We start from the raw sequence: 41885 nt of genomic DNA, 5'->3' as shown, positions 1-41885 counted from the left end.
GCGTCGTCATCAAGCGCATGGAAGAAGAAAAAATGTCCGCCGGCGGCATCGTCATCCCGGATTCGGCCGCTGAAAAGCCCATCAAAGGCGAAGTGATCGCCGTCGGCGCCGGCAAGGCGCTGGACAACGGCTCGACCCGCGCCCCGCTGGTGAAGGTCGGCGACAAGGTGCTGTTCGGCAAGTACGCCGGCACCGAAGTCAAGCTCGATGGCCAGGACATCCTGGTCGTGAAGGAAGACGACATCTTCGCGATCCTCGGTTGATTCGCCGCCAACGCGCGCCGTCACGGCCTGCGCGTTCGCATCGCATCACGACTCCCTATTCCCGTGTGTGTCTTGAGGTAAAGAACATGGCAGCCCAAGAAATCCGTGTCGGTGAAGACGCGCGCGCTCGCATGGTCAAGGGCGTCAACGTCCTCGCCAACGCCGTCAAAGCCACCCTCGGCCCGAAAGGCCGCAACGTCGTGCTCGAGAAGAGCTTCGGCGCCCCGACCATCACCAAGGACGGCGTCTCCGTCGCCAAGGAAATCGAACTGAGCGACAAGTTCGAGAACATGGGCGCGCAGATGGTCAAGGAAGTTGCTTCCAAGACTTCCGACATCGCCGGCGACGGCACCACCACCGCCACCGTGCTCGCCCAGGCGATCATCCGCGAAGGCATGAAAGCCGTCGCCGCCGGCATGAACCCGATGGACCTCAAGCGCGGCATCGACAAGGCCGTGATCGGCGCGGTCGAGGAGCTCAAGAAGATCTCCAAGCCGTGCAACTCCTCGAAGGAAATCGCCCAGGTCGGTTCGATCTCGGCCAACTCCGACGAGAACATTGGCGAGCTGATCGCCAAGGCCATGGACAAGGTCGGCAAGGAAGGCGTGATCACCGTTGAAGAAGGCTCGGGCCTGGACAACGAACTCGACGTCGTCGAGGGCATGCAGTTCGACCGCGGCTACCTGTCGCCGTACTTCATCAACAACCAGCAGTCGATGTCGGCCGAGCTCGATGACCCGTTCATCCTGCTGCACGACAAGAAGATCTCCAACGTCCGCGAATTGCTGCCGGTGCTCGAAGCCGTCGCCAAGGCCGGCAAGCCGCTGCTGATCGTCGCCGAGGAAGTCGAAGGCGAAGCGCTGGCGACTCTGGTCGTCAACACTATCCGCGGCATCGTCAAGGTTTGCGCCGTCAAGGCCCCGGGCTTCGGCGATCGTCGCAAGGCGATGCTCGAAGACATGGCCGTGCTCACCGGCGGTACCGTGATTTCGGAAGAAGTCGGCCTCGCGCTCGACAAGGCGACGATCAAGGATCTCGGCCGCGCCAAGAAAATCCAGGTCAGCAAGGAAAACACCACGATCATCGATGGCGCCGGCCAGGCCGACGGCATCCAGTCGCGCATCAAGCAGATCAAGGCGCAGATCGAAGAGACCACGTCCGACTACGACAAAGAGAAGCTGCAGGAGCGCGTCGCGAAACTCGCCGGCGGCGTTGCGGTGATCAAGGTCGGCGCCGCGACCGAAGTCGAAATGAAGGAAAAGAAAGCCCGCGTCGAAGATGCGCTGCACGCGACCCGCGCCGCCGTTGAAGAAGGCGTGGTCCCGGGCGGCGGCGTCGCGCTGGTTCGCGCGCTGCAGTCGATCGGTTCGCTCAAGGGCGCCAACGAAGACCAGAACCACGGCATCACGATCGCGTTGCGCGCGATGGAAGCGCCGCTGCGCGAAATCGTCACCAACTGCGGCGAAGAGCCGTCGGTGGTGCTGAACAAGGTCAAGGAAGGCACCGGCAACTTCGGCTACAACGCGGCCACCGGCGAGTACGGTGACATGGTCGAGATGGGCATCCTGGATCCGACCAAGGTGACCCGCTCGGCGCTGCAGCACGCCGCTTCCGTGGCCGGCCTGGCGATCACCACCGAGGCGATGGTGGTGGAAGTGCCGAAGAAGGATGACGGCGCCGGCGCCGCCGGTGGCATGGGCGGTGGCATGGGCGGCATGGGCGGCATGGACTTCTAAGTCCGTCCCATGCGCAGAAAAAACCCCGCTCCGGCGGGGTTTTTTTTTGGGGCTTCGTCCGGTCGTCATCGAGCGCGACCGTGGAGCGTCCATGCCGATCAACTGGTTTTCCTGAGCCGGGAGCCGGCCTGATCAACGGGCGGCGGGGCATCTGGTGGTGCACCGCGGAGGCGGCGGATGCGCAGCGCGACCGCAGCTGCCGCTCCGGTTGCTCGCTTCCCTAGTCCGGTGCCCGCCGGCGGCGGGCGAGCGCGACACTCGCATCACGTGTCACGCGAACCCGCTACTACTGCACCCCATGTGCCGGGACGGCCGGTGCGGTGTGTTCGGCATAGCGGGTGTCGCCTCCGGCGGGCGAGGGCTCCACCGCCGGCAGCAGCGGGCCGAGCTTGCCGTCGAGTTGCAGCATCGACACGCTGGCCATGTCCTGGTCAGCGCGTTTGCGGGCGGGATCTTCCGGCACCTGCGGCGCACCCGGCGCGCGGGTCAGGTCGGCCAGCTGCGGCACCATCAGCTGGGTCAGGGCGAAATAGGCGTCGTCGTGGATCCCGGCGGTGTCCAGCAGCTTGCCCGGCAGCATCCAGGCGGCGAGATTCTCATGCACCGGTTGCCCGGCATCGCGTGTGTCCACCAGCAGCCAGGTGCCGGGCTCGCCGAGCATGTCACCGCCGTCCACGAAGCCGGCAGTCTGGAACGTGTTGGTCAGCGCCGGCAGATGGTCGCCGTAGAACAGCAGCAGGGTCGGCCGGTCACGCTTGGCCAGCTGCTCGGCGAGTCGCCCCAGCTCCTGATCGGCGTGGTGGATGTGATAGAGGTAATTCTGCAGCTCCAGCTTGTCCTCGCCGGTGACCCCCGGCGGCACTGGCATCGCGTCGCGGGCCTCGCGATCGGCCGGAATGGTGTCGTACGGGCCGTGCGCCTCGATGCTGATGGCGAACAGGAACTGCGGCGCACCGGTGCCGCGCAGCTGCGCCAGGATTTCATCGGTCATGGCGCGGTCGGCCATGTACTTGCCGTCGGCCGGCGCGTCGGGCGGGAACGCGGACTGCGACACGAAGCGATCGAAGCCGATCGCCTTGAACGCGCTGGTGCGATTCCAGAACGACGGGTCGTTGCCGTGGATCGCCACCGTCTCGTAGCCATGCTCGTTCAACGTGCGCACGAGGCCCGGCACCACCCGCGCGTTGAGCTGCAGGTAGGGAAACTGCAGCTGCTGGAAATAGCGCAGTGACAGCCCCGTCAGCACCTCGAACTCGGTGCGGATGGTGCCGCCGCCGAAGGTCGGCACATACAGCGCGCCGCTGGTCCCGTGCCGTGCGAGGCGATCCAGGTTTGGCGTGAGGTGGGTGTCCTCGAGGCCCTTGAGGATGCGAGGGTCGAAAAACGACTCGCTCTGCACCACCACGATGTCCGGCAGCGCGGACGTGTCGCCCCCGGCCGCGGCCAGTCGGCCCCGCAGCGCGTCGCGGGTGCGCGCGAGAAGTTCGCGCGCTGCCACCGGATCGGCCTTCTGTGCCCCGTGCCCGTATTGCAGGTGATAGATCATCAGCGAGCTGATCAGACCCGAATGGGTCGCGGTGGAGGTGGCCGACCACGGCTCCAGCCAGAGCCGCTGCCCGTTGTAGAGCTTGCCCCACGGTGGCGTGCCGGCCAGCAGGGTCGCCAGCAGCACCAGCGACACGGCACCGCCTGCCAGGCGCGACGCCCGTGGGCGCGCAGCCAGCACCGGCGGTTCGACGCGCCACAGTGCCACCACCACAGCCACCATCGCGATGATCGCCAGGTACGGCCAGGGGCTGTGTGGCAGGTAGGCACCGAGCAGGTGCGCGCCACCCTTGTTCAACTGACCGACCATGCGGAAGTCGGCCGGGATCAGCGGCGTGCCGAGGTTGGCCACCTTCAGCACGTTCACCGCGAACACCAGCGCCTCGGCCAGCAGCGCCAGCGCGAACGAGAGCACCGCGCGTCGCGTGAGCGCCAGCAGCACACCCGCCAGCAGCAGGCCGGGCAGGGCGTTGGCGATCACGTAGCGCGGCTGGTCCAGCATGCGGTGCGGCTGCACGCCCACGCCGCCGTCGATCCAGCCGGTGACCAGTGCAAACGCCAGCGCCATCAGCACCAGCGCACAGGCGCGCTGCCAGAACGGTCGGCGGGTCAACAAGGTGGCGCGCGGGTGGGACATGGGCGTCCTGCAGCTGTCACGGATCAGACGCGCGAATGTAATCCTGCGCAGATGAACCATTCATGGTGGCAATCCGCGTCGCTCCTGTCACCCCTGTCGCGCGTTCTGCTGCCGCGGCGCTGCGGCACAATGCCGGCATGACCAAGCCCGAATCCGCCGAACTGCGCGCACTGATCGACGACCGCTATGCCGAGCTGACCGCCGCATGCCGCAGCGCCGGAGTGGCGGTGCAGGACGACGCGGGCGTGGCCGAGCGTATCCGCCGGACCTTGCTGGCCAGCGATTTCGCCTTCGAGGTGTGGCGCAGCCAGCCCCAGTTGCTGTCGCCGGCGGGACTGGAGCGCCTGCGCTCGTCGGCAGACGCCGGCTCGCGCGGCGATGCGCTGACATTGGCCGCGGAAGAGCCCGACGCACTCGCCACGCTGCGCCGGTTTCGCCGCGCCGAGTCGCTGCGGCTGGTGTTCCGCGACGTCAACGACCTGGACGACCTGCCGACCACGTTGTCCGACACCAGCGTGCTGTACGAGGTGTTGCTGGAGCTGGCGCTGCGCTGGTCCGAGCAGCAGTTGTCGGCCCGCTACGGCCAGCCGCGCGGCGCCGACGGCAGCGCGCAGCGGATGGTGGTGGTCGGTTTCGGCAAGCTGGGCGGCAGCGAGCTGAACTTCTCCTCGGACATCGACCTGGTGCTGGCGTATCCGCAGTCCGGCCACAGCGACGGCGCACGCAGCCTGGACAACAGCGAGTACTTCATCCGGTTGGTGCGCCAGCTGGTGCGCCTGCTCAACGAGCCGACCGTGGACGGCATCTGCGCCCGGGTCGACCTGCGCCTGCGACCGTTCGGCAGCGCCGGACGGCTGGCGCTGCCGTTCGCCGCGATGGAGCAGTACTACCAGAGCGAGGGTCGCGACTGGGAGCGCTACGCGTGGATCAAGGCGCGTCCGGTCGCCGGCGATCGCGGCGCCGGCAAGCAGCTGCAGGAGCTGCTGCGGCCGTTCGTCTACCGCAAGTACCTCGACTACACGGCCTTTGCCGGCCTGCGCGAGATGAAGGCGCTGATCGACGCGGAGGTGGCGCGCAAGGACCTGGCCAACAATCTCAAACTGGGGCCAGGCGGCATCCGCGAGATCGAGTTCATCGTGCAGCTCACCCAGCTGATTCGCGGCGGCCGTGAACCGAGCCTGCGCGTGCGTGGCCTGCTGCCGGCGCTGACCGCTTGCGAGGCGCGCGGCCACATCCCCGCCCAGCGTGCGCGGGCGTTGCGCCAGGCGTATGTCTGCCTGCGGCGGGTCGAGAACCGGGTGCAGATGCTGCGTGATGCGCAGACTCACGACATTCCGCCGGACGAGCTCAGCCGCGAGCGTATTGCGCGCGGCCTCGGCCATGCCGACTGGTCCGCGCTGGAAGCGGACCTGGCGCGGCACCGCGCGATCGTCAGCGAAGAGTTCGCCGCGGTGCTGATGCCGCAGGGCGGCCGGGCCGCCAGCGTGCCGGTGGCAGACAGCCTGCTGTGGCAGGCCGCGTGCAACGACGCATTGGGCGCCAGCGAGATGGAGGCGTCCGGTTTCGTGCCCGGCGCGGCCGCCGCCGAGGCGCTGCTGAAACTGCCGCAGGCGTCGAGCGTGCGTGCGATGTCGCCGGCTTCGCGCGAGCGGCTGGACCGGGTGATGCCGCAACTGCTGATCGCTGCGCGGCAGACGGCGGCGCCGGTGCCGTGCCTGCTGCGCTTGTGCCAGCTGGTACAGACGGTGGCGCGACGGTCTTCGTACCTGGCGCTGCTGGAGGAACAGCCCGCCGCGCGACGCCGCCTGGCGCGGCTGTTTGCCGATCGCGCGTTTCTCGCCGAGCGCGTCATCGCTCAGCCGCTGCTGCTGGACGACGTGCTCGATCCGCGCATCGATCAGCTGCCGCTCAAGCGCGCCGACATCAGCGCCGAGATCACCCGCGTGCTGGGCACCCTGGACGAGCGCGAGGCGGAGGCCGAGCTCGAGCGGATCAACGAGTTCAAGGCCAGCGTGGCGTTCCGGCTGGGGCTGGCGTTCAACGACGGTCGCGCCGATGCCGTCTCCACCGCACGCCGGCTGGCGGCGCTGGCCGAGTCGGTGGTGGTGGCGGTCACCGCGCTGGCCGAGCGCGAGCTGGCGGTGCAGCACGGGCGCCTGCCGGGCGAGGGATCCGGCTTCGCCGTGCTTGGCTACGGCAGCCTGGGCGGCGAAGAGCTGGGCTTTGCCTCGGACCTGGATCTGGTGTTCGTCTATGACGGGCGCCGCGCCGCGGTGATGAGCGACGGCGCCCGTCCGCTGGAGGGCTCGCGCTGGTACCAGCGCCTGGCCCAGCGCGTGATGAACTGGCTGACCGTGCTGACCCGCGCAGGCCGGCTTTACGAAGTGGATACAAGGCTGCGCCCGGACGGTTCGAAGGGGCTGCTGGTATCGAGTTTCGACTCCTTCGCCGCCTACCAGCGCGGCCGCGCCTGGACCTGGGAACACCAGGCGCTGCTTCGTGCGCGCAGCGTGGCGGGTGACCCGACCCTGCATGCGGCGCTGGGCGAACTGCGCCGGGAAATCCTGGCGGCGCCGCGCGATCCGGCGGCGGTGATCGCCGAGGTCAGCAGCATGCGCGAGCGCTGGCGCGGCGAACGTGATCGCTCCGACGTGGCACAGTTCGACCTCAAACAGGGTCGGGGCGGACTGCTGGACATCGAGTTCGCGTTGCAGGGCCTGGTGCTGGCGCATGCCGCGGGCCATCCCGGGCTGCTGGAGGTGACCCGCAACGCCGGCCTGATCGACGCCTGCGCCACGGCGGGGCTGCTGGATCCGGCGCAGGCGCAGACGCTGACGGCGGTCCATGCCGAGTTGCTGCAGCGCGCGCTCACCTGCACGCTGGACCTGCGCTCACGCCTCGCCCCGCGCGATGCGGAGCTGGCGCGGCTGGCCGCGTCGGTTCGCGAAGTGGACATCGCGCTGGGCTTTGCGTTTGCCGCGGGCTGAGTTCGGCGCGAGGGGCCGCGCGCGCCCTCAGTGGCCGTCGATGCGGCCTGACTGCGCCATCCGCTCGCGGATCACCTGCGCCAGCGCAGCCGTCTCGCGCAGCGGGGGATGCGTTCGCCCCAGCTCGTCGCCGATCGGGGCCAGCAGGCCAGCGTCGTGCAGGTTGCGGTGGAACCGGGCGATCTTCGCCGGCAACGGTGCGAGCACCAGCGTGGCAACAGGGCAGCCCACCGCGCCCGCTTCGCTCAACATGTTGACCGAGTCAGGCGTCACCACCAGTCGATCCGCCCAGGCCAGCACGCCGGGGTAGGGATTGGCGCCGTCCTCGGGGCCGCCCCAGTGCAGCCCCGGCACCGTCTGCAGCGCATTGCGAACCGTTGCGTACAACGCCGGCGGGGTCCGGCGCGATGCCACCACCAGCACGCTGCCGCCATCCCGGCAGTGATCGGCGAGCAGGCGCTGCGCCAGTGCCGCGGCGTACTCCCCGTCCAGCGCGATGCCCCTGCGCGGGCCACCCAGCAGCACGCCCACACGCGGCTGCGGCAGTTCGCCGAGCTCGTGGAACGCGCCGCGCGCATCGCTCAACCACGTATCGTCGACCGGGTTCAGCGACCCCAGCGGGGTGAGTACGTTGGGACCGTGCAGCCGATCGTGACGCGGAGCGATCACCGTGTCCCAGTGAGCCGGATCCAGCCGCGGGTCGAGTATCTGCACCGTGTGGCAGGTGCCGGCAGCGAGCGGCCGCAGCATGCGCGTGAACAGTGCCGCGGCGCGTCCGCAGCCGATCGCCACGTGCGGCCACGGCGAGGCGAACAGTTCCCGCTGCGCCGGCGGAAGTGCCAGCCGGCCACCAACCACCAGCCGCGGTGCCAGCCAGGACCACGGCGCCCGCGGCTCGAGCACCAGATGGCGCACCGGCAATCCCAGCCGCTCGGCCAGCGCCAGCGCCTGGCGCTGGTTGCCCGCGGCGTGATCGGTAATCACCCAGCATTCGCCGGCCTGCCTCAGCACGGCAGCAGCCGGGGCAGGGCGATTGTTTCTCGATTCAGCACAGTTCGTTCCGCCCGGTGGGGTCCTGCCGCTGCTGTTACGCGCTTACACTGGCCGCTTGCTGCGCCTGAGTCGGCGCGTCACGCCAACCGAAGGATACCCATGAGCGAGATGCTTTCCGATACCGCCCTCGACCAGTTGTTCCGCCAGGCACGCACCTTCAATGCGTGGCTGCCGCGCGAAGTGAGCGACGCCCAGCTGCACCAGCTCTACGATCTGGTGAAGTTCGGCCCGACCAGTGCCAACAGTTCGCCGATGCGGGTGGTGTTCGTGAAGTCGGCCGAGGCCAAGGCAAGGCTGGCGCCGCTGCTGTCCGACGGCAACCGCGCCAAGTCGCTGGCCGCGCCGGTCACCGCGATCATCGCCAACGACCACGCATTCCACGAGAAGCTGCCGCAGCTGTTTCCGCACGCGGACGCCCGCAGCTGGTTCGCAGGCAACCAGCCGCTGATCGACACCACCGCATTCCGCAACGCCACGCTGCAGGGGGCCTACGTGATCCTGGCCGCACGTGCGCTGGGGCTCGATTGCGGCCCGATGTCCGGCTTCGACCAGGCCGGCGTGGACGCGGAGTTCTTTGCCGGCACCACGGTGATGTCGAACTTCCTGATCAACATCGGCTACGGCGACGCCAGCCGTGACCTGTTCCCGCGCAGCCCGCGGCTGGCGTTCGACGAAGCCTGCACGATTGCCTGACTGCCTGACTGCCTGACTGCCTGACTGTTGCCCGACCCCTCGATCCACCGGCGCCGCGCGCCGGTTCACCCCTCACCAGGAGTTCTTCCATGCGCGCCATGAAAATCCTCGCCTTCGCCGCCCTGCTCGGTGCCGGCTTCGCCGCCCAGGCGGCGCCGGTCGCCTACAAGCTCGATCCCACCCACACCATGGTGCTGTTCAGCTGGAACCACTTCGGCTTCTCCAACCCCACCGCCAACCTCGGCATCGGTGAGGGCACCCTGATTTATGACGAAGCCAACCCGGCCCAGTCCAGCGTCGAGGTAACCCTGCCGCTGGCCAACCTGGACACCCACGTCAGTGCGCTGGACGAGCATCTGAAGAAGCCCGATTTCTTCGACGCCGCCAAGTACCCCGTGGTCACCTTCAAGAGCACCCGGGTCGAGCCGCTGGGCGGCAACAAGTTCAAGGTCACCGGCAACCTCACCGTGCACGGCGTGACCAAGCCGGTGGTGCTCGACGCCACCCTCAACAAGGCGGGCATGCAGCCGATGCTCAAGGTGCCTGCGGTCGGCTTCGACGCCACCGGCACGATCAAGCGCTCGGACTTCGGCGTGGGCGCCTACGTACCCAACGTGAGCGACGAGGTGCAGATCCGCATCACCACCGAGGCTCACGCCGACGGCGGCAAGTAACCGTTCCGCCTACCGTCGCACGAGGCCGCGCTGGCGACAGCGCGGCTTTTTTGTTGCCCTGGCACCCGCCCGCCAAGGCATGTGCGGACGCTCCCGGCGGGCGCGTGGGCGGCCGGCAGACTGCTATTATCGCGGGCTCGCCTTTCTCTCCGGAGCCTGCCATGTCGCGCCCCTCCTCCGCGGTGACGCCGATCCCGGCGAATGCCCAAAATCGGTATGAAGTGACGCTCAGCGACCTTCCGCTGTCCTGCCCGATGCCGGGCATGGCGTTGTGGAACTCCCACCCGAAGGTCTATCTGCCGATCGTCGACGACGGCGGCACGTCGATCTGCCCTTACTGTGGCGCGCAATACGTCCTGCGCGACTGACGGCACGGCCTGGCGCGCGGCATCGCGGCGCACGTTAGGCACGATCGCTGCTTGCCTCGAGGGATGAAGGCCTTCATGCACGAGACCATGTCCTCTGCCGTCGCCAGCCCTGTCCGGGCCCTGACCGTGGTTCAGCTGATCCCGGCGTTGCACTCAGGTGGTGCCGAGCGCTCGGCGCTGGAGATTGCGCGCGCGCTGGTGCAGGCGGGGCATCGGTCGGTGGTGATCTCGGCGGGAGGACGACTCACCGAGCGGCTGGTGGCCGAAGGCAGCGAGCACATCGCGTTGGATATCGGCAGCAAGTCGCTGTCCACACTGGGTCGCGTCGGCGCGCTGCGTCGAGCCCTGAAGGCGTTGCACCCGGACATCGTGCACGCGCGCTCTCGCATGCCCGCATGGATGGCCCGCCTGGCGATGCGGGGGCTGTCGCGCAAGCCGCATTTTGTTACTACGGTGCACGGGCTGAACTCCCCGGGTCGCTACAGCGCAGTGCTGCTGCGCGGCGAACGGGTGATCGCCGTCTCGCAGAGCGTGCGTGCCTACGTGCTCAGCCACTATCCGCGGCTGGAGCCATGGCGGGTGCGGGTGATTCCGCGCGGCATCGACCCCGAGGCGTTTCCCTACGGCCACCGCCCCGACGATGCGTGGCAGAAGGCATTTTTCGCGCAGTACCCGCAGCTCGCCGGCGCGCCGTTGCTGACGCTGCCCGCCCGCAGCACACGACTGAAGGGCCATCACGACGCGATCGAACTGGTGGCCGACCTGCAGCACCGCGGCGTGGGTACGCGGCTGCTGCTGCTGGGCGTGCTCGAACCCGGCCGCGAGGCCTATGCCGAGGAGCTGCGCGAGCTGATCCGCGCCCGCGGACTGCAGTCGCAAGTGGTGCTGTCACCGCCGCGCGACGACGTGCGCGACATCTACGCCGTCTCGGCGCTGGTGCTGCAGCTGTCGAACAAGCCCGAGGCGTTCGGGCGCACCGTGGTGGAGGCGCTGTCGTTGTGTCGCCCGGTGCTCGGCTACGCCCACGGCGGCGTGGGCGAACTATTGGCGGAGCTGTATCCGGCCGGACGCACGCCGCTGGGCGATCGCGAGAAGCTGGTCGAGCGCGCGGCCGAGCTGCTGCGGGTGGCACCGCCGATTCCGATGCTGCAGAGCTACCGGCTGGCGGACATGCAGCAGGCCACGCTGGCGCTTTACGACGAACTGGCGGCGCTGCCGTCGGAGTGATCCGTCCCAAGGCTTGTTGCCGGCCCGCCGGCCTGGCCAAGTGGACCCATGCCGGTGCGCGCGGCTGAGGGCCGCGCCGCTCGCCTACAATGCCGGGTCACTTTCGCGCTGGCCGCTGCATGCACTCCCTTACCGATTCCCTGCGTCACGCCCTGCGTTCGCCGTTGCTGCCGTTCTGGCTGGTGATCGCGCTGCTGCCGTTTGCGCGCAGCGCCGAGCTGGGCACGGCACTGTGCCTGTTCGGCACGGTGATGCTGTTCCTGCGCCATCCGCACGCGTTGTCCCAGCACGAGGGGGCGCGCGCGCTGCTGCTGGTGCTCGCCTGTTATGTCGGTGCGGCGTTGATCTCGGCGCTGGACGCCGTGGCCCCGGGCAAGAGCTGGGCGACGGTGGCGGGACTGCTGCGTTTTGCGCCGCTGGGCCTTTATGCCTGCTTCGCACTGCGACGCGCCACGCGTCTGCGGCCGCTGTATCTGGCGGTCGCCGCGGTGGTGGCGCTGTGGACCCTGGATGCGTGGCTCCAGGCGCTGACCGGCTGGAGCCTGGGAGGCCACGCCGAGGCCGAGCGGATCTCCGGGATCTTCGGTGCCGACAACCTCAAGCTCGGCCCCACGCTGGCGGTGCTCGCGCCGTTCGTGCTGTGGAGCGCACGTGACCGCTGGGGCGCCCGCGGGCTGTGGGCGGCGGCATTGATCCTGCTCGGTCCGGTGCTGCTGGCCGGGGCGCGTGCCGGCTGGCTCTGCTACGCACTGGTGGTGCTCGCATTTGCCTGGCGCGAGGCCGCTTCGCCGCGGCGCTTCGCTCTCTTCTGCGCTGTCGCCACCGTCGTGGTCGCCGTGGTGGGCGCCACCGCGTGGCAGGCATCGCCGCGTTTCCAGGCGCGCATGCAGCGTACCCTCGCGGCCTTCCAGGGCAGCTCCGCGGGGCTGGATCAGGCGCTCACGGGGCGGCCCGCGATCTGGCACGACAGTGCACGCATGATCGCGGCGCATCCATTCAATGGCGTGGGCGTGCGCGGGTTTCGCTATGCCTACCCGCAGTACGCTCCGGCCGACGATCACTTCGTCACCGAGGAAGCGTGTGGCGAGGGTGAGGGTGCCTGCCATGCGCACCAGCTGGTGCTGGAGGTGGCGACGGAAACCGGCGGCATCGGCCTGCTGCTGTGGCTGGCGGCGCTCGGCTGGGCGCTGCGTTACTGGCGCCGTGTCGGCGCCGTCGCCCGGGCGCAGGCCTTTCCGGTGACGGTCGCGCTCAGCGTGATGCTGTTTCCGCTCAACACCCATCTGGCCTTCTATTCGGCGTGGTGGGGCCTGCTGTTTGCGTGGCTGCTGGGCCTGTGGTTCGCCGCGCTCGGTGCGTTGCCGCCGGAGCAGGAGGTGCCCCGTGGCGCGTGAACCCCTATCGGTGGTGGTGATCACCTTCAACAATGCCGACACGCTGGATGCCTGCCTCGCCGAGGTGGCCTGGGCGGAGGAGATCGTGGTGCTGGACTCCGGCTCCACCGATGCCACGGTGGCGATTGCGCAGCGGCATGGTGCCCGCGTCGCCACGCACCCGTTCGACGACTACGGCCCGCAGAAGCAGCGGGCGATCGACCTGGCAACGCATGACTGGATCCTCAACCTCGACGCCGACGAGATCCTTTCACCGGGCACGCGCGAGGTGATCGAGGATGCGCTGCAAGCCCCGCGTCATGCCGGCTTCCGGTTGCCGCGGCGCGAGCGCATGTTCTGGACCGTGCAACACCGGCGCAGCTGGCGCAACGGTCATTTGCGGCTGTTCGATCGTCGCCGCGGACGCATGAACGACGTCGAGGTGCACGCCGCAGTGGAAGTGGAGGGCCCCGTGCGGACCCTGCATCGGGCGGACTTCATAAACGACGGCGACGGCGACATTGCCACCCGGGTGGAGAAGATCAACCGCTATACCACCGGCATGGTGGCGTACAAGTTGCGCAAGCGGCAGCGGTTCACCGGGGTGCGGATGGTGCTGTATCCGCCGGTGTTCTTCCTCCGGCAGTACATCGGCAAGCGCTATTTTCTCAACGGCTGGGCCGGCTTCATCGCCAGCGTCACGGGTGCGTTCTACGCCTTCCTCAAGTACGCCAAATTGCACGAGGCGCGACAGACGCGTCGCCAGCGCGACTGAGGCCGATCGCCTACCGCGGGTAGATCGGCGCCATGCCCGGCGGCCGGGTCTTGAACCGCTTGTGCACCCACAGGTATTGCTCCGGCGCCGCGCGCACCATCTGCTCGATGCATGCATTCACCCGCGCGGTGTCCTGAAGCACATCGTCGCTGGGCACCTGCGCCAGTGGCTCGCCCAGCCGCAGCACGTAGCCGCCGTTTTCCGGCAGGCGGCGATGGAAGAACGGGATCACCACCGCATTGCCCATCCGCGCCAGATGATGGGTTGCAGTGATGGTGGCGGCCGGCACCCCGAAGAACGGCACGAACACGTTGTCCTTGCTGCGCATGTCCTGGTCGGGCGCGTACCAGAGCGTGCCGCCGCCACGCAGGTACTTCACCGTGCCGCGGATATCGTCCTTCTCGAACATGGCGTCGGCGTAGTGCAGGCGTGCGCGCAGCACCGCCCACTCGAACACCGCCGAATCCATCCGCCGGTACATCCCGGCGATGCGGATGCGCTGGGACACCAGCCGCGCGCACAGCTCCAGGTGCGAGAAGTGCCCGCCCACCAGCAGCACCCCCTTGCCCTGCGCCCGTGCCTGCTCCAGATGTTCGAGCCCCTCTACCGTGAGCGGCAGCGCCGCGATCGCCGCGTCGCGGCCCATCCAGCCGAGCGCGAACTCCACCAGCATGAGCCCGATGTCGCGCAGGTGCGCGTCGACGAGCGCCGCCTGCTGGTGCGCATCGAGCTCGGGGAAACACAAGGCGATGTTCGCCTGCGCAATTGGCCGCCGGGCGGAGTCGATCCGCATCGCTACGCCGCCCAGCCAGCGGCCCACCCGCATCAGTGCCCGGTAGGGCAGCCGCGCAATCAGCCAGATGGCAGCAACGCCCAGCCAAGCGCCCCAATGGCGCGGCCAGAGCAGCGAACGATCGAACGAGGGGCGGGGCATGCCAGGCATCGCGCCATTGTAGCGAGTGGGCACTCGCCGGGCCGCACGGACCGCGCTTTATACTGACGGGCCGCTACAGGGTGAGCTTCGTTGCGCTACCTCTATACCTTGCTGATGTATCTGGTGACGCCGGTGATCGTGTTGCGCCTGCTGACGCGCGGCATTCGCTATGGCAGCTATCACCGGCGATGGCCGGAACGGTTCGGCGTGTTTCCCGCGCCGGGGCTGCGCGGCTCGCTGTGGATCCACGCCGTGTCAGTGGGCGAGGTCAATGCGGCCGAACCGCTGATCAAGGCGCTGCAGGTGGCTTATCCCCACGCGCCTCTGGTGGTCACCACGGTGACCCCGACCGGTTCCGAGCGGGTGCGCCAGCTGTTTGGTGACGCGGTGTTCCATGTGTACCTGCCATACGACCTTCCGTTTGCCGTGCAGCGATTCCTGCACCGCGTGAAGCCGCGCATGGCGATCATCGTGGAAACCGAGATCTGGCCGAACCTGTATTTCGCCTGCCGGCGCAGTGGCATCCCCCTGATGATCGTCAACGCGCGACTGTCCGAACGCTCGCTGCGCGGCTACCGGCCCGCGCGTGGGCTGGTGCGTGCGGCGTTGCGCTGCGTGAGCCAGATCTCTGCGCAGTCGCGTACCGACGCCGCGCGCTACCGCATGCTCGGTGCGCCCGCCGACAAGGTGGTGGTGAGCGGCAACCTGAAGTTCGACATGCCGGTGCCGGAAGGAGCGCAGGAGCACGGCGAGGCGATGCGCTTGCAATGGGGCGCGCTGCGTCCGGTGTGGATGGCCGCCAGCACCCACGAGGGCGAGGAACTCGCCGTACTGGAAGCCCATCTGGAAGTGCTCACCCGGCTCCCCGACGCGTTGCTGCTGCTCGCGCCGCGCCATCCGGACCGTTTCCGGCTGGTGGAGCACCTGGTGCGCAATCTGGGTTTCTCGGCGGGCACTCGCAGCGCCGACGGAGTGCCGGTGACCGGGCAGCAGGTATTCGTGATCGACGCCATGGGCGAGCTGATGCCGTTCTTCGCCGCCTCCGACCTGGCCTTTGTCGGCGGCAGCCTGGTGCCGATCGGTGGCCACAATGTGCTGGAGCCGGCCGCGCTGTCCCGCCCGGTACTGGTGGGGCCGCACACGTTCAACTTCGACGACATCACGCAGATATTGATCCGCGAGGGCGGCGCCCGGCGCGTGGCCCGCAGCGAGGAACTGGGCGCGGCGGTGCTGCAACTGCTGCGTGACCCGGCGGCGCTCGAGACGATGGGGCGCTGCGCGCGCGAGGTGTTCGACAGCCAGCGCGGCGCCGTCCCCCGCGTGATGGGACTGATCGACGGCCTGCTGCAGGAATAGGCATGAAAAAGCCGGGCCCAGGGGCCCGGCTTTCGTGACGTCGCCTGCGCCAGGCCGCGATCACTCGAGCAGCGCGTTGATCGCCTCGATGTCCTTGATGTCCGCCGTGCCGGTGGACTGCTTGAGCAGCAGCTTGTCCAGGATGAACTGGTGGCGCGCCTGGGAGTACTGGCTCTCGGACTGGGTGAGGGTCTGAATCGAGGTCAGCACATCGAGAATGGTCTTGGTGCCGACGCCGAAGCCGGCACGGGTGGCGTCCAGTGCCTTCTGTCCGGCCTCCACTGCCGCCTGGGCCGCTTCGACCTGGCTGATGCCACTGAGCACCGAGCGGTAGTAGTTCAACGTGTCGCGGGTGACCAGACGACGCTGCGATTCGAGCGAGTCCTCCGCCGCGTCGCGCTGGTAGATCGACTGGCGCACGCGTGACTGCGTCGCACCGCCCTCGAAGATCGGTACCGACAGCGTGAGGCCGATGGTGGTGGAGCTCGGGTTGCGGAAGTGCAGGTTCGAGTTCTGGTACCAGGTGGCGCTCTTGCCGTAGCTCACGTTGGCGTTGATGGTCGGCAGATGCCCCGCCCGCGCTGCATTGATGCTGTGCTCGGCCGCCGCCACGCTGTACTTCTGCGAGAGGATGTTCGGGTTATTCTGCAGCGCCTGGTCGACCCAGGCCTGTTGATCGTTCGGCACCGGCGGGGTCATCGGGAGGTCGTTGCGCAGCTGCTTGAGGTCGCCGGTGGGCTTGCCGGTTATCTGCGTCAGTGCCTCGCGGGCGTCGTCGAGCGTGTTCTGCGCCGCGATGGTCTGCGCCTTCGCCGACTCGTAGTACGACTTGGCCTGGTAGACGTCGGTGATCGCCGAAAGGCCAACCTTGAAGCGCTGGTCCGACTGCTCGTACTGCTGCTTGAAGGCGTCCTCGTTCGCCTTCGCATAGGCCAGCTGGTCCTGGCTGGTAAGCACGTTGAAGTAGGCGGTGGAAACCCGTACGAACAGTTCCTGCAGCGCGGCCTGGTACAGCGCATCCTGGGCGTTTGCCTGCGAGTGGGCTGCGCGCAGGTCCGCGATCTTGCTGAGGTCGAGCACGGTCTGGCTGAGATTGCCGGAGATGTCGCGGGTGCGCGAATGACCTAGGTTCTGCGATGTCTGCACCACCTCGCCCGTCGCCGGATCGCGGATGACGCTCGCGCCGGTGCTGCTGGTCTGGCTCAGCGACAGCCCGGCGGACAGCTGCGGCAGCAGCAGGGCGCGGGCCTGGTTGACGTTCTCGCCAACGGACAGGCGTTGCGCATCGGCCTGCGAGAGCACCGGATCATTGGCGCGCGCTTCTCGGTATGCATCCAGCAAATCCTCGCCATGGCTGGGCAGCGAGATTGCCGACAGGGCCAGGGCAAGGGACAGAAGCTTCAAACGCATGGGGTGCCTCGTTGGGATCGTCGAAGGAGGAAATCAGAAAACGAACTGGCGCGGGGGCTCGGCGTGCAGCAGGTAGGGGAGGTCGGTTTCGAGCAGCACCTCGTCACGATAGCGGCCGTCGCCTTCGTGGGTGAGCAGGGCCACCTGCTGTGCCGGGGACGCGCCTCGGATGACCAGCATTCGCCCGCCAGGCACCAGCCACGACAGCATCCGCGGAGGCAAGGTGGCCACGGCGCCGGTCAGCACCACCACGTCGAACGGCCCCTGCGGCTGCCAGCTGAGCACCGCATCGCCCGATTCCAGCTGCGCGTTGGATACGCCTGCTGCAGCGAGCCGTGCGGCAGCGGTCTGGGTCAGGTCGGGGTGGATGTCCACGCTCACTACCGCGGCGGAGAGGCCGGCAAGGCAGGCGGTGAGAAAGCCCGAGCCGGTGCCGATTTCCAGCACGCGTTCGGTGCCCGTCAGCTCCAGCGCCTGCAGCACACGCCCCTCGAGCACGGGCTTCATCATGACCTCGCCATGTGCCAGCGGCAGGCACACGTCCGCGAAGGCAAGCTGGCGATGCTCCGGTGCGACGAAATCCTCGCGCCGTACGCGAGCAAGCACGTCCAGCACGCGCGCATCGAGTACCTCCCAGGGGCGCACCTGGTTTTCCACCATGTTCTGTCGCGCCTGCTCGAAGTTCATCGCCATGGTCTGCCACGTCCCGTACGGATCGAAAAAGGTCAAAAAGGATAAGCGGTTACGCCATGTCCGACAATCGCTAGCGTGGGTGCTGGAGCATGCTCGCCGAAGTGCCGGAAGTCACCGCGGCGAACTGACGGAAGTCATGCGCAGCGCGGTGTCCGCGGACACCCTCAAGCCTGCGTCACACCACCACCCCTGCTCGTTGCACCGCCAGCGCCCGTGGCGCGCGACCCCAGGCGATACACTTGCGCCGTCGCCAGGGCACCCGCCGCGCGGACGCGGCGCGTCAGGCGGCGAACTGGAAATAATTGAACCGAGGCGTATAATAAAGATGTTGTGGTCCTTTGTGAAGGTAAGTCCATGAGTTCGCCGTCGCCGCTGAAACCGCAGGGTCCGGGTCGCCCCAAGGACATGGAGAAGCGTGCCGCCATTCTCGAGGCTGCCAAAGGCCTGTTCGTGCGCAACGCGTTCGCCGGGACCAGCATGGATGCCGTGGCCGCCGAAGCGGGCGTATCCAAGCTCACCGTCTACAGCCACTTCGGCGACAAGGACAACCTGTTTCGCGAGGTGATTCGCGCACGCATCCAGGACATCCTTCCGGAAGAGACCTACGACTTCGATCCCAAGGTCGATATCAGGCAGACCCTGCTCAACATCGCGTTGACGCACGCGCGCCTGGACTGCGACAAGGAAAACATCGGCACCTTCCGCGCCATCCTGAGCGACTGCCGGCAAGGCAACCCGCGCTATGGACGGCTGTTCTGGGAGGAGGCGGCGACGCGCACCCACGCATTGATGGAGCGCCTGCTCGGTCGCGCCGTCGAAGCAGGCGCGCTTGAGATCGACGACATCCCGCGCACCAGCGTCCAGTTTTTTGCGCTCATCAAGGGTGACTTGATGATGCGGCGCATGTTCGGCTGCGACGATTGTCCGCACGCGTACGCGGCCGAACTGGAAGCCACCGCGCGTGCGGGGGTCGCCACCTTCCTGCGCGCCTACGCGCCGCGTTGAGCCCCGCACGGCAGCGCTAGCTGCGGCACCAGCGCACGTGCGTTGCGAATTACTTGCAACGCATTCACCCGTGCTTCGCGCCGTCTCCATACGATGGATGAACTCGGTTGGCCCATGCGGCCACCGCACATCACTCGTCGCTACGGGGGCCTGGCATGGCAAGCAAGCCGTTCATCACGGACATCGACAACATCCGCAGCCGTGCGCGCCAGCACATTGAAGAGGGCGCCATCACTTCCGGATACTCCGCCGACCGCGAAACCGTGATCAAGGTACTGAACGACGCGTTGGCCACCGAGATCGTCTGCGTGCTGCGCTACAAGCGGCACTACTACATGGCCTCGGGAATCCACGCAAAAAGTGTTGCCGCCGAGTTCCTCGAGCACGCCAACGAGGAGCAGGAGCACGCCGACCGCATCGCCGAACGGATCACCCAGCTCGACGGCGCTCCGGACCTCAATCCCGCCGGGCTGCTGACACGCTCGCACGCCGATTACACCGAAGGCGACGATCTGGTGGACATGATCAAAGAAAACCTCGTCGCCGAGCGCATCGCGATCGACAGCTATCGCGAAATCATCCAGTACCTCGGCAACGACGACCCCACCAGTCGCCGCGTCATGGAAGACATCCTCGCCCAGGAGGAAGAGCACGCCGAAGACATGGCGACGCTACTTGAGGAGCTCGGCAAGACGGGTGAGCCGGCAAATCCGGTCAGGGCCTGAATGATCAGCGGCGTTGCGCCGCCGGCGCAGGCATCCCTGATCACGTTGAACGAGGGAAGAGGGTATGGCGATGTTTGAAGGAAGCTGCGCTTGCAGGACGATCCGCTACCAGTCCGATGCCACGCCCAGCCGGCGACGGCACTGCCACTGCGCCCTGTGTCGGCACGCTATCGGTGAGGCCGTCGTGGTGGGGGTCGACTTTCCGCCATTGTCGCTGCGATGGCTCGATGCTTCCCCGGTGTTCCATGTCGGCAAAGGCCTTGCGCATCATGGCGTCTGCGCCACGTGCGGCAGCGAACTCTGCACCGTCGGCACCGACGGCGTGATCAGCGTGAATGTGACCACGCTGGATGCCGCCATCGGAATTTCGCCGCGCTCGCACGTACACGCGCGTTATGCGACCTGGCCAGCGCAGATGGCCGCCGCCGTGTGAGCCAGCCGGCCCCACCCAAAAAAGCGCGCCTTGGCGCGCTTTTTTTTGCTCAGGGCTTGTCTGCCTTGAACCGGTCGATGCCGCGGAGAATCTCGGCCTTCGCGTCAGCCGCCTTCGCCCAGCCATCGAGCTTTACCCATTTGCCCTTCTCCAGATCCTTGTAGTGCTCGAAGAAGTGGCCAATGCGCTCGAGCCAGTGACCGGACACCGCGTCGATATCCTGGATGTGCGCGTAGCCGGCGAACACCTTCTCCACCGGCACCACGAGCAGCTTTTCATCCCCGCCGGCCTCGTCCGTCATGCGCAGCATGCCGACCGGACGGCAGCGGATCACGGAGCCGGGGATCAGCGGCAAAGGCAGGATCACCAACGCGTCGAGCGGGTCGCCATCGTCCCCGAGCGTGCCCGGCACGTAGCCGTAATTGCAGGGATAGCGCATGGGCGTGGAGAGGATCCGGTCGACGAAAATCGCGCCACTGGCCTTGTCCACTTCGTACTTGACCGGCTCGGCATCCTTGGGGATTTCGATGATGACGTTGATTTCCTCCGGCACGTTACGGCCGGCACTGACCAGATCCAGACCCATGAAGGTGTTCCTGCGGTAAGGGGAAAAGACCGGCAAGGATACGGCAACAGCTGTTGCGACGCAGCAAGCTCAGTCGTTGCGCAGGAAGGGGCGCTCCCTGAGCCACTTCGTGGCGATCCACTTCTCACCGCGTAGAACGGGCAGGCCAGCGTGCAGGGACAGCTCGTCGCCGGTTTCGTAGGCGAAGTAGACCGCCGAGCCCTTTAAGGCGGTGACGGTGAGGCCGACGGCGGGAAAGCCGGTGCCTCCGCCGGCGTCAGGCGTGTTGAGGTACATCACCACGCTCGCCACCCGCTGCCCGCCGTGCGCGGTCACTGCCTCGAAACCCGGCTGGGCCGGATCGAACCAGTCGAAATGGGGCTCGTACTCCTGTCCCGGGCCGTAGTGCAGCACCTGCAGCCCTTCACCGTGGCTGGCAGGCAGCCCCAGAAGGTTCTCCAGGCGCGCCTCGATGCGCTCGATCAGCGGCGTTTCGCCCAGCCGGAAAAACATGCCTTCGCTGGTGCGGCGATGGTCCACCTGCTGTTTGCCAGCGGTATCCACGGTGAGTGCCCGCGCCAGCCGCGGCCGTGCCAGCTCGATCAGCGCATCGCACTCGTCGTCGTCGAGCAGGGGGTCGAGAACGCGCACCACCGGGGCGTCAGTCGACACGCGCACATGGATCTCGCGATCGCCAGCGTTTGCCCGCGGCGCCTCGGGATGGCGCGGCCGTTTTCCCGAAAGCTTTGCCGTCGGTTGCAGCGCGGACAACGGAATCTTCAGCACCGTGGCGACGATGCTGCGGCTCTCGCGAGGGTCGTAGCCGGTCTCCTTCAGCAGCCGCAGCACCTCATCGATGCTGTGGCCTGCGCGAGTGGTGTTCAGGATCCACTCGCGCAGCTCGGGGCGAATGGCAGTCGTGCGCTTCATGACATTCCGTGCGGCCCAGGTTCGCCGGCGATGATAACGGCCGCCATTGCGCGCTGTCTTACTTGAGCTGGTCCCACAGGAAGCCGTAGGCCAGCGCGTGCATGTAGGCCGACTGCTTGTTGTCCGCGCCCGCCCCGTGGCCCCCTTCGAGGTTCTCGTAGAACCACACGTCGGGCAGACCCATGGCCTGCATCTTGGCCGCCATCTTGCGCGCCTGCACGGGGCCCACCCGGTCGTCGCTGGTGGTGGTGTAGAAGAGCACCGGCGGGTAGTGCCCGTCCTTGCGCACGTTCTGGTACGGCGAGAAGGTGCGGATGAAGTCCCAGTCGGCGGTGTCGGGGTTGCCGTACTCGGCCATCCAGCTCGCGCCCGCCGAGAGGTGGCTGTAACGCTTCATGTCCAGCAGCGGCACCTCGCAGGCGATTGCTCCGAACAACTGCGGATACAGCGTGAGCATGTTGCCCATCAGCAACCCGCCGTTGCTGCCGCCTTCAGCTCCCAGGTGCTTCGGCGACGTCACCCCACGCTCGATGAGGTCTCTGGCGACGGCAGCGAAATCTTCGTAGGCGCGCAGGCGCTTTTCCTTCAGTGCGGCCTGATGCCACGCCGGGCCGTACTCGCCGCCGCCGCGGATATTGGCGATCACATAGACGCCGCCGCGCTCGAGCCAGGCGCGGCCGATGCTGCCGCTGTAGGAAGGCTGGAGCGACACTTCGAACCCGCCGTAACCGTAGAGCAGTGTGCGATGCGTGCCATCGAGCACCAGTGACTTCGGCGCGATCTGGAAATACGGCACCCGCGTGCCGTCTTTCGATGTGACGAAATGCTGGCTCACGGCGAACTTCGAGGCGTCGAAGAAGGCCGGTTCGCGCTTGACCGTCTCGGCCGGCGCGCTGCCAAGCACGCCGTACTGCAGCGAGGACGGTGTGAGAAAGCCGGTCACGCCGAGCCAGTACTCGTCGCTGGCGTCCGGATCGGTATCCACCACGCTGACCGTGCTCAGCTCCGGCGCGCCTGCCATAGGCGCGCGCTGCCATTCGCCTGGCCCTGGAGTGAGGACTTCCAGCCGGCTTTTCACGTCGTCCAGCACATCGACGATGAGGTGGTGACGGGTCCAGCTGTAGGAGGCCAGGGAGGTGTGGTCGTCGGGTCGGAACAGCACGGTGAAGTCGCGCTTGCCCGCCATGAGATCGTCGAAATGCGTGGCCAGCAACGCGCCGGAGGGATAGGTGGTGTTGCCGACAGTCCACGGCGATCGGGTCTCCACCAGCAGCCATTCGCGATGCGCGGCGGCGCTGGCGTCGTCTGGAACATCCACCCGCTGCAGCTTGCCGTCGCGCCGCTGGAACAGCTCGCTGTGGAAGAAATCCTTTGCCACGGAGACGAAGTCGCGCTCGAAGCCGGGCGTGTTGTCGTGGTACGCACCTACCGCCAGGTCGCTGGGCTTGCCTTCGTGCACCAGCGTGGCTGACATCAGCGGCGTGCCGCGCTTCCATGCCTTGACGATGCGCGGGTAGCTCGACTCCGTCATCGAGCCGGGTCCGAAATCGGTACCCACGTAGATCGTGTCGCGGTCGATCCAGTCCACCTCGCTTTTGGCGACTGGCAGCACGAATCCATCGTCGACGAAACGCTTGCCCACCAGATCGAACTCGCGCACCGCCACCGCATCGCCACCATCGGGCGAGAGCGACAGCAGGCAGCGCTCGTAGGCTGGCTTCAGACACTGCGCGCCCTTGAACACCCAGCGCTTGCCCTCGGTCTTGTTCAGTGCATCGATATCCAGCAGCACTTCCCACGAAGGGGCGCCCTGGCGGTACTCCGCCAGCGTGGTCCGACGCCAGACGCCACGAGGATGCTCCCTGTCACGCCAGAAGTTGTAGAGGTAGCTCCCCATGCGGTTGACGTAGGGGATGTGCTCGTCCGAATCGAGCACTTCGAGGATCCGGTCGCGGCTCTGCGCAAACGCGTCGCCGGTAGCGAAGCGCGCCGAGGTGCGTGCATTCTGCTCCTTCACCCAGGCCATCGGACGCTCGCCATGGATGTCTTCGAGCCAGAGGAAGTCGTCCTGCGGGGCGCTGTCGGCCATCGTGGATGCGGCTGGGGATGTTTTTGCGTGGGTCATGCCCGCCAGTGTGGCGCCCAGTGCGAGCGCGAGCCAGATCGATAGCTTTCCCGACATGTCACTCCCCATCGTGCGCGCCCATAGCAGGCGCAATGGGTCAGTCTCGTCCGCTCGCCGTCGTGGCAACACATGACCAATGGCAGGGTGCCAGAAGTCATGCGGCAATCTGCGCCAACGGGCTCGGTACCGCGACAGGTGGGGGGAGCGGCGGAAAAACGTTCGAGGTATCGACCAAGGTAGTCAACTGCAGCGCGCACAAGAAGTTGACATTCACGTTAATTTCCCATGATTGTTGGGGGACGGGAGTCATGTCCGAGGCGCGCAGCGCGCGGACCTCAGGGAAGAGTGGAGCAGCGGCGCCAGCGTGCTGCGCCAAAGGGAGATCGCTTCTAGGCAATGCCTCGAAGGCGTCCACATTTTTCCAGGGGAGAATAACGATGAATCGCAAGTTGCTTTATGTGGCTCTCGGTACGGCATTGGCTTGGGGAACGCCATCTGCCGTACTACACGCACATCCTGCCTCAGGCCAGGACGCGGCCGATCAGACATCATCCGACACTTCGCAGGCCGCGTCGGACAAGAAGGCCAAGAAGCTCGACACCATCACGGTGACCGGGTCGTTGATCCCTCAGGTCGATGTCGAGACTTCTGCGCCGACCGTGCAGATCACTTCCGAGCAGATCGAGAAGCGCGGCTACGCCAACGTGTACGACGTACTGCGTTCTCAGCCCCTGGCAACGGGCCAGGTACAGGACAGCCAGTTCGCTGGCGGCTTCACCCAGGGCGCCACGACGGTGAGCCTGCTGGGCCTGGATCCGGGCTTTACGCTCATCCTGCTGAACGGCCATCCGCTGGCTGATTATCCGTTGCTCTACAACGGCAGCAGCAACTTCACCGACTTGTCGTCGATTCCGGTGAGCATGGTCGACCACATCGACATCCTGCCGGGCAACCAGTCGGCCATCTACGGTTCCAGCGCCATTGCCGGCGTCGTCAACATTGTCCTGAAGGACCGCGTCGATGGCATCAACGTTACCGCCCGCATGGGCGGGTACAGCGAAGGCGGCGGTGAGAACCAGCGTGTCAGCGTCACTGCGGGCCACACCTGGGGCAAGCTTGAGCTGACCGGTGCCCTGCAGCTGGAGCATCAGTCGCCCATCTGGGGCTACGACCGCGACTACACCGATTCGAGCGCGGACAACCCCGCACTGAACGGGGCGGCGCCGGTAGCGCCCCGCAACGTTTTGATCATCAATGGCAATACCGGCGCGTATGTTGACCCGGGTCGCGCCAACTGCGACAAGCTGGCGGCCGGGTACGGCGGCACCACGCAGTACTTCACCCGCGTGCCTCAGGGCAGCTATTGCGGAAGCAACTACTCCAACGGGTATCAGACATTCCTCAACGGCTCCAAGTCCGCAAGCGTTTATCTCAACGCCAAGTATCGGGCCAGCGACAACGTCACCTTGTATGGCGACGTGCTCTACAGCCACAACAAGATCAATCTGAATTCGGGTTCGCGCTTCTGGTATTCGTCGATCGACACGGGCGGGTACTTCTTCAACCAGAACACCAACCGTTTCGAGCTGTGGCAGCGCGTGTTCGCGCCGGAAGAGATCGGTGCTTCCACCAACTCTGATAATCAGACCAGCGACGCGTACACGGCCACGGCCGGTGCACGCGGCACGTTCGGCGCCTCCAACTGGGACTGGAACGCCTATTACTTCCGCTCGGAGCAGAAGGTCAAGACCGACATTGTCTGGCCGTTGAAGGCCAAGGTGGAAGCCTACTTCCTGGGCGAGCAGCAGGGCGATTACTACGGCTATCCGATCTATGCACCGGACACGGCCACGATGTACACGCCGCTGACCGAAGCTGATTACCGCGGCTTCAGCGACCATGACAAGGCCACCTCGACCACTTACAGCCAGAACGTCAACCTGCAAATCACCAATACCAGCCTGTTCTCGCTGCCGGCCGGTGACGTGGGCGTGGCTGCCCTGGTGCAGGCGGGAGAGCAGTACTGGCAGAATCCGATCGACCAGCGTGTGATCAACGGCGACTTCTGGGGCCTGACCGGCACCCAGGGCGAAGGCACCCGTCGCAATTACGCCGCCGCTGCCGAGTTCCGCGTGCCGATCTTCAGCATGCTGTCCGCTAATCTCTCCGGCCGCTATGACGACTTCCGCTATGGCGGCGTTTCAGACTCCAAGGCTACCTACAAGCTTGGCCTGGAATTCCGCCCCTTCGAAAGCCTGCTGATCCGAGGCAACTACGCCACGGCGTTCCGCTCGCCGGACATGGGCTACCTGTTCGCTGGTCCTAGCGGCTACTTCACCAGCGGCACTGACTACTACTACTGCCGCACGCAGGAGCCGAACGTTCCAATCGAGAACTGCAGCCAGAACAGTGTCAACTTCTCTGGCCGTCAGGCGGGCAACATCAATCTGAAGAGCATCAACGCCAAGTCGTGGGGGTACGGCGTCGTCTGGTCGCCCACGGCAGACTTCACGGTCAAGGCGGACTACTACCACGTCAGCATCACCGACGAGGTCAATAGCCTCAGCATCGACCGGATTCTGCAGGATGAGGCGAATTGCCGTATCGGCTCCAACACCGCGGGCGATGCGTACGATCCCAACTCGGCGCTGTGCCAGAGTGAGACGGCACTGGTAACCCGCTTTCCGGCCAACAATCCTGCGACGCCCAATGGCATCAAGTCGGTTGACACGCTGCCGATCAACATCTCTGACGAGGTGGTCAACGGCATCATCGCCAGCGCCAATTGGCGGCATGATATGGGCAGCTGGGGCACGCTGGGGCTTGGTGCGGACTACAACGTGCTGCTCAAGCACACCTACCGCCAGATTGCCGGCGACCCGGTGCAGGACCTGCTGAGCATCCGCAACTACTACAACGGCTATCGCGACGTCGCGACCGCGAATGTCGACTGGGGCATCGGCGACTGGACGTTCTCGCTGCTGGGTACCCGCCGCGGCCAGACCTACAACTACGCCGGTACCGGCAAGGTGGGGGCCTGGACGACCTTCAACGGCAGCATCGGTTACAAGTTCACGGACTCGATCGATCTGTCGCTGATTTCCAACAACCTGACCAACAAGCGGCCGCCACGGGACAAGACGTTCTCCGCTTATCCGTATTACAACCTGTTCAACTACAACCCGTATGGCCGCGCCCTCTGGTTGCAGGCGAGCATCCACTTCGACTAATACGAAAAGTCGTTGGTCGAATCCGGGGCCGGTCGCAAGACCGGCCCTTTTTCATGCCGCGCGCGGCGACGCGTCGTAGGTGCGTTGAGTGGCAGAGCCTTCACTGCCGGTTGCGTCGCTTCGGTCAGAGCCGTCGCACTAGGCCAGCCCAGTGGGGTCGGTGAAGTCGACGTCATCGCCCGCGAAAGCGGGCTCTTGAGCGACGCCGCTGCAGGCAATCAGGTCTTGCGCGGATATCCGCGATCACTGCTGCCGCATCGCCACGTCAGGCGGCACCCATGCCATCGGGCGGCGGGTGGACGCGGGGGCGTCTGCAGGGAACCCCTCCATTTGGTGGGGCTCCCTGGTACGCCGCGACGATCGAGCTAGAGCAGCGGAATCAGCAACAACGCCACGATGTTGATGATCTTGATCAGCGGGTTGACGGCCGGGCCGGCGGTGTCCTTGTAGGGGTCGCCGACAGTGTCACCGGTGACGGCGGCCTTGTGCGCCTCCGAACCCTTGCCGCCGTGGTGGCCGTCCTCGATGTACTTCTTGGCGTTGTCCCAGGCGCCGCCGCCGGTGGTCATCGAGATGGCGACGAACAGGCCGGTGACGATGGTGCCGATCAGCACGCCGCCGAGCGCCTTGGGTCCCAGCAGCAGGCCGACCACCACCGGCACGGCGACCGGCAGCAGCGAGGGCACGATCATCTCCTTGATCGCCGACTTGGTCAGCATGTCGACGGCGCGCGAGTAGTCCGGCTTGGCGGTGCCCTGCATGATGCCGGCGATCTCGCGGAACTGGCGGCGCACTTCCTCCACTACTGCACCGGCTGCACGACCCACCGCCTCCATCGCCATGGCGCCGAACAGGTAGGGAATCAGGCCGCCGATCAGCAGGCCGATGATCACCATGTGGTCGGACAGGTCGAACTGCATCGCGGCATAGGTGGTGCCCGCGGCGAGCGCCTTCGCCTCGCCGGCCACGTTGAGGTTGTGCGTGTAGTCGGCGAACAGCACCAGCGCGGCCAGCGCGGCCGAGCCAATCGCGTAGCCCTTGGTCACCGCCTTGGTGGTGTTGCCCACCGCGTCGAGCGGATCGGTGACGCCGCGCACTTCCGGCGGCAGGTCCGCCATCTCGGCGATGCCGCCGGCGTTGTCGGTGATCGGGCCGTAGGCGTCCAGCGCCACGATCATGCCGGCCATCGACAGCATCGCGGTGGCGGCGATGGCGATGCCATAGAGGCCGCCCAGCGCGAAGGCGCCCCAGATCGCGAAGCACACCGCGATCACCGGCATGGCAGTGGACTTCATCGACACGCCGAGGCCCGCGATGATGTTGGTGCCGTGGCCGGTGGTCGAGGCCTGCGCCACGTGCTGCACCGGCTTGTACTGGGTGCCGGTGTAGTACTCGGTGATCCACACGATGGCGCCGGTGAGCACCAGGCCGATCAGCGCGCAGCCGTACAGGTTCATCGCGCCATGGGCGGTGTCGGCCATGAGTTGGGTGGTGATCGGGTAGAACGCGATGGCCGCCAGCACCGCCGAAACGATCACGCCCTTGTAGAGAGCCCCCATGATCGAGCCGCCGGGCTTCACCTTCACGAAGAAGGTGCCGACGATCGAGGCGATGATCGACACGCCGCCGAGCACCAGCGGGTAGAGCACCGCGTTGACGCCGATCTCGGCGGTCATCAGGCCGCCCAGCAGCATGGTGGCAATCAGGGTAACCGCGTAGGTCTCGAACAGGTCGGCCGCCATGCCCGCGCAGTCGCCCACGTTGTCGCCCACGTTGTCGGCGATCACCGCCGGGTTGCGCGGGTCATCCTCGGGAATGCCGGCTTCCACCTTGCCGACCAAGTCCGCACCCACGTCCGCGCCCTTGGTAAAGATGCCGCCGCCCAGGCGGGCGAAGATCGAGATCAGCGAGGAACCGAACGCCAGCCCGACCAGCGCATGCAGGGCGCGCTCGCCGGTGTAACCGAAGTGCTGCAAGGCCACGTAGTAGCCGGCCACGCCGATCAGGCCCAGCCCGACCACCAGCATGCCGGTGATGGCGCCGCCGCGGAACGCCACGTTCATCGCCGCCGCCAGCCCGCTGCGGGCGGCCTCGGCGGTGCGCACGTTGGCCTGCACCGATACGTTCATGCCGATATAGCCGGTGACGCCGGATAGCACCGCGCCGATCGCGAACCCGATCGCCGTGCCCCAGTCCAGCGCAAAGCCCACGACCACGAACAGCACCAAACCGACCACGCCGATGGTGGTGTATTGGCGGTTGAGGTAGGCGCGCGCGCCTTCCTGGATTGCCGAGGCGATTTCCCGCATCCGCTCGTTGCCCGCCGACTGCGCCATGATCCAGCGCGCCGAGAAGCCGCCATACAGGATCGCCACCACCGCACACGCCAATACGATCCACACGCCATACTGCTGCAGCATCGGAACCTCCCATGGGTATTCACTGTCGTGCCGGGCGGTTCGGGAACGCGCCCGAGTTGGCCGTCCTGAGCGGGCGGTCCAGGGGAGTATAGGCAGAGGCCGCGGCGCTTAACGTTGTGCGTCGCAGCGGCGATGGCACCTTACTCGCCATGACAAAAAAAGGGCGGCGCCCTGCGGCGCCGCCCTTTTCCAGTCTCAGGACAAACGGCTCAGTGCAGCACGATGTCCAGAATGATCCCCGTGGCGATGGCCACCAGCAGGTACTGGCCGTCGTCCCCGCGAACCCAGTGGTAGCCGCGTGGCGGCTCGCGCAGGCGATAGTGGTCATAGTCGCGCACCACCACCACCGGGCCGTCATAGCGGTGGCCGCGCTCCCAACGATGGCCCGGCGGCACCCAGTTGCGTCCCGGGCCGTGGCCGTGGCCGGGGCCGCGATCATCGCGATCGTAGCGGTCGCCATCACGGTCGTGTCCATGGCCGCGGCCTTGGTCGTATCCACCGTGCTCGCCGCCGTGATACGACGGCTGGGCCAGCACCAGGCCGCTGCCACCGAGCAGCACCGAAGCGAGCAATGTCGAAACGAGAATCTTCATGACGTCCTCCTTGTGGACGGTAGCCGCCGTGAGGTCCTGGCTAGCTTGTGGCAAGAGTAGATGTGCGAGGCTGAATCGACTGCCTGTCATGGCGGCTTTTCTTCAGAGCGGGGTCATCCACCTGAGCCATCCATTCATTCTGGACGCGGCGGCAGACGTTTGGCGACTGGCGCGAGCTTCAGCGTGCCGTAAGCGGGAAGCCCGTCGCGCCCCCACGGCAGCGGTGCCTCGCCGGCGATCAGCGGGGAGAGGTACGCGCGTGCCGCCTTCGTGATGCCGAAGCCGTCACGCCGGATGAAGCTGCGCGGCATCTTTTTCTCCTTGTTGGCGATCTTTGCCAGCGGCGCGGGCTCGACCTTCCAGCGATAGGGCGCATCGGCGGTGCGCACGATTACCGGCATCACCGCATTCATGCCGTCGAGCGCGTACTCGACCGCCGCCTTGCCTACGGCATAGGCCTGTTCGGCGTCCACTTTGGATGCGGCGTGACGGGCCGAGCGCTGCAGGTAGTCCGGTAGCGCCCAGTGGTACTTGTAGCCCAGCTTCTCCCTGACCAGTTGCGCCAGCACCGGCGCAACACCACCCAGTTGTGCGTGGCCGAACGCGTCGCGCGTGCCGGCTTCGGCGAGAAACTGCCCGGCGCGGTTGCGTACGCCCTCGGACGCCACCACGGTGCACCAGCCCACGCGCTCCACCGTCGCCTTGACCTTGGCCAGGAACGCGGCCTCGTCGAATGCGTTCTCCGGAAACAGGATGATGTGCGGCGCCTCATCCGGACTGCGTCCGGCGAGGCCAGCCGCGGCGGCGATCCAGCCGGCATGGCGGCCCATCACCTCCAGGATGAACACCTTGGTCGAGGTCTCGGCCATCGACGCCACGTCAAGACTCGCCTCCAACGTGGAAATAGCCGTGTACTTGGCGACCGAGCCGAAGCCGGGGCAGCAGTCGGTGACGGCCAGGTCGTTGTCCACCGTCTTGGGCACGCCGATGCAGCGGATGTCGTAGCCCATTGCCTTGCCCAGCTGCGAGATCTTCAGCGCCGTGTCGGCCGAGTCGTTGCCGCCGTTGTAGAGAAACCAGCGGATGTCGTGGGCGCGGAACACGTCGATCAACCGCTCGTACTCCGCGCGATGCTCCTGGAGCGACTTCAGCTTGTAGCGGCAGCTGCCGAACGCGCCCCCGGGGGTATGCCGCAGCGCGGTGATGGCTGCGCGGGTTTCCTTGCCGGTGTCGATCAGGTCCTCGCGCAGGGCACCCAGGATGCCGTTGCGCGCGGCGTAGACCGCCACGCCCCGCGCCCGCGCGGCCTCGATCACGCCTGCCGCGGTGGCGTTGATCACGGCGGTAACGCCGCCGGATTGTGCATACAGCAGGCGGCCTTCGGTGCGGCGGGATGCTCGGGTCATGCGCTTCTCCTCATGGTGTGGCAGCCGTGTCCGCGGACTTTGGCAGGGGTGACAAGCACTTGGCGCGTGCGGCCGGAGAATCTGGTTTGACTGCCCTGAACGCAAACGCTACTTTGACCGTCATTTTGACGAATCCGGCCAACGGGCGCAGCGTGCGCCCAGCGAGCGGATTGTGTGGAGCGTTATGCGACTCGTGCTACTTGGCGCGCCCGGTTCGGGCAAGGGTACCCAGGCCACCCGTCTCAAGACTGACCTCGGCGTACCGCACATCTCCACCGGAGACATGCTGCGCGCTGCCGTGGCCGCAGGCACGCCTCTCGGGCTCAAGGCGAAGGCCGTGATGGATGCCGGGCATCTGGTGTCCGACGACATCCTGCTGGGCATGCTGGAAGAACGGCTCGCGCAGAACGACGCGCACGCCGGCTTCATCCTGGACGGCTACCCGCGCAATCTGGCGCAGGCGGCGGCACTGGACGAGCTGCTGGCGAAGATCGGCCAGCCGCTCGATGCGGTGGTGAAGCTGGAAGTGCCCAACGAGGCCATTGTCGACCGCTGCGAACTTCGCTTCGCCGCGGAAGGCCGCGCCGACGACAACCCCGACACCGTCCGCCGCCGCCTCGGCATTTATGCCGAACAGACTGCGCCGGTGGCCGATTTCTACGCCCGCCGCGGCAAGCTGCAGGTGGTGGACGGAGTGGGTGATCTCGACGAGGTGACGGCGCGGGTGAAGCGCGCGCTGTCGGACGACTCGGCCGCCGTCGGCAGCTGACCACCGGCAGTCTGCCAGTTCACCGCGGCGCTCGTCCGCCGTCGTGAACGCTTCGGGACCGCGCCGCCGGCGACGGTTCTTCCAGGGCGCCCACACCGGCGCCGGTGGTATTTCCGGACCTTTTCATGCGCCTGCATATTCTCGGTATCTGCGGCACCTTCATGGGCGGCGTCGCCGCGCTGGCACGCGAGCTCGGCCATACCGTGGAGGGCAGCGACGCCAACGTCTATCCACCGATGAGCACCCAGCTGGAAGCGCTGGGCATCGGGCTGATGGAGGGCTACGACGCGTCGCATCTGCAACCGGCGCCCGACCTGGTCGTGGTGGGCAATGCGATGACGCGCGGCAACCCGTCGGTGGAATACATGCTCGACGCGCAGCTGCGCTACATCTCCGGGCCGCAGTGGCTCGGCGAGACCTTGCTTCCCGGGCGCGAAGTGCTTGCCGTCGCCGGTACCCACGGCAAGACCACCACGACCAGCCTGCTCGCCCACTTGCTGGAAGAGGCGGGCCAGAGCCCGGGCTTTCTGATTGGCGGCGCGCCAAGCAATTTCCCGACCTCGGCGCGGCTGGGCACCGGCCGGCCGTTCGTGATCGAAGCCGACGAGTACGACACCGCGTTTTTCGACAAGCGGTCGAAGTTCGTCCACTACCGCCCGCGCATCGCGATCCTCAACAACCTCGAATACGACCACGCGGACATCTTCCCCGACGTCGAGGCGATCCAGCGACAGTTCCACCACCTCGTGCGCACCGTGCCCGCCAACGGCCGGTTGATCGTCAATGCCCACGATGCCCGGCTGGCCGAAGTGCTCGCCCTGGGCTGCTGGACGCCGGTGGAGACGTTCGGCATTGGCCAGGGTGACTGGCAGGCGCGCTTGATCGAAGCGGACGGCAGCCACTTCGAGGTACATCGGCGCGGGCAGCATCTGGGCAGCGTACGGTGGCCGTTGCTGGGTACGCACAACGTCATGAATGCGCTGGCGGCGCTGGCTGCCGCAGCGGCGGCCGGCGCGGATGTGCCAGCCCTGCTGCCGGCGTTCGAACGATTTCAGAGCGTGCGCCGCCGGATGGAGCGCGTGGGTGAGGGGCGGGGCGCGCAGGTATATGACGATTTCGCCCATCACCCGACCGCCATCGCCACCACGCTGGCCGGGCTGCGTGCCAGCGTGGGCAGCTCGCGCATTCTGGTGGCGCTGGAGCCGCGCTCCAATTCGATGCGGTTGGGCGCGCACGCGGCGGCGCTGGCGCCGGCGCTGGCCGATGCCGACCGGGTGGTGTTCCTGCACCGGCCGGAGCTGGCATGGGATGCGCAGAGCGTCATCGGCGCACTGCGCGGCCGCGGCCAGACCGTGCCCACGGTCGAGGCACTGATCACCTCGCTGCAGCAGCAGATCCAGCCGGGGGACCACGTGGTGTTCATGTCCAACGGCGGATTCGAGTCGGCGCCACGGCGCTTCGTCGAAGCGTTACGCGACGCGTGAGGCGTTGATCAAGCCAGCGGCGCATCGAAGCAGGGATCGCGGCGCTGGTATTCGCGCTGCGCCGCAAACCACACGCCGAAGCCGAAGCTGATCGTCAGCAACGCCAGTAGCATGGATCCCCACGTGAGCCCCAGCGCCCCCAGCAGCATATAGCCGCCCCAATACGCCGCCATCGCGCCGAGCACCACCACCACGTTTACCGCGCCGCGCCCGAAGCTGCCCTCCGGCCCGATCAGGTGCACCGCCAGGGCAACCAGGCTGGCGCCGACTGCCACGATCGCCGAAGTCAGCAGCATGCGCAGGGGTTCGGTCGCATGCACCAGCACGATCCCAAGCGCCGTATAGGCCAGCGCGCTCAGCGCAGTGACCGGCACCAGTACCAGCAGCGCGTCCACCAGCAACTTCTGGTAGTCGCTGCGCGATGCGGGTGCCAGCGTCAGGTAGAGGTCGGCCAGGTTGGGGCGCATCCGCAGCATGCCTCGCCCCAGCTGTGGAAAACGGCTCAGCGACAGCAGCACCGCATAGGCGCCGATCACCGCGGCGTTGTAATGCGGCCGATGCTGGATGACGAAGAAATAGAGCGTCACCATCGCTGCGACGATCAGCAGCCGCATCGCGATCGCGGCCGGGTTGTCGTGCGGCAGCAACAAGCTGCGGATCAGAGCCAGCCGCTGGCCGCTGCCGGGGCGACGACGGTAGTTCGCCAGCGCCCGCTCCATGGCGCGCTGCGAGCTGCGGTCGAACAGCGCGTTGATGCGCTTGCCCAGCGCGCCACGCGGGGCCGGCGTGCCGTCGGTGCCGGTCGTGCCGATGCGGTTCAGGCCGGTGCTCTCCAGCGGCGAGGTATCCGGCTCGATGTCGCTGATCTGCACCAGCGGGCGCAGCACCAGCTGCAGGATCAGCGCCGACGCCAGCAGCAACAACAGCGGCGTGAGTGGCGAGCGCAGGGCAGCCGCGCCAATCTGTGCTGCCAGCTGCGGCATCCAGCCGGCGGCAATGAACACCAGCCAGAACAGCAGGCCCGCGCGGCGGCCGGTGCCGGTGGCCAGGCCGAACGCCGCAGCCAGTACCAGTCCCGCACTGCCCAGCATCACGTACGGCATGCCGCCCGCCAGGGCCAGCAATGCAGGCAGCAGCACCCATTGCAGCAGGTCGATCACGGCCAGCCCACGCAACCGGCGGGTGAAGTGCGGCAGCAGGAAGCTCTCCGGTCGGCAGACACCGCGCAGCATGCTGCCCAGCCCGATATGCCAGAACCAGTTGCCGAACATCACCAGTCCGGCGCCGGGGCCGGCAAGCGCCGCATCGTGCGGCATCGACCAAGCCAGCATGACCAGGCCGCCGAGCCACAGTCCCAGCGCGAGAACCACCAGCACCGGCATGCGCCGCCACAACTGCATCCACAACTGCCAGACGGCTCTCACGCCAGCTCCACGAAGAGATCTTCGAGCGTGGGGGTTTCGATCCGCAGCGTGCATTGCTCGCGCGCAGCCAGGGCCTGCAGCGCCGATTCCTCCGGATCTTCCACCAGCAGTTGGGCCTGGTCGCCGTGCAGCGTCGCCTTGAGTGAACCAGCCACCGTCGGCGGCGCGCTCCAGCCGCCGGGACGCTCCAGCACCACCCGGCGCAAGCGGGCGCGCAGGTCGGCGAGCGGCCGGGTGAACTGGATGCGACCGTCGCGCAGCAGTGCGATGTCCGCATCGGCACGCTCGAGGTCGGCGGTGATATGGGTGGAAAAGATCACGGTCTTGCCCGGACCGCGCATCAGCGCAAGCAGCTCGCCCATGAATGCGCGCCGCGCCTGCGGGTCGAGGCTGGCCACGGGCTCGTCCAGCACCAGCAGGTCCGGCTCGGGCGCAATCGCCCGCACGATGGCGAGCTTCTGCCGCTGCCCCTGCGACAGTTGCCCGATCTTCTGCTTCGGGTCGAGCTGCCATTCGTCCAGCAGGCGGCGCGCCAGCGCGGCATTCCAGCGGCCGTAGAACGCCGCGGTGAAATCCAGGTAAGCGCGCACCTTCATCCAGGGGAAGAGATCGAACGTCTGCGGCACGAACCCGATGCGGTGCATGCGCTCCCCACCGGGTTCGTCCATCGGCTGGCCGAACAGCTCGACCCGGCCCCTGTCGATCGGCGACAGTCCGAGCAGGCAGCGCAGCAGCGTCGTCTTGCCGGCGCCATTGCGTCCGAGCAGGCCGATGACCCTTCCTGCCGGCACCACCCAGTCCAGCTGTTGCAGCACATCACGTCGCGCGAACGACTTGTTCAGCTGGGCCACCTGCACCACCGGAGCAAATGCTTCGGCGGGCGGCGGGGGTGAGAACGGGTGAGCAGTGGACATCCGTGTTCCTCGGGCGAAAGTCGACACAATGTGCGGCAAGCCGGCTCGCGGCGTCCAGTCGCAGGCCGTGCCGGAGGCTGTGCCGCGGGCAGGCGCTCGGTACACTGGATGGCATGGCTGGCCAGACTCCACTGATCGAACTGCCGCTGTTTCCCCTGGCAACGGTGCTCTATCCCGGGGCGCCGATGCCGCTGCGCATTTTCGAGCCGCGTTACATCGACATGGTGCGCGACTGCACACGCTCGGGCACGGGGTTTGGTGTCTGCCTGATCCTGGACGGCTACGAGGTGGGCGAGGCTGCCTTGCCGGCGGCGGTGGGCACGATCGCCACCATCACCGACTTCCACACCACGGAGGAGGGCCTGCTCGGCATCGTGGCGCACGGCGGTCAACGCTTTCGGGTGGAGCACACCCGCGTACGCACCGATGGCCTGCTTCGAGGGATGGTGCAGCCGTGGCCGGCGGAGCCGGCGCTGCCGGTGCCGGCGGAGTTCGGGCTGCTGACGACCATCCTGGAGCGCCTGGTCGAGACCCTCGGGCCACACTGGTCCGACGCGCCGCGCAACTGCTACGACGACGCCAGTTGGGTGGGTTTCCGGTTGGCCGAGCTGCTGCCACTGGCCAATCCCGAGCGCCAGCGCATGCTGGAACTCACCGATCCCCTCGAACGTCTGGCCGAGTTGCGCGACATCCTTCCACGGTTCCAGAAGTCCTGACCGGCGCCGCACACCGGCATTAGACTCGCGCCTTTAATGCGAGGCGCATCGTCATGAGCTCACTGGCCGGAAAAACCCTGTTCATCACCGGCGCCTCGCGGGGGATCGGCCTGGCGATTGCACTGCGGGCGGCGCGGGACGGCGCTAACGTGGTGATCGCGGCCAAGAGCGCGGTGGCCAATCCCAAGCTTCCAGGCACCATTCACAGCGCCGCCGCCGCGGTCGAGGCGGCGGGTGGGAAGGCGCTGGCGCTGAAGGTGGACATCCGCGACGAGGCCCAAGTGGTCGCTGCGGCCGCCCAGGCGGCGGAGCACTTCGGCGGCATCGACATTCTCGTCAACAACGCCAGCGCGATCTGGCTGGCGGGGGTGGAGGGCACGCCGATGAAGCGATTCGACCTGATGCACCAGGTCAATACCCGCGGCACTTTTCTTGCGACCCAGGCCTGTCTGCCGTATCTCAAACGCGCGGCGAATCCGCACGTGTTGATGCTGTCGCCGCCGCCCACGTTGGAGCCGCGCTGGTTCGCGCCGCACACGGCGTACACGATCGCCAAGATGGGCATGAGCCTGTGCGTGCTGGGCATGGCCGAGGAGTTCCGGCCACTCGGCATCGCGGTCAACGCGCTGTGGCCGCGCACGGTCATCGCCACGGCGGCCATCGCCATGATCGACGGGGTACGGCCCGAGCATTGCCGGACTCCGGATATCGTCGCGGACGCCGCGCAGCTCATGCTGGTGCGACCGGCAGGCGAGGCCACCGGCCAGTTCGCGATCGACGATGAGGTGCTCGCGCAGGCGGGTGTGACCGATCTGGAGCGCTACGCGGTGCAACCTGGCCAGCCCCTGTTGCCGGATCTTTTCCTGCCGTAGCCGATGCCGCGCGGTATCCGATCACCGTGCAATGCGCAGGGCCGCGCCTTACGATGGCGGCCCCAGCTTCTGCCGCCCCGGTTGTGTGCGGCGCCACGTCGGACCTCCCATGCAGACGGATACCCCCTCGCTCATCGACCTCGGCAGGCGTTACTGGATGCCGGTCTACAAGCCGCGTGATCTGGTGCTGGACCACGGCGACGGCGCCAGGCTCTGGGATACGGACGGCCGCGAGTACATCGACTTCGGCGCCGGCATCGCAGTAAATGCGCTCGGACACAAAGATCCCGATCTGCTCGCTGCGTTGTCTCTGCAAGCGGGCAAGTTGTGGCACGCCAGCAACGTCTTCTATACCGAGCCGCCGCTGCGTCTGGCCGAGGAGCTTGTGCAGGCATCCGGGTTCGCCGAGCGGGTGTTTTTCTGCAACTCGGGTGCGGAAGCGAACGAGGCGGCAATCAAGCTGGTGCGCAAATGGGCGGCCTCGAACGGCCGGCCACCGGAGCGGCGCACCATCGTGACCTTCCGCGGCTCGTTCCATGGCCGCACGCTGGCCACGGTGACCGCTACCGCGCAGCCGAAATACCAGCAGGGCTACGAGCCGCTTCCCGCGGGCTTTCGTTACCTCGACTTCAACGATGTGCCGGCACTCGAAGCCGCGCTTGCGCAGGGCGACGTGGCGGCGGTGATGCTCGAGCCGGTGCAGGGCGAGGGCGGCGTGCTGCCGGCCGCGCCGGGATTTCTGCAGCGTGCGCGCGAGCTCTGTGACCAGCACGACGCCCTGCTGGTGCTGGACGAGATCCAGTGCGGCATGGGGCGCACCGGCACGCTGTTCGCACACGTACAGGATCACGTCGTGCCGGACATCGTGACCCTGGCCAAGGCGCTCGGGTGCGGCTTCCCGATGGGCGCCATGCTGGCTGGCCCGAAAGTCGCGCAGGTCATGCAGTTCGGCGCCCACGGCACGACCTTTGGCGGCAACCCACTGGGCGCGGCGGTCGCGCGCGTGGCGCTGGCGAAGCTGTCTTCACCGGAGGTGCTGGTGAATGTCGAGCGGCAGGCGAACGACCTGCGCCGAGGGCTGGCGCAGATCAACGAGGACCTTCACCTGTTCGAGCAGGTGCGCGGGCGGGGGCTCATGCTTGGCGCCGTGCTGGACGAGCGCTGGCGCGGCCGGGCAGGCGAGATACTTGACCATGCCGCCGCACACGGTCTGCTGCTGCTGCAGGCCGGCCCCGACGTGCTCCGCTTTATTCCGCCGCTCACCCTCGCCGATGCGGACCTGGCCGAGGGGCTCGCGCGACTGCGCACGGCCCTGGCAGCCTTCTGCGAGCAGGTCGACGAAGCGGTCGGCGACAAGGCGCCGGAGGCAGCTCGATGAAGTACCTGCATACGATGGTGCGCGTGCATGACCTGGACGCATCGCTGCGTTTTTATTGCGAAGGCCTCGGCCTCCGTGAAGTGCGTCGGCGTGACGTGCCGGCGGGCCGGTTCACGCTGGTGTTCCTGGCGGCGGCCGAGAGTCCCGAGGCCGAGCTGGAGCTCACCTACAACTGGGATTCCTCGGAAGACTACGGCTCGGCCCGCAACTTCGGGCATCTGGCGTTCCTGGTCACCGACATCTATGCCACCTGCGCGAGACTGCAGGCGATGGGCTACACGATCCACCGACCACCGCGCGATGGCCACATGGCGTTCGTGCGCTCCCCCGATCTGATCTCCATGGAACTGCTCCAGGACGGCGCGCTGGCGCCGGCGGAGCCGTGGGCGTCCATGCCCAACGTGGGTCAGTGGTGATCGCCAGTCAGTGGAGGATCTCGCGCAGCGTTTCCCTCGCGGCCTGTAGTGTGTCGGCAATGTCTTGCTCGCTGTGCGCGCTGGACATGAAGCCCGCTTCGAAGGCCGAAGGAGCCAGATAGACGCCGCGCTGAAGCATGCCGTGGAAGAAGCGCCGGAACATCGCGATGTCGGTGGTCGTCGCCTGCGCGAATGTCTCCACTTTGTCGGCGTGGAAGAACAGGCCGAACATGCCGCCGAGGCGCGTGGTGCTGAACGGCACGCCCTCGCCATCGGCGACGGCCTGCAGCCCGTCGCACAGCAGGCGCGTGCGTGCGGCCAGGGCCTCGTGAAAGCCGGGCGCCTGCACCAGTTCCAGCACCGCAAGGCCAGCAGCCATGGCCACCGGATTGCCGCTCAGCGTACCGGCCTGATAAATCGGACCGGCCGGAGCGACCTGCTCCATCAGCTCGCGCCTGCCACCGTAAGCGCCCACGGGCATGCCGCCACCGATGATTTTACCGAAGGTGCTCAGATCCGGCCGCACGCCGTAATGCCCCTGAGCGCCGCCGAGCGCGACGCGGAAACCGGTCATCACTTCGTCGAAGATCAACAGCACGCCATGCGCGTCGCACAGGCTGCGCAAGCCCTGCAGGTAGCCGTCGCGGGGCAGCACGCAGTTCATGTTGCCGGCCACCGGCTCGATGATCAGTGCGGCGATGTCCCGGCCATGCTCGGCGAACAAGGCGCCAGCGGCATCGAGGTCGTTGTAGGGCAGGGTCAGGGTCAGGTCGGCATTCTGCTTGGGTACCCCCGGCGATGTGGGTACACCGAGGGTCAGCGCGCCCGAGCCCGCCTTTACCAGGAAGCTGTCGCCGTGGCCGTGATAGCAACCTTCGAACTTCACGATCAGGTTGCGGCCGGTTGCGCCGCGCGCAAGGCGGATCGCCGACATCGTCGCCTCGGTGCCGGAGTTGACCATCCGCACCATTTCCATCGACGGCACCAGCCGCGTGAGCGTTTCGGCCATGGTCACCTCGGCCGGGCAGGGCGTGCCGAATGAGAGGCCGCTGCGGATTGCCCGCTCAACCGCTTCACGCACAGCAGGGTGGTTGTGGCCAGCAATCATCGGGCCCCAGGAGCCGATGTAGTCGATGTAGCGCTTGCCTTCGACATCCCACAGATAGGCGCCGTCTGCGCGGGCGGTAAAAAAGGGCTCCCCGCCGACGGAGTTGAACGCGCGCACGGGAGAATTGACGCCGCCGGGCATCAGTTGCCGAGCGCGCTCGAAGAGGTCGTGATTGTTCATGGGCTTTCCGGGTCGACTAGGGATAGAGGGCGGTCATCGCGCGCGCTGCCTGGCAGACATCGGCGGCGGCCAGAATCGACGAGACGCTGGCAAGGAAATCAGCGCCCGCATCGACCAGCAGCCGACCATTTTCGGCCGTGATGCCGCCAATGGCCACCCGCGGCACACCAAGCGCGGCCGTCTCGCGTAGCACGTCCAGCGACGACCGGCCTGCATGGGGCTTGGTCGGCGATGAGAAAAACGCTCCAAACGACACATAGTCCGCACCGGCGGATGCGGCAGCCCGGGCCAGCTCCGCCGATCCATGGCAGGACACACCGATGATTGCTTGCCTGCCCAGCGCTTCGCGCGCCCGGGCCGGGTCGCCGTCGCCCTGGCTCATATGAACGCCGTCGGCGCCAACCGCCCGAGCCAGCGCCACGTCGTGATCGATGATGAGCGGCACGCCGTGGCGCGCGCACAGCGTCGCCAGCGCAGAGGCCTCGGCGTATCTGCGGGAGGCGTCAGAGGTGAGGTCCCGGTACTGGACCAGGACAACGCCTCCGGCCAGGGCCTGCTCGACCTTGTCGACCAGCTTGTCGCCTGATCCGTCGGTGATGAGATAGATGCCACGTGGGGGGAAGGTCTTCATAGCCCGCCGATGATGCACCAAGCGACCAGGGTATGCCTTCCGGTCTGCTGCCCGAGTTGCGAGAATGGGGCTCCCCAACGCAAGCGGAAAACGTAATGACTCAGGGCAATGCCGGATCGTCGCCACGCAAGTGGATGTGTGTCGTCTGCGGTTTCATCTATGACGAAGCGCTGGGCGTGCCGGAAGAGGACATCGCACCAGGCACGCGCTGGGAGGACGTACCCGATACCTGGACGTGCCCGGATTGCGGTGCCACGAAGGAAGACTTCGAGATGGTGGAAGTGGACTGAGTTCCGCCCTCATTCGCCCGGATTCGGCCATCGCAGCGCACGTCCGGGGCCGGTTTGTGGTGATGCGATGGAGGTGCGCCATCCCGGCGCTCCTCCGGAGCGACACATGCAGAAGTTCATCCCCTTGGAAGACGACTGGGCACTGATAGAGGCCCTCTTCGACCAGCGCCTCGTGCCCTACGTGCCGGGAATGCCTTGCGCGCATACGTATAAGGAGGATGCAAGGAACTCGCTCCCGGCAGCTTCCGGCCCGGGCGCGGCGGCCGACGCGAAAGGAATGCGTGAGAATCTGGCGCTCCCCCCTTCACAGGGTCATCGCACGGCGCTATGATTCTCGCCCCTTCGACGAACCACGGTTCGCCAAGGTGTTGCCCGCCAGGCAGCGTTGAAAAAAATTTTCGACGAAGTGTTGACGGAGCAAAAGATCGATGTAGAATGTGCGGCTCACCCGGGGCGAAACGCATCGGGACGGTTCGAGAAATCAGCCGTAAGTGATTGATCTTTGACAGTATGCGCAGGTGACTTGTGTGGACGCCTTGCAGTGGAC

The 41885-nt window shown here is 67.0% G+C and carries 37 protein-coding genes; 22 read left to right on the top strand and 15 right to left on the bottom strand.

Going from position 1 to position 41885, the window contains the following annotated elements; all coding sequences use genetic code 11:
- The coding region (locus VFG40_RS00870) for a co-chaperone GroES (RefSeq protein ID WP_324893903.1) at positions 1 to 263 on the top strand (263 nt) is incomplete at its 5' end.
- An 86-nt stretch (positions 264 to 349) separates the two neighbouring features.
- Positions 350 to 1999, top strand: a complete 1650-nt coding sequence (gene groL, locus VFG40_RS00865; RefSeq protein WP_324893901.1) for a chaperonin GroEL — start codon at positions 350 to 352, stop codon at positions 1997 to 1999.
- A 286-nt stretch (positions 2000 to 2285) separates the two neighbouring features.
- Here the strand turns inward: groL and VFG40_RS00860 are convergent, their stop codons facing one another.
- On the bottom strand, positions 2286 to 4181 hold the full coding sequence (locus tag VFG40_RS00860; RefSeq protein ID WP_324893899.1) for an LTA synthase family protein: 1896 nt from the start codon (positions 4179 to 4181) through the stop codon (positions 2286 to 2288).
- A 137-nt stretch (positions 4182 to 4318) separates the two neighbouring features.
- On the opposite strand from VFG40_RS00860, the gene glnE reads away from it, so the two are divergent.
- A complete protein-coding gene (gene glnE, locus VFG40_RS00855; RefSeq protein ID WP_324893897.1) occupies positions 4319 to 7168 on the top strand; it encodes a bifunctional [glutamate--ammonia ligase]-adenylyl-L-tyrosine phosphorylase/[glutamate--ammonia-ligase] adenylyltransferase in 2850 nt (949 codons plus the stop codon).
- 27 nt (positions 7169 to 7195) lie between these two features.
- On the opposite strand, the gene VFG40_RS00850 is transcribed toward glnE, so the two are convergent.
- Complete coding sequence (locus tag VFG40_RS00850) at positions 7196 to 8179, bottom strand: mitochondrial fission ELM1 family protein (protein ID WP_324893895.1); 984 nt, start codon at positions 8177 to 8179, stop codon at positions 7196 to 7198.
- 141 nt (positions 8180 to 8320) lie between these two features.
- Here VFG40_RS00850 and VFG40_RS00845 point away from each other — a divergent pair, with 141 nt between their 5' ends.
- The 6 genes from VFG40_RS00845 to VFG40_RS00820 all read left to right on the top strand — a co-directional run bounded on the left by VFG40_RS00845 (position 8321) and on the right by VFG40_RS00820 (position 13331).
- Positions 8321 to 8914 carry a malonic semialdehyde reductase gene (locus tag VFG40_RS00845; RefSeq protein WP_324893893.1) on the top strand — a complete coding sequence of 198 codons (594 nt, stop codon included), beginning with the start codon at positions 8321 to 8323 and terminating at the stop codon, positions 8912 to 8914.
- An 89-nt stretch (positions 8915 to 9003) separates the two neighbouring features.
- Positions 9004 to 9588 (top strand): YceI family protein, encoded by a 585-nt coding sequence (locus VFG40_RS00840; RefSeq protein WP_324893891.1) that lies wholly within the window; start codon positions 9004 to 9006, stop codon positions 9586 to 9588.
- 161 nt (positions 9589 to 9749) lie between these two features.
- Entirely contained in the window at positions 9750 to 9956 is a 207-nt protein-coding gene (locus VFG40_RS00835; RefSeq protein ID WP_324893889.1) for a zinc-finger domain-containing protein, read from the top strand.
- Between the two features lie 63 nt (positions 9957 to 10019).
- Positions 10020 to 11183 carry a glycosyltransferase gene (locus tag VFG40_RS00830; RefSeq protein ID WP_414649224.1) on the top strand — a complete coding sequence of 388 codons (1164 nt, stop codon included), beginning with the start codon at positions 10020 to 10022 and terminating at the stop codon, positions 11181 to 11183.
- Between the two features lie 119 nt (positions 11184 to 11302).
- On the top strand, positions 11303 to 12577 hold the full coding sequence (locus VFG40_RS00825) for an O-antigen ligase family protein (RefSeq protein WP_324893887.1): 1275 nt from the start codon (positions 11303 to 11305) through the stop codon (positions 12575 to 12577).
- Positions 12567 to 13331, top strand: coding sequence for a glycosyltransferase family 2 protein (locus tag VFG40_RS00820; RefSeq protein ID WP_324893885.1), 765 nt, complete (start codon positions 12567 to 12569; stop codon positions 13329 to 13331). The genes VFG40_RS00825 and VFG40_RS00820 overlap by 11 nt, the downstream gene beginning before the upstream one ends.
- Positions 13332 to 13341: 10 nt before the next feature.
- Here the strand turns inward: VFG40_RS00820 and lpxL are convergent, their stop codons facing one another.
- Positions 13342 to 14265, bottom strand: coding sequence for an LpxL/LpxP family Kdo(2)-lipid IV(A) lauroyl/palmitoleoyl acyltransferase (lpxL, locus tag VFG40_RS00815; protein WP_324893883.1), 924 nt, complete (start codon positions 14263 to 14265; stop codon positions 13342 to 13344).
- 90 nt (positions 14266 to 14355) lie between these two features.
- On the opposite strand from lpxL, the gene waaA reads away from it, so the two are divergent.
- Positions 14356 to 15621, top strand: coding sequence for a lipid IV(A) 3-deoxy-D-manno-octulosonic acid transferase (waaA, locus tag VFG40_RS00810; RefSeq protein WP_324893881.1), 1266 nt, complete (start codon positions 14356 to 14358; stop codon positions 15619 to 15621).
- A 60-nt stretch (positions 15622 to 15681) separates the two neighbouring features.
- On the opposite strand, the gene VFG40_RS00805 is transcribed toward waaA, so the two are convergent.
- Positions 15682 to 17031 carry a TolC family outer membrane protein gene (locus tag VFG40_RS00805; RefSeq protein ID WP_324893879.1) on the bottom strand — a complete coding sequence of 450 codons (1350 nt, stop codon included), beginning with the start codon at positions 17029 to 17031 and terminating at the stop codon, positions 15682 to 15684.
- A 33-nt stretch (positions 17032 to 17064) separates the two neighbouring features.
- The gene (locus VFG40_RS00800; protein ID WP_324893877.1) at positions 17065 to 17724 is read right to left on the bottom strand and encodes a protein-L-isoaspartate O-methyltransferase family protein; all 660 of its coding nucleotides are present in this window, start codon (positions 17722 to 17724) and stop codon (positions 17065 to 17067) included.
- Between the two features lie 354 nt (positions 17725 to 18078).
- On the opposite strand from VFG40_RS00800, the gene VFG40_RS00795 reads away from it, so the two are divergent.
- The 3 genes from VFG40_RS00795 to VFG40_RS00785 all read left to right on the top strand — a co-directional run bounded on the left by VFG40_RS00795 (position 18079) and on the right by VFG40_RS00785 (position 19887).
- Positions 18079 to 18729 carry a TetR/AcrR family transcriptional regulator gene (locus VFG40_RS00795; RefSeq protein WP_324893875.1) on the top strand — a complete coding sequence of 217 codons (651 nt, stop codon included), beginning with the start codon at positions 18079 to 18081 and terminating at the stop codon, positions 18727 to 18729.
- 155 nt (positions 18730 to 18884) lie between these two features.
- Positions 18885 to 19454: a ferritin-like domain-containing protein gene (locus tag VFG40_RS00790; RefSeq protein ID WP_324893907.1), complete on the top strand. Its 570-nt coding sequence runs from the start codon at positions 18885 to 18887 to the stop codon at positions 19452 to 19454.
- A gap of 64 nt (positions 19455 to 19518) precedes the next feature.
- Positions 19519 to 19887: a GFA family protein gene (locus VFG40_RS00785; RefSeq protein WP_324893873.1), complete on the top strand. Its 369-nt coding sequence runs from the start codon at positions 19519 to 19521 to the stop codon at positions 19885 to 19887.
- Positions 19888 to 19936: 49 nt separating this feature from the next.
- On the opposite strand, the gene ppa is transcribed toward VFG40_RS00785, so the two are convergent.
- From ppa to VFG40_RS00770, 3 genes are all read right to left on the bottom strand, one after another.
- Complete coding sequence (gene ppa, locus VFG40_RS00780) at positions 19937 to 20473, bottom strand: inorganic diphosphatase (RefSeq protein ID WP_324893871.1); 537 nt, start codon at positions 20471 to 20473, stop codon at positions 19937 to 19939.
- A gap of 69 nt (positions 20474 to 20542) precedes the next feature.
- Entirely contained in the window at positions 20543 to 21382 is an 840-nt protein-coding gene (locus tag VFG40_RS00775) for a 2OG-Fe(II) oxygenase (protein WP_324893869.1), read from the bottom strand.
- Positions 21383 to 21440: 58 nt separating this feature from the next.
- Positions 21441 to 23507, bottom strand: coding sequence for a prolyl oligopeptidase family serine peptidase (locus VFG40_RS00770; protein WP_324893905.1), 2067 nt, complete (start codon positions 23505 to 23507; stop codon positions 21441 to 21443).
- Between the two features lie 437 nt (positions 23508 to 23944).
- Here VFG40_RS00770 and VFG40_RS00765 point away from each other — a divergent pair, with 437 nt between their 5' ends.
- Complete coding sequence (locus tag VFG40_RS00765) at positions 23945 to 26737, top strand: TonB-dependent receptor domain-containing protein (RefSeq protein WP_324893867.1); 2793 nt, start codon at positions 23945 to 23947, stop codon at positions 26735 to 26737.
- A 365-nt stretch (positions 26738 to 27102) separates the two neighbouring features.
- Here VFG40_RS00765 and VFG40_RS00760 read toward each other — a convergent pair whose 3' ends face one another.
- The 3 genes from VFG40_RS00760 to VFG40_RS00750 form a co-directional block, all read right to left on the bottom strand.
- The gene (locus tag VFG40_RS00760) at positions 27103 to 29157 is read right to left on the bottom strand and encodes a sodium-translocating pyrophosphatase (RefSeq protein ID WP_324893865.1); all 2055 of its coding nucleotides are present in this window, start codon (positions 29155 to 29157) and stop codon (positions 27103 to 27105) included.
- Between the two features lie 209 nt (positions 29158 to 29366).
- Positions 29367 to 29750, bottom strand: coding sequence for an RcnB family protein (locus tag VFG40_RS00755; RefSeq protein ID WP_324893863.1), 384 nt, complete (start codon positions 29748 to 29750; stop codon positions 29367 to 29369).
- 134 nt (positions 29751 to 29884) lie between these two features.
- Positions 29885 to 31156 (bottom strand): 6-phosphofructokinase, encoded by a 1272-nt coding sequence (locus tag VFG40_RS00750; protein ID WP_324893861.1) that lies wholly within the window; start codon positions 31154 to 31156, stop codon positions 29885 to 29887.
- Positions 31157 to 31340: 184 nt separating this feature from the next.
- Here VFG40_RS00750 and VFG40_RS00745 point away from each other — a divergent pair, with 184 nt between their 5' ends.
- Together VFG40_RS00745 and mpl are read left to right on the top strand one after the other, a co-directional pair.
- A complete protein-coding gene (locus tag VFG40_RS00745) occupies positions 31341 to 31925 on the top strand; it encodes an adenylate kinase (protein WP_324893859.1) in 585 nt (194 codons plus the stop codon).
- A gap of 125 nt (positions 31926 to 32050) precedes the next feature.
- Positions 32051 to 33409: a UDP-N-acetylmuramate:L-alanyl-gamma-D-glutamyl-meso-diaminopimelate ligase gene (mpl, locus tag VFG40_RS00740; RefSeq protein WP_324893857.1), complete on the top strand. Its 1359-nt coding sequence runs from the start codon at positions 32051 to 32053 to the stop codon at positions 33407 to 33409.
- An 8-nt stretch (positions 33410 to 33417) separates the two neighbouring features.
- Here mpl and VFG40_RS00735 read toward each other — a convergent pair whose 3' ends face one another.
- On the bottom strand, positions 33418 to 34833 hold the full coding sequence (locus VFG40_RS00735) for a hypothetical protein (protein ID WP_324893855.1): 1416 nt from the start codon (positions 34831 to 34833) through the stop codon (positions 33418 to 33420).
- Entirely contained in the window at positions 34830 to 35747 is a 918-nt protein-coding gene (locus tag VFG40_RS00730) for an ABC transporter ATP-binding protein (RefSeq protein ID WP_324893853.1), read from the bottom strand. The genes VFG40_RS00735 and VFG40_RS00730 overlap by 4 nt, the downstream gene beginning before the upstream one ends.
- A gap of 113 nt (positions 35748 to 35860) precedes the next feature.
- On the opposite strand from VFG40_RS00730, the gene VFG40_RS00725 reads away from it, so the two are divergent.
- The 4 genes from VFG40_RS00725 to VFG40_RS00710 all read left to right on the top strand — a co-directional run bounded on the left by VFG40_RS00725 (position 35861) and on the right by VFG40_RS00710 (position 39129).
- Positions 35861 to 36463 (top strand): LON peptidase substrate-binding domain-containing protein, encoded by a 603-nt coding sequence (locus tag VFG40_RS00725; RefSeq protein WP_324893851.1) that lies wholly within the window; start codon positions 35861 to 35863, stop codon positions 36461 to 36463.
- Between the two features lie 53 nt (positions 36464 to 36516).
- Entirely contained in the window at positions 36517 to 37335 is an 819-nt protein-coding gene (locus VFG40_RS00720; RefSeq protein WP_324893849.1) for an SDR family oxidoreductase, read from the top strand.
- Positions 37336 to 37444: 109 nt separating this feature from the next.
- Positions 37445 to 38713, top strand: a complete 1269-nt coding sequence (locus tag VFG40_RS00715) for an acetylornithine/succinylornithine family transaminase (RefSeq protein WP_324893847.1) — start codon at positions 37445 to 37447, stop codon at positions 38711 to 38713.
- Positions 38710 to 39129 (top strand): VOC family protein, encoded by a 420-nt coding sequence (locus tag VFG40_RS00710; RefSeq protein WP_324893845.1) that lies wholly within the window; start codon positions 38710 to 38712, stop codon positions 39127 to 39129. Before VFG40_RS00715 ends, VFG40_RS00710 begins: the two co-directional genes overlap by 4 nt.
- A gap of 7 nt (positions 39130 to 39136) precedes the next feature.
- Here VFG40_RS00710 and hemL read toward each other — a convergent pair whose 3' ends face one another.
- Together hemL and thiE are read right to left on the bottom strand one after the other, a co-directional pair.
- Complete coding sequence (gene hemL, locus VFG40_RS00705) at positions 39137 to 40417, bottom strand: glutamate-1-semialdehyde 2,1-aminomutase (RefSeq protein WP_324893843.1); 1281 nt, start codon at positions 40415 to 40417, stop codon at positions 39137 to 39139.
- A 16-nt stretch (positions 40418 to 40433) separates the two neighbouring features.
- Entirely contained in the window at positions 40434 to 41048 is a 615-nt protein-coding gene (gene thiE / locus VFG40_RS00700; RefSeq protein WP_324893841.1) for a thiamine phosphate synthase, read from the bottom strand.
- Between the two features lie 95 nt (positions 41049 to 41143).
- Here thiE and VFG40_RS00695 point away from each other — a divergent pair, with 95 nt between their 5' ends.
- Entirely contained in the window at positions 41144 to 41338 is a 195-nt protein-coding gene (locus VFG40_RS00695) for a rubredoxin (RefSeq protein ID WP_324893839.1), read from the top strand.
- Positions 41339 to 41444: 106 nt separating this feature from the next.
- Positions 41445 to 41669 carry a hypothetical protein gene (locus VFG40_RS00690; RefSeq protein ID WP_324893837.1) on the top strand — a complete coding sequence of 75 codons (225 nt, stop codon included), beginning with the start codon at positions 41445 to 41447 and terminating at the stop codon, positions 41667 to 41669.
- Positions 41670 to 41885 lie beyond the last annotated feature (216 nt).

Origin of the sequence: Dyella sp., from assembly GCF_035685805.1 — a bacterium.
Classification (GTDB): domain Bacteria; phylum Pseudomonadota; class Gammaproteobacteria; order Xanthomonadales; family Rhodanobacteraceae; genus Dyella_A.
Note: the sequence above shows the minus strand (reverse complement) of the source record. Positions and strands in the feature narration are given on the sequence as shown.

Bases quoted from the DNA above. Each gene is read 5' to 3' on its own strand.
- VFG40_RS00805 (WP_324893879.1), bottom strand. From the start codon at position 17,031: ATGCGTTTGAAGCTTCTGTCCCTTGCCCTGGCCCTGTCGGCAATCTCG.
- VFG40_RS00745 (WP_324893859.1), top strand. From the start codon at position 31,341: ATGCGACTCGTGCTACTTGGCGCGCCCGGTTCGGGCAAGGGTACCCAG.
- VFG40_RS00840 (WP_324893891.1), top strand. From the start codon at position 9,004: ATGCGCGCCATGAAAATCCTCGCCTTCGCCGCCCTGCTCGGTGCCGGC.
- groL (WP_324893901.1), top strand. From the start codon at position 350: ATGGCAGCCCAAGAAATCCGTGTCGGTGAAGACGCGCGCGCTCGCATG.
- VFG40_RS00760 (WP_324893865.1), bottom strand. From the start codon at position 29,157: ATGCTGCAGCAGTATGGCGTGTGGATCGTATTGGCGTGTGCGGTGGTG.
- VFG40_RS00775 (WP_324893869.1), bottom strand. From the start codon at position 21,382: ATGAAGCGCACGACTGCCATTCGCCCCGAGCTGCGCGAGTGGATCCTG.
- VFG40_RS00750 (WP_324893861.1), bottom strand. From the start codon at position 31,156: ATGACCCGAGCATCCCGCCGCACCGAAGGCCGCCTGCTGTATGCACAA.
- thiE (WP_324893841.1), bottom strand. From the start codon at position 41,048: ATGAAGACCTTCCCCCCACGTGGCATCTATCTCATCACCGACGGATCA.
- VFG40_RS00715 (WP_324893847.1), top strand. From the start codon at position 37,445: ATGCAGACGGATACCCCCTCGCTCATCGACCTCGGCAGGCGTTACTGG.
- VFG40_RS00690 (WP_324893837.1), top strand. From the start codon at position 41,445: ATGCAGAAGTTCATCCCCTTGGAAGACGACTGGGCACTGATAGAGGCC.
- glnE (WP_324893897.1), top strand. From the start codon at position 4,319: ATGACCAAGCCCGAATCCGCCGAACTGCGCGCACTGATCGACGACCGC.
- VFG40_RS00765 (WP_324893867.1), top strand. From the start codon at position 23,945: ATGAATCGCAAGTTGCTTTATGTGGCTCTCGGTACGGCATTGGCTTGG.
- VFG40_RS00755 (WP_324893863.1), bottom strand. From the start codon at position 29,750: ATGAAGATTCTCGTTTCGACATTGCTCGCTTCGGTGCTGCTCGGTGGC.
- VFG40_RS00720 (WP_324893849.1), top strand. From the start codon at position 36,517: ATGAGCTCACTGGCCGGAAAAACCCTGTTCATCACCGGCGCCTCGCGG.
- VFG40_RS00695 (WP_324893839.1), top strand. From the start codon at position 41,144: ATGACTCAGGGCAATGCCGGATCGTCGCCACGCAAGTGGATGTGTGTC.
- VFG40_RS00860 (WP_324893899.1), bottom strand. From the start codon at position 4,181: ATGTCCCACCCGCGCGCCACCTTGTTGACCCGCCGACCGTTCTGGCAG.
- VFG40_RS00830 (WP_414649224.1), top strand. From the start codon at position 10,020: ATGAAGGCCTTCATGCACGAGACCATGTCCTCTGCCGTCGCCAGCCCT.
- VFG40_RS00795 (WP_324893875.1), top strand. From the start codon at position 18,079: ATGAGTTCGCCGTCGCCGCTGAAACCGCAGGGTCCGGGTCGCCCCAAG.
- ppa (WP_324893871.1), bottom strand. From the start codon at position 20,473: ATGGGTCTGGATCTGGTCAGTGCCGGCCGTAACGTGCCGGAGGAAATC.
- VFG40_RS00770 (WP_324893905.1), bottom strand. From the start codon at position 23,507: ATGACCCACGCAAAAACATCCCCAGCCGCATCCACGATGGCCGACAGC.
- mpl (WP_324893857.1), top strand. From the start codon at position 32,051: ATGCGCCTGCATATTCTCGGTATCTGCGGCACCTTCATGGGCGGCGTC.
- VFG40_RS00835 (WP_324893889.1), top strand. From the start codon at position 9,750: ATGTCGCGCCCCTCCTCCGCGGTGACGCCGATCCCGGCGAATGCCCAA.
- VFG40_RS00800 (WP_324893877.1), bottom strand. From the start codon at position 17,724: ATGGCGATGAACTTCGAGCAGGCGCGACAGAACATGGTGGAAAACCAG.
- VFG40_RS00825 (WP_324893887.1), top strand. From the start codon at position 11,303: ATGCACTCCCTTACCGATTCCCTGCGTCACGCCCTGCGTTCGCCGTTG.
- VFG40_RS00725 (WP_324893851.1), top strand. From the start codon at position 35,861: ATGGCTGGCCAGACTCCACTGATCGAACTGCCGCTGTTTCCCCTGGCA.
- VFG40_RS00785 (WP_324893873.1), top strand. From the start codon at position 19,519: ATGGCGATGTTTGAAGGAAGCTGCGCTTGCAGGACGATCCGCTACCAG.
- VFG40_RS00845 (WP_324893893.1), top strand. From the start codon at position 8,321: ATGAGCGAGATGCTTTCCGATACCGCCCTCGACCAGTTGTTCCGCCAG.
- VFG40_RS00730 (WP_324893853.1), bottom strand. From the start codon at position 35,747: ATGTCCACTGCTCACCCGTTCTCACCCCCGCCGCCCGCCGAAGCATTT.
- lpxL (WP_324893883.1), bottom strand. From the start codon at position 14,265: ATGCCCCGCCCCTCGTTCGATCGTTCGCTGCTCTGGCCGCGCCATTGG.
- hemL (WP_324893843.1), bottom strand. From the start codon at position 40,417: ATGAACAATCACGACCTCTTCGAGCGCGCTCGGCAACTGATGCCCGGC.
- VFG40_RS00790 (WP_324893907.1), top strand. From the start codon at position 18,885: ATGGCAAGCAAGCCGTTCATCACGGACATCGACAACATCCGCAGCCGT.
- VFG40_RS00710 (WP_324893845.1), top strand. From the start codon at position 38,710: ATGAAGTACCTGCATACGATGGTGCGCGTGCATGACCTGGACGCATCG.